The sequence below is a fragment of the uncultured Anaerococcus sp. genome, assembly GCF_937934665.1.
In the GTDB taxonomy this organism is placed as follows: Bacteria; Bacillota; Clostridia; order Tissierellales; family Peptoniphilaceae; genus Anaerococcus.
Genome location: NZ_CALGYW010000102.1, coordinates 1 through 42,908 on the forward strand (window position 1 = coordinate 1; position 42,908 = coordinate 42,908).

At 36.4% G+C, this 42,908-nt stretch carries 40 protein-coding genes; 4 read left to right on the forward strand and 36 right to left on the reverse strand.

All coding sequences use genetic code 11. From position 1 onward, the window contains the following. Positions 1-107: 107 nt before the first annotated feature. The 10 genes from Q0410_RS05400 to purE form a co-directional block, all read right to left on the reverse strand. Positions 108-515: a hypothetical protein gene (locus Q0410_RS05400; RefSeq protein ID WP_299033952.1), complete on the reverse strand. Its 408-nt coding sequence runs from the start codon at positions 513-515 to the stop codon at positions 108-110. 102 nt (positions 516-617) lie between these two features. Beyond that, on the reverse strand, positions 618-2,261 hold the full coding sequence (locus tag Q0410_RS05405) for a formate--tetrahydrofolate ligase (protein WP_299033955.1): 1,644 nt from the start codon (positions 2,259-2,261) through the stop codon (positions 618-620). 6 nt (positions 2,262-2,267) lie between these two features. Beyond that, a complete protein-coding gene (gene purD, locus Q0410_RS05410; RefSeq protein WP_299033958.1) occupies positions 2,268-3,506 on the reverse strand; it encodes a phosphoribosylamine--glycine ligase in 1,239 nt (412 codons plus the stop codon). 1 nt (position 3,507) lies between these two features. Beyond that, on the reverse strand, positions 3,508-5,028 hold the full coding sequence (gene purH, locus Q0410_RS05415) for a bifunctional phosphoribosylaminoimidazolecarboxamide formyltransferase/IMP cyclohydrolase (protein ID WP_299033961.1): 1,521 nt from the start codon (positions 5,026-5,028) through the stop codon (positions 3,508-3,510). Next, on the reverse strand, positions 5,025-5,588 hold the full coding sequence (purN, locus tag Q0410_RS05420) for a phosphoribosylglycinamide formyltransferase (protein ID WP_299033965.1): 564 nt from the start codon (positions 5,586-5,588) through the stop codon (positions 5,025-5,027). The genes purH and purN overlap by 4 nt, the downstream gene beginning before the upstream one ends. Beyond that, on the reverse strand, positions 5,585-6,589 hold the full coding sequence (gene purM, locus Q0410_RS05425; RefSeq protein WP_299033968.1) for a phosphoribosylformylglycinamidine cyclo-ligase: 1,005 nt from the start codon (positions 6,587-6,589) through the stop codon (positions 5,585-5,587). The genes purN and purM overlap by 4 nt, the downstream gene beginning before the upstream one ends. Further along, complete coding sequence (gene purF / locus Q0410_RS05430) at positions 6,590-8,002, reverse strand: amidophosphoribosyltransferase (RefSeq protein ID WP_299033972.1); 1,413 nt, start codon at positions 8,000-8,002, stop codon at positions 6,590-6,592. A gap of 16 nt (positions 8,003-8,018) precedes the next feature. Beyond that, positions 8,019-11,681 carry a phosphoribosylformylglycinamidine synthase gene (locus Q0410_RS05435; protein WP_299033975.1) on the reverse strand — a complete coding sequence of 1,221 codons (3,663 nt, stop codon included), beginning with the start codon at positions 11,679-11,681 and terminating at the stop codon, positions 8,019-8,021. Next, a complete protein-coding gene (locus tag Q0410_RS05440; RefSeq protein ID WP_299033978.1) occupies positions 11,674-12,714 on the reverse strand; it encodes a 5-(carboxyamino)imidazole ribonucleotide synthase in 1,041 nt (346 codons plus the stop codon). Before Q0410_RS05440 ends, Q0410_RS05435 begins: the two co-directional genes overlap by 8 nt. After that, on the reverse strand, positions 12,711-13,190 hold the full coding sequence (gene purE, locus Q0410_RS05445; RefSeq protein ID WP_299033981.1) for a 5-(carboxyamino)imidazole ribonucleotide mutase: 480 nt from the start codon (positions 13,188-13,190) through the stop codon (positions 12,711-12,713). Before purE ends, Q0410_RS05440 begins: the two co-directional genes overlap by 4 nt. Positions 13,191-13,374: 184 nt before the next feature. On the opposite strand from purE, the gene Q0410_RS05450 reads away from it, so the two are divergent. Then, complete coding sequence (locus Q0410_RS05450) at positions 13,375-14,055, forward strand: phosphoribosylaminoimidazolesuccinocarboxamide synthase (RefSeq protein WP_299033984.1); 681 nt, start codon at positions 13,375-13,377, stop codon at positions 14,053-14,055. Between the two features lie 88 nt (positions 14,056-14,143). On the opposite strand, the gene Q0410_RS05455 is transcribed toward Q0410_RS05450, so the two are convergent. The 10 genes from Q0410_RS05455 to Q0410_RS05500 form a co-directional block, all read right to left on the reverse strand. Beyond that, positions 14,144-15,448: a sodium-dependent transporter gene (locus Q0410_RS05455; protein ID WP_299033986.1), complete on the reverse strand. Its 1,305-nt coding sequence runs from the start codon at positions 15,446-15,448 to the stop codon at positions 14,144-14,146. A 173-nt stretch (positions 15,449-15,621) separates the two neighbouring features. Beyond that, positions 15,622-16,920 (reverse strand): sodium-dependent transporter, encoded by a 1,299-nt coding sequence (locus tag Q0410_RS05460; protein ID WP_299033989.1) that lies wholly within the window; start codon positions 16,918-16,920, stop codon positions 15,622-15,624. Between the two features lie 3 nt (positions 16,921-16,923). Then, the gene (gene trpS, locus Q0410_RS05465; RefSeq protein ID WP_299033992.1) at positions 16,924-18,009 is read right to left on the reverse strand and encodes a tryptophan--tRNA ligase; all 1,086 of its coding nucleotides are present in this window, start codon (positions 18,007-18,009) and stop codon (positions 16,924-16,926) included. Between the two features lie 44 nt (positions 18,010-18,053). After that, positions 18,054-19,164, reverse strand: a protein-coding gene (gene prfB, locus Q0410_RS05470) for a peptide chain release factor 2 (RefSeq protein WP_299033994.1) whose coding sequence is annotated in 2 segments (ribosomal slippage) — positions 18,054-19,088 and positions 19,090-19,164 — 1,110 coding nt in all. Because the reading frame shifts where the segments join, the coding sequence is not laid out codon by codon here. A 1-nt stretch (position 19,165) separates the two neighbouring features. After that, the gene (secA, locus tag Q0410_RS05475) at positions 19,166-21,895 is read right to left on the reverse strand and encodes a preprotein translocase subunit SecA (RefSeq protein WP_299033996.1); all 2,730 of its coding nucleotides are present in this window, start codon (positions 21,893-21,895) and stop codon (positions 19,166-19,168) included. Positions 21,896-22,150: 255 nt separating this feature from the next. Then, positions 22,151-23,113: a class II fructose-bisphosphatase gene (gene glpX, locus Q0410_RS05480; RefSeq protein ID WP_299033999.1), complete on the reverse strand. Its 963-nt coding sequence runs from the start codon at positions 23,111-23,113 to the stop codon at positions 22,151-22,153. 150 nt (positions 23,114-23,263) lie between these two features. Further along, positions 23,264-24,157 (reverse strand): RluA family pseudouridine synthase, encoded by an 894-nt coding sequence (locus Q0410_RS05485; protein WP_299034002.1) that lies wholly within the window; start codon positions 24,155-24,157, stop codon positions 23,264-23,266. Between the two features lie 20 nt (positions 24,158-24,177). Beyond that, positions 24,178-25,485, reverse strand: a complete 1,308-nt coding sequence (locus Q0410_RS05490; RefSeq protein ID WP_299034005.1) for a serine hydrolase — start codon at positions 25,483-25,485, stop codon at positions 24,178-24,180. 4 nt (positions 25,486-25,489) lie between these two features. Further along, positions 25,490-26,986 (reverse strand): hypothetical protein, encoded by a 1,497-nt coding sequence (locus tag Q0410_RS05495; protein ID WP_299034008.1) that lies wholly within the window; start codon positions 26,984-26,986, stop codon positions 25,490-25,492. Between the two features lie 102 nt (positions 26,987-27,088). After that, entirely contained in the window at positions 27,089-28,069 is a 981-nt protein-coding gene (locus Q0410_RS05500) for a hypothetical protein (protein WP_299034011.1), read from the reverse strand. A gap of 154 nt (positions 28,070-28,223) precedes the next feature. On the opposite strand from Q0410_RS05500, the gene Q0410_RS05505 reads away from it, so the two are divergent. Next, the gene (locus tag Q0410_RS05505; RefSeq protein ID WP_299034013.1) at positions 28,224-29,051 is read left to right on the forward strand and encodes an exodeoxyribonuclease III; all 828 of its coding nucleotides are present in this window, start codon (positions 28,224-28,226) and stop codon (positions 29,049-29,051) included. A gap of 75 nt (positions 29,052-29,126) precedes the next feature. Here the strand turns inward: Q0410_RS05505 and mnmA are convergent, their stop codons facing one another. From mnmA to Q0410_RS05585, 16 genes are all read right to left on the reverse strand, one after another. Next, on the reverse strand, positions 29,127-30,230 hold the full coding sequence (mnmA, locus tag Q0410_RS05510) for a tRNA 2-thiouridine(34) synthase MnmA (protein WP_299034016.1): 1,104 nt from the start codon (positions 30,228-30,230) through the stop codon (positions 29,127-29,129). After that, positions 30,220-31,293 carry a cysteine desulfurase family protein gene (locus Q0410_RS05515; protein ID WP_299034018.1) on the reverse strand — a complete coding sequence of 358 codons (1,074 nt, stop codon included), beginning with the start codon at positions 31,291-31,293 and terminating at the stop codon, positions 30,220-30,222. Before Q0410_RS05515 ends, mnmA begins: the two co-directional genes overlap by 11 nt. A gap of 80 nt (positions 31,294-31,373) precedes the next feature. Then, a complete protein-coding gene (locus Q0410_RS05520; protein WP_299034020.1) occupies positions 31,374-31,670 on the reverse strand; it encodes a hypothetical protein in 297 nt (98 codons plus the stop codon). After that, on the reverse strand, positions 31,654-31,899 hold the full coding sequence (locus Q0410_RS05525; RefSeq protein ID WP_299034022.1) for a hypothetical protein: 246 nt from the start codon (positions 31,897-31,899) through the stop codon (positions 31,654-31,656). Before Q0410_RS05525 ends, Q0410_RS05520 begins: the two co-directional genes overlap by 17 nt. After that, complete coding sequence (locus tag Q0410_RS05530) at positions 31,889-32,905, reverse strand: sensor histidine kinase KdpD (protein ID WP_299034025.1); 1,017 nt, start codon at positions 32,903-32,905, stop codon at positions 31,889-31,891. Before Q0410_RS05530 ends, Q0410_RS05525 begins: the two co-directional genes overlap by 11 nt. Beyond that, entirely contained in the window at positions 32,890-33,189 is a 300-nt protein-coding gene (locus Q0410_RS05535) for a winged helix-turn-helix domain-containing protein (protein WP_299034028.1), read from the reverse strand. Before Q0410_RS05535 ends, Q0410_RS05530 begins: the two co-directional genes overlap by 16 nt. Positions 33,190-33,278: 89 nt before the next feature. Continuing rightward, positions 33,279-33,548, reverse strand: coding sequence for a response regulator transcription factor (locus Q0410_RS05540; protein ID WP_299034031.1), 270 nt, complete (start codon positions 33,546-33,548; stop codon positions 33,279-33,281). A gap of 84 nt (positions 33,549-33,632) precedes the next feature. Further along, positions 33,633-34,268 (reverse strand): aldose epimerase, encoded by a 636-nt coding sequence (locus Q0410_RS05545; RefSeq protein ID WP_367178717.1) that lies wholly within the window; start codon positions 34,266-34,268, stop codon positions 33,633-33,635. A gap of 69 nt (positions 34,269-34,337) precedes the next feature. Next, positions 34,338-34,751 carry an EamA family transporter gene (locus Q0410_RS05550; protein WP_299034034.1) on the reverse strand — a complete coding sequence of 138 codons (414 nt, stop codon included), beginning with the start codon at positions 34,749-34,751 and terminating at the stop codon, positions 34,338-34,340. 43 nt (positions 34,752-34,794) lie between these two features. Further along, complete coding sequence (locus tag Q0410_RS05555; protein ID WP_299034037.1) at positions 34,795-35,016, reverse strand: YdbC family protein; 222 nt, start codon at positions 35,014-35,016, stop codon at positions 34,795-34,797. Positions 35,017-35,051: 35 nt separating this feature from the next. Continuing rightward, positions 35,052-36,110: a GH25 family lysozyme gene (locus Q0410_RS05560; RefSeq protein WP_299034040.1), complete on the reverse strand. Its 1,059-nt coding sequence runs from the start codon at positions 36,108-36,110 to the stop codon at positions 35,052-35,054. Further along, the gene (gene msrA, locus Q0410_RS05565; RefSeq protein WP_299034043.1) at positions 36,110-36,592 is read right to left on the reverse strand and encodes a peptide-methionine (S)-S-oxide reductase MsrA; all 483 of its coding nucleotides are present in this window, start codon (positions 36,590-36,592) and stop codon (positions 36,110-36,112) included. The genes Q0410_RS05560 and msrA overlap by 1 nt, the downstream gene beginning before the upstream one ends. Further along, positions 36,589-37,071, reverse strand: coding sequence for a threonine/serine exporter family protein (locus Q0410_RS05570; RefSeq protein WP_299034046.1), 483 nt, complete (start codon positions 37,069-37,071; stop codon positions 36,589-36,591). The genes msrA and Q0410_RS05570 overlap by 4 nt, the downstream gene beginning before the upstream one ends. 1 nt (position 37,072) lies before the next feature. Then, positions 37,073-37,855, reverse strand: a complete 783-nt coding sequence (locus Q0410_RS05575; RefSeq protein WP_299034049.1) for a threonine/serine exporter ThrE family protein — start codon at positions 37,853-37,855, stop codon at positions 37,073-37,075. Between the two features lie 8 nt (positions 37,856-37,863). Further along, a complete protein-coding gene (locus tag Q0410_RS05580; protein ID WP_299034051.1) occupies positions 37,864-38,652 on the reverse strand; it encodes a DnaJ domain-containing protein in 789 nt (262 codons plus the stop codon). An 82-nt stretch (positions 38,653-38,734) separates the two neighbouring features. Next, a complete protein-coding gene (locus Q0410_RS05585) occupies positions 38,735-40,510 on the reverse strand; it encodes an ABC transporter ATP-binding protein (RefSeq protein ID WP_299034054.1) in 1,776 nt (591 codons plus the stop codon). A 141-nt stretch (positions 40,511-40,651) separates the two neighbouring features. On the opposite strand from Q0410_RS05585, the gene Q0410_RS05590 reads away from it, so the two are divergent. Both Q0410_RS05590 and gltA read left to right on the forward strand, forming a co-directional pair. Further along, positions 40,652-41,494, forward strand: coding sequence for a sulfide/dihydroorotate dehydrogenase-like FAD/NAD-binding protein (locus Q0410_RS05590; protein WP_299034056.1), 843 nt, complete (start codon positions 40,652-40,654; stop codon positions 41,492-41,494). Further along, a complete protein-coding gene (gene gltA / locus Q0410_RS05595; RefSeq protein ID WP_299034058.1) occupies positions 41,481-42,875 on the forward strand; it encodes an NADPH-dependent glutamate synthase in 1,395 nt (464 codons plus the stop codon). The genes Q0410_RS05590 and gltA overlap by 14 nt, the downstream gene beginning before the upstream one ends. Positions 42,876-42,908: the final 33 nt, after the last annotated feature.

Here is a 42,908-nt window from a genome sequence, read left to right on the forward strand (position 1 = left end):
TTTTTTAAGGTCTTCTTTTGTGATATTTTTTATATCAATATCCTTATCATCCTTGGACATACCAACAAATAGGATAGTTGAGTCCTTATCCTTAATATCCCCCTGATTTATCCAATAAGTTTTCTTAAATACGTCTTTGTCAATAGAATAATCCGCCTTAAATCTTGATGCATTTTTACTTCCTCACCATCTATCCTAAATAAGGTATAAGATTGTTCGTCAAAACCTAGGCCTATTAAAGCATTTGGCTTTGTTGCATTCACAGGTCCGCTTGCAACATCAAAAATTTCGCCATCTTTTATAGAAAATAAGTTCATTTTTAGCTTTTCTGTGTCAAGTCCTTCGAGAGAATAAGTATTGTAAGCAAGATCTAAAAGCTTTTCTTCTCCAAAATATTCAACTACATCTACATCTGTCTTAGCCTCGCTTATTTTTACACCATGATCTAAATTAGCATCCTTATTGCATCCTGTAAAAGCAAGAGCCAAGGCACAAATTAATAAAAACTTTTTCATACTGTCCTCCTTTGTCTTGATAACTTCATTATATCACAAATCAAAAAAAGGATTTCCTAAATCACTTTTCACGAAAAAAGCGGCCGGAGCCGCTTGTGTTTTTTAGTATAAATTGATTATATTTTCATTCTCATCTATGTCTATTTCCAAAGCATTTGGATGTTTTGGTAGGCCTGGCATGGTTAGGACTTTGTTTAGGTAGGCAACTATAAATCTTGCTCCTGTATTGATTTTTATATCAGAAACTGTGATTTCAAAGCCTTCTGGTCTGCCCTTGATTTTGCCATCATCTGTTAGAGATGCTGGAGTTTTGGCCATGCAAACCGGGAAATTTCTGTAGCCTAAGTCGTCAATTTTTTCTAAAACTTCCCTTGCTTCATCTGCGAAATTAACCTTAGCTGCTCCGTAAATTTCCTTGGCAATGGTGTTTATTTTTTCTTCTGTAGATAGGTCGTCTTCGTAAAGAAGTTTGAGTTCTTCTTTATTTCCTTCTACTAGTTTTACAAGTTTTTCTGCAAGGTCAACTGCACCTTCTCCACCTTTTGCCCATACTTGGGTTAGGGAGAATTCTACCCCCATTTCCTTAGCCCACTCTTCCATGAATTTAATTTCAGCTTCTGTGTCTGTCACAAATTCATTAAGGGCAACTATTACTGGTAGGTTGTATTTTTTCATGTTTTCGACATGCTTTTCAAGGTTTTTAACACCTTCTTTTAGGGCTTCTAAGTTTTCTTCTGTAAGATTTGCTTCGTCAACCCCACCGTGAAGTTTAAGAGCCTTAATTGTAGCAACAACTACTGCTGCCTTTGGTCTTAGGCCTGATACCCTACATTTGATATCTAAAAACTTTTCTGCACCAAGGTCTGCCCCGAAGCCTGCTTCTGTGATTACATAGTCAGAATATTTGAGGGCTGTTTTTGTTGCTATAACTGAGTTACAGCCGTGGGCAATATTTGCAAAAGGACCACCGTGGATAATGGCTGGATTATTTTCAAGAGATTGAACTAGGTTTGGATTTAGGGCATCTTTAAGGATTGCTACGATTACCCCCTCAATCTTTAGGTCTTTTACAAAAATTGGTTCGTCTTCTTGGTTATAACCTATCATGATATCGCCAATTCTTGATCTTAAGTCTTCTAAATCTTCTGCAAGGCATAAAATAGCCATGATTTCACTAGCAACTGTGATATCAAAGGAAGAATCTCTCTCGTCTTTTTTATTTGCGTTAATTTTAACCCTTCTAAGGGCCCTTTCGTTCATGTCCATAACGTAGTTAAATAAAACTTCCTTAAAACCAAGTTCATTTCCTTGGAAGATGTGGTTATTTATTAGGGCCATAATGGCATTGTGGGCAGATGTGATAGCGTGGAAGTCTCCATTAAAATGAAGGTTGATCTCTTCCATTGGCACAACTTGGGCAAAGCCTCCACCTGTTGCTCCACCCTTTCTACCTAAAACCGGTCCAAAAGATGGTTCCCTTAGGGCTACTGTTGATTTTTTGCCGATTTTATTTAACCCGTCAGATAGACCTACAGTTACAGTTGACTTACCTTCCCCAGATGAGGTTGGGTTTATAGAAGTAACTAAAACTAGGTTTTCTGATAGGTTATCAAAGCCATCTCTTTTTATCTTAGCCTTGTAGTCCCCATATTTTATTAATTTATCAGCTTCTATGCCAATTTTTGCTGCAACGTCTTCAATATTTTCTTTTTTAGCTTCTAGCGAAATTTCGTAATCAGTCTTCATTTTCCCTCACTTTAATGATAAATGTCCTATATCTTTCCTGTAGAAAAGATTATCGCACTTGATTTTCTCTATGTCCTTATAGGCGGCTTCTCTTGCTTCTGCTAAAGTTTCTCCTTCAGCACATACAATTAAAACTCTGCCACCATTTGTTACAATCTTACCGTCAGTTTCTTTTGTACCCATATGGAATACTTTTGAATCAAGACCGGCAAGGCCTTCTATCTCAAATCCCTTTTCATAACTTTCAGGATAACCCTTTGATGCAAGAACAACTCCTATATAAGACTTATCCTTCCATTTTATTTCAATTTCTCTTTCCTCAAGGACCGCCTCTGCTAAGTCATATAAGCTTGTTTCCATGTCCATCAGGATGATTTCTGTTTCTGGATCTCCAAAACGGACGTTGTATTCTATAGTTTTTACTCCGTCCTTAGTTTTCATAAGCCCTGCAAATAAAATTCCCTTAAAAGGACGACCTTCCTTAATCATAGCGGCAGCTGTTGGCCTTACAATCTTTTCTAAGGCTTCCTCTATGTCAGAATCACTTATATCCCTAATAGGCATATAAACGCCCATGCCACCGGTGTTTAGTCCGCAGTCACCATCAAAGGCTCTCTTATGGTCTTGGACGACCTTCATTGGCATAACTTTATCGCCTGACACAAAGGCAAGGAGAGAAAATTCCTCGCCCTCGAGAAATTCTTCTATTACGACAGAGGCACCTGCCTCTTTAAATTTCTGGTCGACCATAATCTCTTTGAGAGCTTCCTTGCCTTCTTCAAGATTTTTGGCAATGATTACTCCCTTACCAGCAGCTATGCCGTCAGCCTTGATTACAAGTGGAAAGTTTGATTTCTCAATGTAGGCCATGGCTTTTTCGTATGATGTAAAAGTCTCATAGGATGCAGTTGGTATGTCGTATTTTTTCATCAAATCTTTGGCAAAGGCCTTTGACCCCTCAAGGATAGCAGCAGCCTTATTTGGGCCAAAGACTCTGATGTCTTCTTTTTCTAAAAGGTCTACAATCCCTTCAACTAAATATGCTTCTGGACCTACAAAGACCAAATCTATTTCATTTTCCTTACAAAAACTTGGAAGCTTGTCATTTTCGCAAGTTATGCATGTCCCAAATTTGGCCACACCAGGATTTTCTCCCAGCATAAAAATGTCGTGGCCTTCCCTATATAATTTATCGGAAATGGCATGCTCCCTGCCGCCATTTCCTACAACTAGGACCCTTGCCATATTAATGTTTAAAGTGGCGCATGCCAGTAAATACCATGGCTATGTCGTTTTCATTACAAGCGTCGATTGATTCTTTATCTCTTATAGATCCACCTGGTTGGATAATGGCAGCTATATCATGTTTTGCAGCCTCATCAACACTGTCCCTAAATGGGAAGAAAGCATCTGATGCAAGGACAGCACCCTTGGCCTTATCGCCTGCTTGTTTAAAGGCAATCTCAGCTGCCCCTACCCTGTTCATTTGACCTGCACCAACTCCTACAGTTTGGCCATTTTTTGCAAGAAGGATAGCATTTGACTTAACGTGTTTTACAATCTTGTAGGCAAATTCTAGGTCCTTTAGGTCTTCTTCACTGACCCTTGTCTCTGTAACTGTTTCTAGTTTTTCATAAACCTTGTCATCGTAGTCTTGGACTAGGATACCGCCCCTTACAGATTTTATTAATTTAGGATTTTTGTCAGTTTTCTTTGGAATCTTGTAAATTCTTACGTTTTTCTTCTTTTCTAAGATTTCTAGGGCCTCGTCTTCGTAATCGTAGGCAAGGATAATTTCTAAGAAAATTTCGTGCATTTTTTCTGCAGTAGCCTTGTCAATTGTGCCGTTAATTGCAACAATACCACCAAAGATTGAAACAGGATCTGCTTCAAAGGCACGAGTCCAGGCTTCATAAACAGTCTTACCTGTGGCAACCCCACATGGATTCATGTGTTTTAGGCCAACACATACAGTTTCGTCAAACTCTTGTAAGATATCAAGGGCAGCTGAGGCATCTTGGATATTGTTGTAGGACATTTTCTTGCCGTGAAGCTGCTCGCAATCTCTTAGGGCATAAGAAACATCCTCATCTGATACGTAGAAGGCTGCTTTTTGGTGAGGATTTTCCCCATACCTTAGTTCATCTTCTAGCTTGTAGGTTAGACTTAAAGTTTCAGCCTTATCACCATCTTGTTCATTAAAATAAGAAGCGATTAGAGAGTCGTATTGGGCAGTTTTATTGAAAACTTTTCCTGCAAGCTTTTGTCTTGTTTCAAGGCTTGTCTCTCCATTTTCCTCTAATTCTCTAAGGATTGTTCCATAGTCGTTTTTATCTGTCACTACTGTTACAAACTTATAGTTTTTAGCTGCAGACCTTAGCATAGAAGGACCACCTATATCGATGTTTTCGATTATTTCATCATGGCTAACACCTTCTTTAGCAAGGGTTTCTGCGAAAGGATAAAGATTTACACAAACAAGATCTATATAGTCTATGTCATTTTCCTTAAGTTGAGCTACATGGCTTTCATTATCTCTTTTTGAAAGAAGGCCACCGTGTACTTTTGGGTGGAGGGTTTTTACCCTACCTTCTAAGATTTCTGGAAAACCTGTATAGTCTTCTATAGAAAGACAGTTAACTCCACTATCTCTTAGGTGTTTTAATGTCCCACCTGTAGAGATTACCTCAAAACCATTTGCTACAAGGCCCTTAGCAAATTCTGCCACACCTTTTTTATCACTAACACTTATTAAAGCTTTTTTCATTTTTCCCCCTTTAGGATTTTTGCTGCAGTCTTTATATAAAGTTTGTGCTCGATATTGTGCACTTCATTTTCTATTTCATCTAGGCTTTTTTTATAATCAACCTTAAACTGATCTTGGGCAAGGATTTCTCCTCCGTCTATTTCTTCGTTTACATAGTGGATAGTTACACCTATGTACTCTTCCCCTGCTTCATAGGCTCTTTTTATAGATTCTATGCCCTTATATTTGGGAAGGAGGGACGGGTGAATATTTATAACCTTGCCTGGGAATTTTTCTAGGAAATCTTTAGATAAAATCCTCATATAGCCTGCTAGAAAGATATAGTCTAGGTCTTTTACCTTTTCTAAGATTTCTTTTTCGTAGGCTCTTTTATTTTCATAATCTTTTGGATTAAAGACAAAGGTCTCTATATTTTTGTCTTCTGCCCTTTTTATTACCTTAGCTCCTGGCTTATCGCAAACCATGATTTTTATATCAGCAAGGTTTTTTATCTCATCAGAACTTGCTATAGCCTCGAAATTTGTGCCAGTTCCTGAGGCAAATATACCTATTTTTTTCATAGAAGGGTTATTCCTTCCTCATCTATTACTTCTCCAAAGATAAAGGCATCATCAACTAAGTCAAGGACTTTTTGCTTGTCTTTATCATCAACTATTACTGCAAGGCCCACTCCCATGTTAAAGACTTGGTACATCTCATCGTGGTCAATCTTACCCTTTTCTTCGATAAAGTTAAAGATTTCCGGCACTTCATAAGAATCCCTATAAATTTTCATACCCAGACCTTTTTTTAAAGCTCTTGGTAAGTTTTCTATAAAGCCCCCACCTGTTATGTGAGAAATACCTGCTACCTTCACATTTTCAAGGATGGTCTTTACTTCTTTGGCATAGATTCTTGTAGGTCTTAAAAGAGCTTCGCCAAGACTTTCACTGTTAAATTTTTGATCTAGACTTATATTTTCATCAGATAAAACTTTTCTAATTAGAGAAAATCCATTTGAGTGAAAGCCAGAAGAAGGAATCCCTATAACAGCTTGACCTGGCTTGGTGTTTTCTGGATTTATTAAATCTTCTTTTTCGGCAGCTCCCACAGCAAAACCTGCTATGTCGTACTCACCTTCCTTATAAAAACCTGGCATCTCAGCAGTCTCTCCACCTACAAGGGCGGCTCCTGATTGTCTACAACCATCTGCTACACCCTTTACTATAGCTTCTATTTGGATTGGGTCGTTTTTGCCACAGGCAATATAGTCTAAAAAGAAAAGTGGAATAGCACCTTGGGCTAAAATATCATTTACACACATGGCTACAGCATCAATACCAATTGTATCGTGCTTATCCATGTCAAAGGCAAGTTTAAGTTTTGTGCCAACTCCATCTGTACCGCTTACTAGGACTGGATTTTTAAAACCGTAAGCCGCTAGGTCAAAGGCCCCACCAAAGCTACCGATCATATCCATCATGCCCTTGTTTTTGGTAGATTCTACGTGTTTTTTTATTCTCTCAACTGATTCATAACCGGCATTTAGGCTTACACCTGCCGCCTTATATTTCTCGCTCATTTACTCCCCTTTATTTAAAATTTCCTTCTGTATATCTGTAAGTTCCGCTTCAAATTCTTCCTTATAATCACCAAGACCCTCTACATAATTTCCTGTGAAAATATCAAGAGAAATTCCATTGTTTGGACTATCAAAGTCAAAGCCAACAGCTTCCTTTAATCCTTCTACTGATATAAATTCTAGGCTGTCTGCTCCAATTAAATCACTTAGCTCATCCTTGGTTAGGTTAGCTGCTATTAGCTCTTTAGATTTTTTCATATCTATACCTGAATAAGAAGGAAAGACTATTTCTGGAGAACCTATCCTTAGGTGGACTTCGCTTGCTCCTGCCTTTTTTAGCATGGTTATTATTCTTTTAGAGGTAGTTCCCCTTACGATTGAATCATCAAGGAGGATTACCCTCTTATTTCTAACAACGTCAGAAAGGGCTGATAATTTCATCTTCACAGCTATATCCCTAAGCTTTTGGGAAGGCTCGATAAAGGTCCTTCCTATATATTGGTTTTTGATAAGTCCCATTTCATATGGTAGGCCAATCTCTTCTGCATAACCTGTTGCAAGAGATAGGGAAGAGTTTGGAACACCTACTACTATGTCTGCCTCTACAGGATATTCTTTTGCTAGAACCCTGCCTGTGTTTTTTCTAACTATGTGGACGTTTTTCCCAAGTATAGTTGAGTCAGGTCTTGCAAAATAAATATATTCCATGGATTCTATGGCTATATTAGAAGGCTCACAAAAGCTTTCTATTTTATAACCTGTATCATCAATTTTTATAATCTCTCCTGCACGTATGTCTTTTAAAAAGTCTGCCCCTATTACATTTAGGGCACAGGATTCTGAAGCTATAGCATAAGAATCCCCGAGTTTGCCAAGGACTAGTGGTCTTGTAGCATGCTTATCAACTGCTCCAAATAGGGCATCTTGGGTTAAAAGCATCACTGAAAAAGATCCCTTAAGCTTATTTAAAGCTTCTTTAAATCTTTCTTCAATACTTTCCTTTCTAGAACGTCTTATTAAATGCATGATTATTTCTGCATGACTAGCTGAGTGAAAAACTGCCCCACTATCTTCAAGCTCTGCCCTTAGCCACTTGGCATTTACTAAATTACCATTCATAGCTATACCTAGGTGGCCGTCATTAAATTTATATAAGAGGGGCTCTATATTTTGAACGTTGGTGGAAGAGCCGCTTGAGTACCAAAGAGCACCCAAGGCGGAAGTACCATCTATTTTTGTAAGTTTTCCATTATCTTTAAATACGTCTGCTAAAAGGCCTACATTTCTGTATCCCCTAAGCCTTGTTCTTTCAGTTGATACGATTCCTGCCCCCTGTTGTCCCCTATGTTGGAGGGCGTGAAGGGCGTAGAAGGCAACACTAGGTGCCTTCTCTATATTCCAAATTCCAAACATCCTTACTCCTTAAAATCTATCTGGTAAAATATTCTACACCATTTTTAAATATGTCTTGCCTATCCTTTAAGGAATTGGTTTTATAAAGGGTCTTATATGACCTTTCTGAATGGCCCATCTTGCCTAAGATTAGACCGTCTTCGCTAACCATACCTTCTATAGCGTATGCTGATCCATTTGGATTGTATTTACCATTTAGGGTCGCATCTCCATCGTTATCCACATATTGGAAGGCTGCAAGATGTTTGAATTTTTCTATATTGTTTCCAACAAGTCTTCCCTCGCCGTGGCTAAATACTAACTCATGGAGGTCACCAATTTCAAAACCTTGGGTCCATGGTGACTTAGTTGATGCTACTCTTGTAATAGCTGTATCTGATATATGTCTAAAGCCTACATTTCTAAACAGACTTAGGTCATCTTCTCCTAGATCTCTTATCTTTCCATATGGAAGAAGTCCTGATTTTATTAAGGCCTGGAAGCCATTACAGATACCTAGGATTAATCTTTTATCTGCAAGGTGGTCATGAATTGCTTTTTTGACCTTGTCATTTTTAAGGATATTTACTATAAACTTAGCTGACCCATCTGGTTCATCTCCAGCAGAAAATCCACCAGGGAAGGCTATGATATGAGATTCTTTAATCTCTCTTACAAATTCATCTATAGAATTTTTAATGTCGTCTTCTTTGGTATTTGTAAAGACTACTTGCCTTACAAATGCACCGGCTTCTTCAAAGGCCTTTTGAGTATCATATTCTGAGTTTGTTCCAGGGAATACTGGAATTACTACCCTAACCTCGTCTATCTTTTCTTTATAATAGATATTTTCAGTTTTCTCTGATACTAGGTTTTCAACCTTACCTTCCTCTTTGTTGTAGTAGGTTGGATAGATTTCCTCTAAGGTTGACATATAGGCTTTTCGAGCCTCATCAAGCTTAATTTCAATGCCATTTATAGAAATTTCTTCGCTAACCTTACCGATTTCCTTAAAGTCTAAATCAGTATTTGCTTCAATAACGATTGAGCAAGGGTTAAAGTCAAGGGCCTTGTCATAGTTTATTGTAAATCCTAATTTATTTCCAAGAGCCATCTTGATTAAAGATGCGGAAACTGAACCAAAGTCTTGGACATAGGCTGAAACAACCTTTTTATCCTTTATATAAGAGTTTAATTTATCAAATTCATCCATGGCGCTTTTAAGATTTGGATAGCCTTTTTCATCCTTTTCAATCTCTAGGATATATAACTTGTTACCAATCTTTTTAAGGTCTGGAGTAATTACGTCTTCTATTTTTACAGGTGTACAAGCAAAGGAAATTAGGGTTTCAACTACATCTAGGTCGTTAAAAGATCCTGACATGGAGTCTTTACCACCTATTGCAGGTCTACCGATTTCTCTTTGGGCTATAACAGAACCTAGCATGGCCTGGGTCACCTTGCCCCATTTTTTAGGATCATCTAAAAGTTTTTTAAAGTACTCTTGGAAGGAGAAGTATAAATCTTCCCTATTTCCACCTACTGCATAAACTTTTGCCACAGATTCTAGGACTGCATATATACTTGATAAAAATGGTGAGTATTTTGAAATCTTTGGTATAAATCCATATGATAAAATAGTCGCTGTATCTGGTGTACTATATAGGGTAGGAATAGCTGCAACAGAGGCTTGGACTGGAGTTATCCTTTCCTTACCAGCAAAAGGCATCATTACAGTTTGGGCACCAACAGATGAGTCAAACATAGAGGCCATACCCTTTTGGTTGGTAACGTTTAGGTCTTTTAGCTCATCAAGGATTGCTTCTTTGGTCACTTCTTTTTTAACAAATGGATTTTCTCTTACATTATCAACAAGGTCTGCCTTGGCGTGTTTTCTGACACCTGCTGTTGCTAAAAACTCTGCGCTAAAGTCTACGATTTTTTCGTCTTCATAATACATTTCTAGACGGTTCTTGTCGGTTATGTTTGCAACGTGAACGTATTCTAGGTTTTCTTTTTCACATTCTTTTACAAAGGCCTCGTAGTCTTTTTTATTAATACCTACCGCCATTCTTTCTTGAGATTCAGAGATGGCTATTTCTGTTGGGTTTAGTCCCTTGTATTTGGTTTTAACCCTATCAAGGAATATTTCTATACCTTCTGAAAGCTCACCTATGGCTACAGATACACCACCTGCACCAAAGTCGTTTGATTTTTTGATAAGTCTTGTAACTTCTGGCTTTCTAAAGAGTCTTTGGATTTTTCTCTCTTCCACAGGATTTCCCTTTTGAACTTGGCTTGATGCTGTTGTAAGGGAAGAGTCATCGTGAATTACAGAAGAACCTGAAGCCCCTTGGATACCATCACGGCCTGTTCTGCCACCAATCATTACTACTATATCACCAGGGACAAGCTCTTCTCTCTTATAATCGCCGTCTTTTACAGCTCCTACAACTGCTCCAACTTCCATGGTTTTTGCAACGTAGGATGGGTCGTAGATTTCTCTTACAAAAGTAGTTGCAAGCCCGATTTGGTTACCATAAGATGAGTTTCCTAAAGCTTTGCCCTTAGATATTTCTATTTGTGGGAGCTTGTTGGCAAGGGTTTCTTCTCTTTTTTCTAGGATATTGCCAGCCCCTGAAACCCTCATTGCCTGGTAAACATAGGACCTACCTGAAAGTGGGTCTCTTATGGCTCCACCTATACAGGTTGATGCTCCACCAAAAGGCTCGATTTCTGAAGGGTGGTTGTGGGTTTCGTTTTTAAATTGGATAAGCCACTTTTCCTTCTCGCCCTTATTTTCTATTTCAGTAAAAAACGAGCAGGCGTTTATTTCTTCACTTACCTCGATATTGGTATCACCCAAAACCTTGGTGTGGTACTTGCCAAAAATTGAGGCCATGTCCATAAGTCTAATTGGCTTGGTGATGCCAAGCTCTTTCCTTAGTCTTATATAATAATCAAAGGCATCTTGCATTTCTTTTTGGAAAATTTTTGAATTTATATTTACCTCATCAAGGCTTGTTTCAAAAGTTGTGTGCCTACAGTGGTCAGACCAAAATACGTCTAGGACGTAGATTTCTGTTTCACTTGGGTCCCTATCTTCTTTTTTATAATGATCTTGGATAAATTCCAAATCTTCTAAATCTAGGGCAAGGGATAGGTCTTTTATGAGTTCTTCTAATTCTTTTTTTCCGTATTCCCTAAAGCCTGTTAAATCCTTTAAAGGCTTCATTTTAGAATCAATAGCAAAGTCCATTTTAGATAGGTCTTTTTCGCTAGATTCGATTGGGTTTATAAGGTATTTTTTAATTTCTTTTAGTTTTTCCTCTGAAACTTCCCCATCTAATACTACAAGTCTTCCTGCCCTTACTAAGACATCTGCCTTATCGTCAATAAGCCTTAGAGCCTTGCTGGCCGAATCTGCCCTTTGGTCGTATTGGGCTGGGAGAGTTTCGTAGGCTATGTAGATTTTGCCATTAAGGTCAAGCTCTTCAAAAACCTCATCTGTCATTACTTCAGAAAAAACTCTTGTTTTAGCCTTTTCATATAGGTTTTCACTGATATTATAAAGGTCATAGATTACATAGGTATTAACATTTTTTAAGTCAAGGTCAAAGTCCCTATTAAAAAGGGCTTTTAAATTTTCACTTTCCCTGTCATAGGCAGGTCTTTTTTGTACAAATATTCTCTTATTCAAAGTCGTCCTCCAGATATACACTTCCTAAAAAGTTCATGTGACCGATTTTCCTGTTATGGTGAGCTTCCTTTTCGTATAAGTGAAGGTAGCCTTGTTTTTTTGTTATTAAATTTATAAAATATTCTTCATTTTGGCCAAGGATATTATATAAAGTTGCTTCTCTATTTTCGATTTTTCCTACCTTAAGGCCGCAAATACCCTCTATATGAGCCCTAAATTGAGACTTTGTTGCAGATTCTTGGGTAATATGACCAGAGTTATGAACTCTTGGTGCTATTTCATTGAAAATCACTTCCCCATTTGATATAAAATACTCAACTGTAAGAACTCCGTAATAGTCGTTGTCAGCAAGGATCCTCTTTGTATAATCGATAGCCTTAGCTTCTTGGTCTTTTGTAACATGAGCTGGAATATTTGACCTATAGAGGATGTTTTCTCTGTGTTCGTTTTCAACTACAGCTACTATCTCGATTCCCTCAATATCTTTTACAGCAACTACTGATATTTCCTTATCAAGGTCTAGCATCTCTTCAAGGATGGTATCTTTTTCTACTTCTTCATTTGAAGAAATAATTTTTTGCCCCTTACCGTCATAGCCAAACCTTGTGGTTTTCATTACGTATTTACCATTTATATCGTAATCGTCCTTGTTTGCATCAAAGTATTTAACAGTTGGTATACCAAGACTTCTAGCATATTCTTTTTCCTTTAGCCTATGCTGGCTAATTTCTAAAAGTCTTGAAGATTGGACAAAATTATACTTATTTTCTAATTTTTTATAAGATTCTATGTCAATATTTTCAAATTCAAAAGTAACAACATCACTCATCTCGCATAGTTTTTCAATATTTTCGTATACATTAAAAGCACTATGGATAAAATAATCCGCAAATTTCTTTGCGCATGCGTCCTCTCCTGGATCTAAAACTGCTACCTTGTAGCCCATTTCCTTTGCGCTCATAGCGAGCATCCTTCCAAGTTGGCCGCCACCGATTATACCGATAGTGCTTTTGGGTAATATAGTCTTGATCATATTTTCATATCTTCCTTTACTATATTTTCTAATTCAATTTTAAAGTCCCTGTATTTTTCTGCTAATTTTTCATCGTTAATAGCAAGAATTGAAAGGGCACAAATAGCAGCGTTCTTAGCTCCTGCCTCACCTATAGCCATGGTTGCAACTGGTACACCGTATGGCATTTGTACAATCGAAAGAAGCGAGTCTACGCCGTTTAGGGTGGATGATTTAATTGGGACACCAATTACAGGTAAAGTAGTTGACGCAGCAATCATACCTGGCAAATGTGCAGCTCCACCTGCTGCAGCTATTATTAGACTGTAGCCGTTATCTTTAGCGTTTTTCGCAAAGTCAACCATTAATTCAGGTGTCCTGTGCGCGCTAACAACCCTCTTGTCGTAGTCTATACCAAACTTATCAAGTATAGCACAACACTCTTTCATAGTCTTGTAGTCAGATTTTGAACCCATTATGACAGCTATTTTTGACATTTTAACTCCTTATCTTTTCTTATACTACAAAATTAGTATATCTATTTTAAAAATTTTTTCAATGGTAAATGTGAAATTAAATTTTTAAATCTCAACTTGACAAATTTTCCTATGTAAATAAAATTTATTTGTAAGAAAGTCATAAGTATTATATCATTATTGTAAGATAAATAAGGAGAAAATAATGAATTTAATTTACAAAGGCAAGACAAAAGATATCTACGAATTAGAAAACGGCAACATCTTAATGAAATTTAAAGACGATGTTACAGGCAAGGACGGAGTCTTTGATCCAGGCGAAAACCAAGTTGGTCTATCAATAGCTGGAGCAGGAAATGCTGGTCTTAGACTTACAGAATTTTTCTTTAATAAACTAAACTCAAAAAATATCCCAACCCACTATGTAAAATCAAATGTAGAAGAAAATACAATGGAAGTTAAAAAAGCTAGGGTTTTTGGCAAGGGTCTTGAATTTATATGTAGGTATAAGGCAGTGGGTTCTTTTTATAGAAGATACGCTAAATACATAGAAGAAGGCGCCGATCTTGATGGATTTTTTGAAATAACAATCAAAGACGATGAAGCAGGCGACCCTACAATTTCTAAAGACTGCCTAGATGCGTTAAAAATCGCAACAAACGACCAATACGAAGAGCTAAAAAGACTTACAAAAGAGATTTGCGGCCTAATCCGCGATATCTTAAAAGAAAAAGGTCTTGACCTTTATGATATAAAACTAGAATTTGGACTTGACGAAAACGGAAAAATAATCCTAATAGATGAAATATCTGGAGGAAACATGAGAGTCTACAAGGGTGATGAATACATCGAACCACTTAGACTTACAGAAATGGTCCTTGACTAAAAAATAATCCCTTTTGGAAAATTTCCAAGAGGGATTTTTTTGAAAAAATTTTTAAAAAAAGCGCATCTTAAATCCGCCTTTTTTACTCTTAAAATGATATTCTAAAAATTACCGCTATTGCGCAAAGGATAACAGCAAGGGGTACATATACAAATTTACCTAGCTTATACCAAGTGTCACCATATTTTTTCTTAGAACCAAGGTTAATTGCACCTAGAAGTTTATCCTTCTTTAATATCCAAAACCATGTTACAGCACCAATCATTGCCCCTATTGGGATTACGTAGATTGAAATAAAGTCCATAAATGGTCCCCACCTGCTTATCGTTTCCATATTTACACCAATAGCAAAAACTACGATTCCGATTAAAACTAAAACCATATTACGTTTTAATTTTGGATGTCTTTGCATAAGTGATTCTGCTACTACTTCAAACATATTTTGTAGGGATGATATACCGCCGAATACAACTGCTACGTATAAAATAATGGCAAAAATCCTTCCTGCTGCCATATCTTGTAAAATTGTAGGTAGGACTTGGAAAAGTAATCCAGGTCCCCCTGCCTGGTCCATGTTGTAGACAATAATTGCAGGAATCATTACAAAGGATGCAATCATAGCTGCCATGGTATCTAAGAAGCCTGTCATCTTAGATGAAGAAACTATATCCTCATCATCATCAAGGTAGGCACCAACTACAAGCATTCCCGATCCTGTAACAGATAAGGAGAAGAACGCCTGGCCCATGGCCTCTAGAATTGTTCCCCAAGATAACATCTCTTTATCAAACCTAAACATATACTTATAGCCCTCTATAGCGTTTGGAAGGGCCGCTATCCTTATAGCAAGGATTACAAAAAGTACAAAAAAGGCAGGCATCATAATTTTATTAGATTTTTCAATTGTAGATGCTCCACCTATACAGGAAATTAGGGTAATAGCTATGATAAAAAAGTGGTAAGGCACAACTGAGTAAGACTTTAGGGAAAAGCTATCAAAGTAGCTTGTAGTATCAGCTGTCAAAAGCACCCCACTTAAAGAATCAATTAAGGCTTTTAATACGTAGGCAACTATTACAGCATAACCTATAGCGATTAATAAAGAGCCAATAAGTGGAATATATCCAATAAACTTACCTATAACAGTATCTTCTTTACGACTTTTAAAAGCCTTGTGGTAGGCACCTAGGGTTCCTGTTTGAGCATACCTACCAACTGCAAACTCACTAGCAAGACCACAATAAGCGAAAAGACTTATAAAAATTATGTAAGCTAAGAGAAAGACTAGACCCCCTCTTTGAAATTTGTATGGAAATCCCCAGACATTGGCCATGCCAACAGCAGAGCCTACGGCCGTTAGGATAAATCCAAGTTTTGAACTAAATTTATTCATTATTTTCTCCTTATTTATTAATATCCATTATTTTCTTTTTCGGTATATCGCTTTAAAGCATAATCTAATTATAACCCATTTTTCAAATAAATCAAGAAAAAAACTCTTACAAAGATAAGTTCCCCTCTAAAAATATAGAAATTTTTATAAACCTATCCTTGTAAGAGTAAATTTTAATGAAATAAAATTGAAGCTAGGCAAACCACTATTACAAGTGGAGTATAAAGGTATTTACCTAAGCTTATAAAATTTGATGTTTTTTTCTTCTTAGCCCCCAAATTTATCTCCTTTAAAAGAACCTTTGGGTCCATTATATAAAACCAAACCACAGCACCGAGCATGGCCCCAAGTGGGATTAGGTAATATATAGTAATATCCATTAGATTAGACCACCTAGCAAGGGGATGGAGATCTACACCCAAAAGTAGGACTGTGGTCCCAACCAAAATAAGGGCTGTCTTATCATTTATTTTAAATTCCTGGTTAAGGGTATGGGCAATCGATTCGAAGATAGTTTGAAGCGATGTCATCCCTGCCATAATTATCGCCATGTAAAATAAAACTGCAAAGCCCCTTCCAACCTTCATTGAGTTAAATATACTAGGAAGAATGTGGAAAATCAGGGCGGGACCTTCAGCATTGGCCATAGAGAAAACTACAATACTAGGTACTATAATAAAGGCTGACAAAAGTGCAACAATAGTATCAAATAAACCTGTTAGAGCAGAGTTTGAGACTATGTCGTGGTCATCTGTAAGCATTCTGCCTACAAAAATCATGCCAAAACCAGTAATTGACAGGGCAAATAAGGTATCCCCCATGGCAGAAATTGCTGTGCCAATATTAAAGTCTTTTAAGTCAAACCTAAAAAGCAACTTATAACCTTCTCCAATATTTGGAAGCGTTAACATCTTAAATAAAACTATTAGGTAGATTAAAATCATGGATGGCATCAAAACTGAGTTTAACTTTTGAACTGATTTAAAACCACCCAAACTTATTAAAACTACCATTACAATTATCAAAAGATGGATTTCCATAACAGCAAAGGATCTTGAAGAAAATTCTTCAAACCAGACTGCAGGTGGGTTCATAAGGAGGGTTCCATTTATAGTATCTACCAGAGCCTTGGCCACGTAAGAGACTATGATGGTATAACCCACAGCTATTATAAGTGAAATTATAAGCGGCAAATATCCATAGTATTTGGCAAGTTTAGACTTTGGGTGACCTGTCTTAATAGCTTTTTCATAAGATTTTACAACTGAACCCTTTCCTAGCCTACCAACAGCAAATTCGCTAGAAAGGCCAACATAGGAGAAAAGTGAGATAAAGATCAAATAAAATATCAGAAAGAATATCCCACCCTTGTGAAACTTATAAGGAAAACCCCAAACATTGGCCATACCAACCGCCGATCCTGTGGCGGCCAGGACGAAGATAGTCTTCGATTTTGTTTTTGGTAGCTTCATAGGCTAGTCCTTATATTTTTCCTGGATTTCTTTTATAAGGGACTCATCTTCAAAATAGTCGATACCCATGGCTTTTTTAACCTGGTTAATCTTTTTAGCTCCCTTATTTCTAGCATCTTCTGTGCCGCGTCTTAATATTTCAAAAACCTCTGCTATATCTTTTTCATAATGAGCACGTCTAGCTCTAATTGGTTCAAGTTCTTCTTCTAAGACCTTAATTAAAAACTTCTTGCACTTAACATCTCCAAGCCCTCCCCTTTGGTAGTGGGCTTTTAATTCATCGAGGTTTTTATAGTCAGGTAAATATTTTTCAAAGTGACTATCATTTGCAAAGACATCTAGGTAGGTAAAGACAATATTGCCTTCGATCTTGCCAGGATCGTCAATATTTATATGGTCTGGATCTGTGTACATGGCCATGACTTTTTTCTTAACTGTTTTTTTATCATCTGCTAGATAAATTGCATTTCCTAAAGATTTACTCATCTTAGCTGCCCCATCTATGCCTGGCATACGACGAGCCATTTTTGACTCAGGTAAAACAGCCTTTGGCTCTAGGAAAGTCTCTCCATAGATATTGTTAAAACTTCTAGCAAGTTCTCTTGCCTGCTCTAACATAGGTTCCTGGTCTTCTCCAACTGGGACAATGTTGGCATCAAAAAGCAAAATATCTGCAGCTTGGCTTACTGGATAAATTAAAAATCCTGCTGGAAGGCTTGTTTCAAATGACTTTTGCTTTATTTCAGTCTTGACAGTTGGGTTTCTCTCAAGCCTTGAAAGAGTAACTAGGTTTAGAAAATAAAAGGTAAGTTCAGTAAGCTCTGCCACTTGGGATTGGACAAAGATACTAACCTTTTCTGGATCAATTCCTACACTTAGGTAGTCAAGAGCTACTTCGATAAGGTTTTCACGAATCTTGCCTGGATTGTCAAAATTATCTGTAAGAGCCTGGCTATCTGCAATCATGACATACATCTTATCATAAAAGCCTTCATTTTGCATCTTTACCCTGTTTTTTAGACTACCTACATAATGACCTAGGTGCAGTCTACCTGTTGGCCTATCTCCTGTTAAAATTATATCTCCCATAATTTCTCCTTTTTATTTAAAAAGGGGAAGCTAAAGCTTCCCTATTAATTTTTATTTCCTGCTAGATAAGAATCTATAAAGCCTTGGATGTCACCATCCATCACTGCTTCTACATTTCCCATCTCATAGTTTGTCCTATGGTCTTTTACCATGGTGTATGGTTGGAAGACGTAAGATCTTATTTGGCTACCCCAGGCAATTTGAGAATATTTGCCTTGGATATCTTCTATTTTTTCTTTTTTCTCTTCTTCTTTTATCTGAATCAGCTTTGAAATAAGGAGGTTCATAGCAGTTTCCCTATTTTGTATCTGGCTTCTTTCAGCCTGGCTTGTTGCAACTACTCCTGTTGGTATGTGGGTAATCCTAACTGCAGAGTCAGTCTTATTTACGTGCTGGCCTCCTGCCCCACTTGCCCTGTAGGTATCAATCCTTAAGTCTGATGGATCTATATCTACTGTTGTATCCTCATCTAATTCAGGGAATATATCTACTGAAGAAAAAGAAGTGTGACGTCTTGACTGGCTATCAAAAGGTGAGATCCTTACTAGCCTGTGAACGCCCTTTTCACCCTTTAGATAACCGTAGGCATAGGGTCCCTTAACATGGAGGGTAACAGATTTAATTCCACCTGCTTCCTCATTGTTTAAGTCCTTTACCTCAACCTTAAAACCTCTATTTTCACAATATCTAGTATACATCCTAAAGAGCATATCAGCCCAGTCTGTCGCTTCAAGTCCACCTGCACCCGCATTTATAGATAGGTAGGCATTATTTCTGTCATACTCTCCATTTAGCTGGGTCTTTAGTTTTAGACTTGCTAGGTTTTTCTTTATAGTTTTTAGATTTTTATCTATCTCTTCAAGAGTATCAAGCTCTTCTTCATCGCTTAATTCCACAAGGTCTATTAAGTCCTTGTTATCTTCTATGGCCTTTTTTATATCTGTATAGGCTTTATAATCTTCTTTCTTATCAGAAAGAGTTGCCATCACAGATGAAGCCTTATCAGAGTCATCCCAAAAATTTGGGGAGATTGACTCTTTTTGAAGGTCGTCTATTTCTTTTTTTAGCCCAGCCGGGTCAAAGACTATCTCCGACTAGGGCTAAAGTTTCTAAGAGATCTTTGATTTCTTCTTTTAGTTCAAATATTTCTCTCATATTACTTCTTTACATTTGATTTCTTAGCTTCACGTTCTAGTCTTCTACGTTCCGCCCTGTTTAGGCCTTCGTAGTCTTCTTCATCTGTAGAAGGGCCTTTTATATCTTCGTGGCTTGCTTCTTCAGGAACTAGAACTTGTTTTCTTCTGATATTTTGTCTGATTTCTACATTCATCATGTATCTAACAGTATCTTCTTGGATAGCCTTGGTCATTTCTTCATACATATCAAAACCTTCGTTGGTGTAGGCTCTTACTGGGTCTTCTTGGCCCATTGCCCTAACTCCGATTTCCTTACGCATTTGATCCATGGCATCTATGTGGTCCATCCATTTCTGATCTATAACTCTTAGAAGGATAACTCTTTCAACTTCCCTCATACTTTCAGGACCGAAAGTTGCTTCCTTATCTTCGTATTTAGCAAGACTTGCTTCTGTAATATAGTCAACTAGGTTAGCTTGGGTGTAGGAGTTGATATTTTCAAAGTGAAGTTGGGTTACAGGTATACCAAGTCCATTTAGGTAGTTAAGTAGGGCTGTCATTTCCCAATTTTCTGGCTTAACTTCTGGATTTGTGAAGGTATAAACTGCATCTTTTATAACTTCCTTGATCATATCTACAATTGTTTCCTTCATATCCTCGCCCATAAGAACTTCACGTCTTTCGTTGTAGATGATTGTTCTTTGCTTGTTCATGACGTCGTCATATTGAAGGACTCTTTTTCTTGTAGCAAAGTTATTTGCTTCTACCCTTGTTTGAGCTTTTTCTATAGATCTTGAAACCATCCTAGATACTATTGGTTCATTTTCGTCAAAGTCTGCCTTTTCAACAAATTTTGCAACAGCTTCACCACCGTTAAGTCTGATTAGATCATCTTCTAGAGAGATAAAGAATCTTGACTTACCTGGGTCTCCTTGACGTCCTGAACGACCCCTAAGCTGGTTGTCTATACGTCTTGACTCGTGTCTTTCAGAACCTATGATATATAGACCTCCAGCAGCTATAACTTCTTTTTCTTCTGCCTTAATTTCTGGTCTAAATTGATCCTTATAGTGTCTAAATTTCTTTCTAACATCGATTATTTCTTGGTTATCTGTAGCTGAGAATGAGTCAACTTCTTCGATTAATTCTTCAGAAACTCCCTCTCTTCTAAGTTTTTGCTTAGCCATAAAGTCTACGTTACCACCAAGGGTAATATCTGTACCACGGCCGGCCATGTTTGTTGCAATTGTAACTGCACCAAGACGACCTGCTTGAGCAACAATTTCTGCTTCTCTTTCGTGGTTTTTAGCATTTAATACTGTATGTTTTATGCCAGCTTTTTTAAGGGCATCTGAAAGTCTTTCACTCGCCTCAATTGATATAGTACCTACAAGGATTGGTTGACCTGTAGCGTGGACCTTGTTTATTTCATTAATAATAGCGTTAAATTTACCTCGTTCATTTATATAAACATGGTCATTATCATCTTCTCTTTGTACTGGTCTGTTAGTTGGGATTTCTACAACGTCTAGTTTGTAGATTTCGTCAAACTCGTCTTCCTCAGTCTTAGCAGTACCGGTCATACCTGATAATTTATCATACATTCTAAAGTAGTTTTGGAAGGTAATTGTAGCAAGTGTTTTACTTTCTGCCTTAACTTCTACACCTTCTTTAGCCTCTATCGCTTGGTGAAGACCATCTGAGAAGCGACGACCTTGCATGATACGACCTGTAAATTCATCTACGATTTCAACTTCACCATGGTTTACTACATAGTCAATATCCCTTGTCATTGTAGTATTTGCCTTAAGAGCGTTGTTGATATAGTGAAATAATTCTAGGTTTTCTGTATCAGATAAGTTATCTATACCAAAAAATTCTTCAGCCTTTTTTGTTCCCTTTTCTGTAAGATTTGATGATTTTCTCTTCTCATCTACAAGGAAGTCTACATCTTCTACCTTAAATTCTCTGTCAAATGGGTCAATATCAGCATCTTCGTTAGGATCTAAGATTCTACCTTCAAGAGTTTGGATAAATTCATTTGCCTTTTGGTAGGTGTCAGTTGATTCATCCCCTTGACCTGAGATTATAAGTGGAGTCCTTGCCTCATCTATTAAGATTGAGTCAACCTCATCTACTATAGAGTAGTTTAAGCCACGTTGAACCATATCTTCCTTATAGATAACCATGTTATCTCTTAGGTAGTCAAAACCGAATTGGTTATTTGTACCATAAGTAATATCTGCGTTATAGTTTTCTCTTCTTTCACTATTTGTAAGTCCATAAATAATACAACCTACTGTTAGACCAAGCCAGGTGTGAACTTTTCCCATCCACTCTTGGTCACGCTTGGCTAGGTAGTCGTTTACTGTTACTATGTGTACTCCCTTGCCAGATAGGGCGTTTAAATAAGAAGGAAGGGTTGCTACAAGAGTTTTACCTTCACCTGTCTTCATTTCAGCTATCTGACCATTATGTAGTACAATACCACCTAAAAGTTGCACTGGATAGTGCTTCATGCCTAGTACCCTATCACTTGCTTCTCTAACTACAGCAAAGGCCTCTACTAAGAGGTCATCAAGGGTTTCACCGTTTTTTAATCTTTCTTTAAATTCTATTGTTTTATGTTGTAAGTCTTCGTCACTTAACTTTTGCATATCTTCATCTAGTGCTAAGATCTTATCGACAGTTTTTTTATTTTCTTCGATTTCCTTTTGACTAAATGACTTAAATAAATTAAATAATGCCAAATTATTCACCTTCCAATTCTTCACTTATCCTACCCTTATTATACAAAATTTCAATCAGATATAGTTAATCAAGCCAAACTTGGCAGGTTATTTTTTCCATATAAAATTTACTAATAATTTCGTAAAATAAATCGATAATGATTATAATCCACTATACATTATAATAGATTTTATTCCTTAATTCAATCTGTTTTCCTAACTTAAGGCAAATTTAACATAAAAAAGCCCTAATTTTACTTAGGACTTTTAAGAAAGCTATTTTTGATCTAACTTTTGATCTAATTTGTGAACAGAATCTATATAACGGATGGTACCACTTGGTAGTCTTAAAAGAAGAGAATGGGTTGATGCCATATTATTATTCATAAAAGAAACTCCCTTTAGAAGAGACCCGTCAGTTATGCCTGTAGCCGCAAATAATACGTCATCGCCCTTTACCAAGTCCTCTATCTTATAAACCTTGTCAAAGTCAACTCCCATCTTTAGGCATCTTTTAACCTGCTTATAATCTGATGGAGCAAAGGTTCCTTGGAAGTCTCCTCCCAAACACTTAAGAGCTGCTGCTGCAATCACCCCTTCTGGAGCACCACCAACACCCATAATTAGGTCAATCTTGCCATTTGAAATACAGGTTGCGATGGCTGTAAGGATATCTCCGTCTTCTACCATGGAAATTCTCGCTCCTGCTTCTCTTATTTCTTCGATTAATTTTTCATGCCTTGGTCTGTGAAGAACAGAAACTGTCACATCACCAACCTTTTTACCAAGGGCCTTGGCTACATTTTCAATATTTTCTTTGACAGGCTTATTAATATCTATAACTCCCTTAGCCTCTGGTCCTGCAGCTATTTTATTCATATAAACATCAGGTGCATTTAATAAACAACCCTCTGGGGCTACAGCTATTACAGAAATAGAATTGCTTGTACCATTAGAAAGAGAAGTTGTGCCGTCAATTGGGTCAACTGCTATATCAACCTGGTTTTCTGCCTTAGGATCACCAATTTGCTCTCCTATATAAAGCATAGGTGCCTCGTCGATTTCTCCTTCGCCAATTACAACCTTGCCATTTATGCCAAGATATGAAAACATTGCCCTCATTTGATCTACTGCAATATTATCCGAATCATTTTTCTTGCCTTGGCCAAGATATTTTGCTGAACCAAGGGCCGCTGCTTCAGTTACACGACATAAATTGATACCTAGATCTCTATTCATCTTATCTCCTTATTTATTTTTGAAAACCTTTGTCTGATAAAACCATATTACCGTAAAATATAGTCTTGACAAGGCTTTTTATGGGACATTTTCTTCTTAATTTATAGATAAATCCACAAAAAAAGACCCAGTTATCTGGGCCAAAATTTCCTATAAGCCTAGGATATTTTTATATTTTTCGAATTCTTCTGGTACTTCCTTGTCAAAGACCATTTCCTTCCCTTCCTTATCTGTAAAGGCCAGGTGGGTGCAATGAAGAAGTGGGTGGTCTAGGTTAAATTTGTGTTTAAAATTTCCATAGACGGGATCTCCCAGAAGTGGGTGATTTAAATCCGTCATGTGGACTCTTATTTGGTGGGTCCTTCCTGTTATGATGTGAACCTTAACCAGGCTAAAACCTTCTACTTCGTTTAGGACTTCGTATTCTGAGATTGCCTTTCTTCCAGAAGGGCGTACTGCCATCTTGCGTCTATTGTGAGGGTCCCTGTCCATAAAATTTTCAATCCTTCCTGACTTCTGGATAAAATTTCCAAAAACTATAGCCAGGTACTCCTTTCTTACCTGTCTGGTTTCAAAAAGCTTTTTTAGATAACGGTAGGCCTCGTTATTTTTTGCTATAACTATAAGCCCTGTCGTATCCTTATCAAGCCTATGAACTATACCTGTCCTATCTTCCCCACCGATATGTGATAACCCTTCATAGCCATACTTATACAAAAGGGCATTTACCAAAGTCCCCGTCACAATGGATCCTGCCGGGTGGACTATGAGGTTTTTTTGCTTATTAATTATAGCATAGTCATCATTTTCATAGACAATTTCTAGTGGGATGTCTTCTGCTAAGATTTCTGGCACATCAAAAATAGAATCATCTATAAATATCTCATCGCCCATCTTTAGCTTAGTCGATGGTTTTACTTTTTTGTCATTAACTTTTATTAAGGAAGACTTGATAAAATCTTTTATCTTTTCCCTTGGTATTTCATCAAGTTCATCAGATATGTATTTATCAACTCTTATTAGGTCATCTGCTATTAATATCATAAGAGTATTATATGAGAAATTTAATTTTCTGCATTTAACCTTGCAAAATACTTTTGGGTTTGACCCAGGATTTCTTCTGAAGTCTTGATATTTTTAAGAAGACCACTTCTAATATTTAGACTTCTCCTTGGCGAATCAGTTAAGAGAATTTCTCCAGCCTTTCCTGAAGCCTTATTTTTATAAAAAGCAAGGGCAAGATCCCTATTTATTTCAGAATTTATATCCTTATCTGTATATAAAAGCCTTACTAGGTTAACTAAAAAATCATCTTCACTAGATATTGATTCTTTAGAAAAGTTTGCCAAGGTTTTTTTAGACTTTTCTAAAATTTCTTCAGACTCTCCCATCTTTTCTAAAAGATCTGCTCTTATCTCATCTACTACCTCAGAACTAGATTCTAATAAAATTTCTCCTGCATTTACAAAAACTTGGTTGGTAAAAACTGCATAGGCAAGTTTTTTCTCTGGAGTATTTAATCTCTCCATAAGTTTTTTATTTTCATTTCTTTCTCTTGCTTCATAAGATTTTTCATATGCTTCATAAGATCTTACTACATTCTCTCCTAATTTATTTATAAGAAGGATTTGATTGTAGGTATCCATATAGCCATTATTTTCTGTCAAAAGACTTATGATAAAGCCTTGAGATTTAGTCTTTACAAAGGCCAGGTCGTTTTCAATAGACTCAAGCTCACCTGTTTTATTCATTGTTTCAAGCTTGGGGTTTATATTTTTAAGAAGTTTACTTCTTTTCATAGAAGAATTAGAAAGAGACTTAGCCATATCCCTTGCAACCCTGCTATCACTTTTATAAATTTCTAGCATGGCCAAGCTTAAGTCTTTGGCGTTTGCTGTATTTTCTTTACCCTTAGCAAGCATGAGCCTATTTAGCTTGGTCCTATCTTTCTTGGTAAGGGTCCTTATATAAGAATTTACCTTATCAAAACCACCAAGAGCTTCAATTAACCTATTAGTTGCTTCATTGTCTGACAAACGAAGGCTTAGGTCCAAATTCTTTCTTATATCTTCTGTATAAGCCATCTCTCCCTTTTCTACCCTATCTAAAATAGTAAGGCCTATTAGGGGCTTGATGGTAGATGCTGATGGCAACTTATCATCATCTGTATTTGCCATGTAAATATCTATATCACTAGGTCCGTAAACTGTTTTTATATTGACCTGGTAAAATAATTTTCCGTCAACAGTATCTTTCACAGCTTGATAAAGTTCGTCTTTTAGGACTTTTTCATCATCGTTTGCAAAGGAATATCCAACTAGGAAGAGATTTACCAAAGCAAAGGTACAAAAAATCTTAAATATCTTTTTCATAATATTACAAGTCCCCCAAAGTGTTTTTAAAAATTCTACCTAGAATTTCCCTGCCTGGTTTCTCATCAGTTGTAAAAATAATACTGATATAAGACCCTTCATCTTTTACAGCGAGGATTTTTGGATTAGAAAAATGTTTACTAACTATTGGAAGAACCGCCTTATTAAAAGGCACAGATAAGCTATATTCATCAATTTCATCACTTATCTTATCTTCAACCCTAAAGTCTTCAAAACAAAATTTGTTAGTAAAATCATAGGTAAAATCCTTAAGCCTAATCGCGCCTAAGTTAAAATCAATAGAACAAGAAAGGATATCATCATAAGAAACCTTGGTTTTCTCCATAGTTGAAGCAAAAAGCGCTCCTATATTTTTAAAGACAGCATCAGATTTTTCTGTAAGAAAAAATCCATCCTCATCCTTATAGATGTAGCCTTTTTGGATTAAATTGGCCACAATTTCTCTAGAATCATTAATAAAATAACCATCTATATCATAAATTTCATCATCACAAGTATAAATCGTTGAATAGTAAAGGCAAAATTCAAATTCCCCTATTGTTAAATCATAGGCAGGAGCTAAGAAAGAATAAAGATTTCTAAGATTATCCTTTATCTTTTTATGGTCCTTATTAAAATCATCTAAAAGACCAATAAAATGGGTAAAGGCCTCCCCATCTTCCATGTCATCATTATCTGTATCTCCAAGTTCAATCACATCCGAAAAATCATCCACATTTACAAGCACACTTGTCTTTACCCTCCTGGAGTTTATAGTATATTCAATTTCAACAAAGTGTCTACCGTCTTTTAGGAAGTTTTCAACTGCATCATCAAAGTCTTCGTCAAAGTTTTCATCATCTTCATCTAGATCATCAAAGGAAATATCCTTGTATTCATCGAAACTTATTATAGAAGCATAAGGATATTTTTCATTCAGGACTTTTTTTACATCCCTAACAAGCTTATATCGTCTGGTGTATTCAGGATTTAGGTCATCATTATCCTCTATATCCAGAATATACTTATCAGCTCCCATAATCCTCAAATCATCGAAGAGGTAATTTAACTTTTCTATCACGTCTGTGTAAGCGAAATCAACCAAGTCCTTGCCACGATCATAATCATCAAGGAGGCTCGAAAGTCTTTGGTCTAGGTCTTTTACGAGACTTATTGCCTTTTTTGTATGTGAATAGGAATAATAATAATTGTCATCATTTTCATTTTTAGTTTCTATTGTTAGATAACCCTGGTCAACAAGGGAGAAAAATTCTTCCCTAACTTCTTTGCCCTTAAAAAATCCTGAAGAATCAAGGTTTTTAAAAATTTCACTCCTGCGAAAATGTACGCTATCGATAATAAATTCAAGTTCCTTTAAGCTCAGGTCATAAACTGCGGCAAAAAATTGGAAAAAATAGCCTATTTCTTCTTTTACAAAGCTATATCTTTCATAAACATCAAAAATATGGGCTAGGTCGGTTTTGAAATATGAATTAGTCATGGTCTCCTCCTTTATCCTACTAATAATTTTAACATAATTTTAAGATAAAAGGAATTAAAGAGAGAAAAACGACAGCCCCAAGGTGCCGTTTGATCTTAGATTTTATTTAATTTTTTTGTATAAGCTGCCTGCACCAATTAAAGTAACTAGGGCGAGACCTGTACCTACTAGGCCTGTTTTTGGGTTAGTAGATGATTTTCTATTTTTTTCCTTGTTTTCTTTAGCCTTTGGCATTTGAGCCTTAGCTTTATTTGCCTTTACTTCTTCGATTTTAAAGATTTTTCCAAATTGAGCTGGCTCTGAGGTTAAGATTTCTTCTGATGTTTCAATTTTATAAGTTTCGCCTACTTTAGGGTTAGCCTTGCCAAAGTCTTTTTTAGCTATAGTATACTTGCTTTCCTTAATGCCTTTTTCATAAACAGTTACAAATTTATCGCTAACTTCTTCTACAACATATTCTTTAGTCATAGTTTTCGCTGGCATTTCTTTTTCTACTATTGAGAAAATCTTTCCAAATTGAGCAGGGTATGATTTTAGGGAAATGTTATTAGATGTGATTGTAAAGACCTTTCCTTTCTCAAGTTTCATATCCTTAAATTCAGATTTTGGAATATTATAAAGATTTGATTCATTGCCTACTTCATAAAGGTCTACACCTTCTTCGTAGATTTCTTTTACTACAAAGTCTCTTACGACTTTTTCTTCTTTTTCTGTTTTATCTTCATTATTTTCTGACTTTTTAATCTCTTTTATTTCATAGATTTTTGCAAATTGAGCAGGATATGTTTCTAATATCACATCATCTGTAACAATTTCTACCTCCATACCTTCCTTAAGATCAATATTCTTAAATTCTTTCTTAGGCACACTGTAAAGGTCTGCAGAATTTGATTTTTTAGCAACTAAAACCCCTTCTCCTTCTACTTTCTTAATAAGATAAGTTCCAGAAATTTTCTCCACTGCCATTTGAGTTTCTTCCATCATTTGTTCATCATTTTTGTTTTCAATTTCTTCGCTAGCATATGCGCTATTAATAACCATAGCAGAGATTGCTAGCGCAAGTATAAGTTTTGTCTTTTTCATGACACCCTCCTTAAAAAAATATATATTAGTGTCTTTGTAATTATATATTACCCAAAGTGGTGTTAAATTTGTAGAAATTTTGAAAGTTTTTTATAAGTTGTATACTAATATAAGAGAATTTTTTAAAAATATTGAAATTTAAAGGAGAATTGATATGAAATTTATTTCCTGGAATATAGACTCATTAAATGCAGCCCTCACAAGCGATTCAAATAGGGCTGTGATGAGTCGTTTGGTTTTAGACACTATAGTAAATGAGGATGCTGATATCATTGCTATCCAAGAAACTAAGCTTCCTTACGCTGGTCTTAGCAAAAAACACGTAAAAATCCTTGCCGAGTATTTTCCAGAATATGACTACGTTTATAGGCAAAGCGAAGACCCTGCTAGAAAATCCTATGCAGGAACTATGACCCTTTACAAAAAGGGCCTTGAAGCCGAGGCGACTTTTCCTCAAATAGGAGCGCCTTGCACCATGGACTTTGAGGGTAGGATTATCACTTTAGAGTTTGATAATTTCTACTTTAGCCAAGTTTATACCCCAAATGCAGGTAACGGCCTAAGTAGACTAGATGATAGGCAGGTTTGGGATAGGCTTTATGCTGATTATCTAGAAAATTTAGATCAAGATAAGCCAGTAATAGCTGCGGGAGATTATAACGTGGCTCACACAGAAATCGACCTTGCCCATCCAGAAAATAACCGCATGTCACCTGGTTTTACAGATGAAGAAAGGGAAGGCTTTACAAATCTTTTAGCTAAAGGCTTTACAGATACCTTTAGGTACATCCACGGTGATGTCGAAGGAAAATACACTTGGTGGGCACAAAGGGTAAAGACCAGTAAAATCAACAACTCTGGCTGGAGGATTGACTACTTCTTAGTCTCTGATAGGATAAAGGACTTAATCACAAAGTCAGATATGATTGACTCTGGTGAAAGACAAGACCATACCCCAATTGTTTTAGAGATTAATATATAAGAAAAAACCTTGAAGAATCCATTAGTTAATGGCCTTCAAGGTTTTTTTTAATTTAAAATCATTTTAATTTTGATTTTATACTCTTAATTTTTTATCATCCATATATACTTCATCGATTATAGCAGAACCCAGGCAAACCTCTCCGTCATAAAAAACTGCGGCTTGCCCTGGGGTAACAGCCTTGGTTTCATCATATCTTACTTCTACTTTACCGTCTCCAAGAACCTTTACATGGGCCTTTATATCTGCTTGTCTGTACCTAAATTTGGCCGTGCAGTCAAATTCCTTTGGACTTTCCTTATCAGAAATTGTAGAAAATTCTGATGCGTAAAGCTTGTTTGAAAAAAGAAGTGGATTTTTCTTGCCTTGGCAAACAAGTAATTCGTTTTTCTCTAAATCCTTACCATAGACAAACCAAGCTTCTCCCTCGCCACCTATACCAAGACCACGTCTTTGGCCGATTGTATGATACATAAGGCCATCATGTTTTCCCATAATATTACCCTCAGTATCTACTATATTTCCCGGTTGGGCTGGTAAGTATTGGGATAAAAATTCGTTAAAGTCTCTTTCTCCTATAAAACAAATCCCTGTCGAGTCCTTCTTATCAGCAGTTGCAAGACCTGCCTTTTTGGCAATCTCCCTTACTTCTGACTTTTGAAGCTCTCCTACTGGGAATAGTACGTCTTTTATCTGCTCTTGGGATAGCTGGCTTAGAAAATATGTCTGATCCTTGTTAGAATCAAGACCCCTTAGCATTTTTGTTTCCCCGTCTCTTCTATCTACTCTCGCATAATGTCCTGTTGCAAGATAGTCTGCTCCAAGATTTTTCGCAAAGTCTAAAAAAGCCTTAAACTTTATTTCCTTATTGCACATGATATCAGGGTTTGGAGTTCTCCCCTTTTTGTATTCATCTAAAAAGTAAGAGAAAACCCTGTCGTAGTATTCTTTTTCAAAATTTATAGAGTAATATGGGATTCCTATTTGGTTACAAACAGCTACTGCATCTTCAAAGTCTTCTTCAGCAGTGCAAAAGCCGTTTTCATCGGTATCATCCCAGTTTTTCATGAAAATTCCTGTCACATCATAACCTTCTTCCTTTAAAAGAAGGGCTGCAACAGAAGAATCAACCCCGCCTGAGATACCCACTATTACCTTTATGTCTTTTTTACCTGTCATATAAGTCTCCTAAAACTTCTATAAATCTATCTATATCTTCTTTCGTATTAGTAAAGCCTAAACTTATCCTTAAGGAATGGCTGGCTCTCTCTTCGCCATAGATTCTTTCCACAACCTTAGAAGGAATCACAGCCCCTGCCCTACAGGCTGATCCTGCAGAAACGGCTATACCGTGCATATCTAAATAAGTTAGTAAAAAGTCTGACTTAAAATCTTTAAAATAAATATTTACTATATGGTCTACTGTCTTTTCAGGATCTCCATTTATCTCGTAAGACAAGCAAGACTCATTAAGTTTTTCTAGTAAGTAAGCTTTTAAATCTCTTATCTTTTCCCTTTCAGAAATCATATAAGGGAAAGATTTGGCCATGGCATAGGCTCCCATTACAAAGGAAGTGCCTGCCCTGCGATATTTTTCCTGCTCACCACCCTTTATAAAGGATGGGAGGTTTTCCCTTGCGTAAAGAATACCAAAACCATTTATCCCTCCAATCTTATGACCTGATAGGGATAAAAAGTCAATATTCATCTCATCAACATCTATATCAAGGTGACCATAGGCTTGAACACAGTCAACATGGAAGTAAATGTCCTTATCCTTTAAAAATTCACCAATTTCCTTAATTGGCATTACAAGTCCCATTTCGTTATTAACTATCATTATTGAAACGAGTTTTACCTCATCTGTGATTATTTCCTTTATTTGGTCAAGACTTACACCTTTATCAGTTGCTTCAACTAAAATTGTATTTTCTTTATTGTAGGTATTTTCAATCGAGTCGTGCTCGATATTAGTTGTTATAATTTTTTCATCTCTAAAGGCTGATAAAACTGTATTATTGGATTCACTAGCTCCCGATGTAAAAATCACCTGGGAAGGGTCTGCTCCGATGCTTTTTGCTATGTTTTCTCTTGCTTCTTCTAAAATCTTTTTGGCATCTCTTCCAAAAGAGTGGCTAGAATCAGGATTTCCATCAAATAAGTAAGACTCTTTTATTATATCTTCTAAAATTTTCTTTCTTTTTATGCTTGTTGCCGCATAGTCAAAATAAATCTTCTTCATTCTCTCAATATACTTGTCTAAGACTTGTATTCAAGAATTAAAAGTAAGTAAAAAACCGCCATCAGGCGGCAAAGACATATTTATTTTTCCTTAACTTTTATTCTTTTATAAATCAAAATTACTGGTCCAAAGACATAGGCAACGGTAAGCAAAATTACCAAGGTTACAAAAAATGACTTACCAATTTTTTCATAAACTATTCCATAGGAAAGAGGAACTGTAAAAATTGCAAAAGCAAAGTAGATAGTTGGTATTAGAGCAAAACCATTAAAGGGATCAATAAATAAGTGTTCAGTCATTAAAAAATAATAGGCCATAAAGCAAAAAGCTCCAAGTAAAAGTGCTAGAAAATCGTAAAACTCAAATTTCTTTTTCATCATTTCCTTCCTTTCTCATATCTCGTGTCCACATATAAGAAAAAAATATAAAGTAAGCCAGGGCTATGAAATTAAGCCTTTCGTCTATCCCATCGAGGATAAATTTATAGCAAATAGCAAGACTTAGGGGTCTTAGGAGGCTAAAAAAGTTTATCTTTTTTCTTATTAATTCATATAGGTCAATTATAGCAAAATTTATTAAAACTATTAAAAATAATTTATTCTCCATAATTTTCCTCCTCAATATCTAGGCAAATTCTGGCTCGTCCCCCTTTTTCATTTTCTAAAACAAGGTCTCCTCCCATGGCAGCAATATAAGAGTCGGCTATAAAAAGCCCCATGCCAGTGCCCTTGCCGGATGTTCTTCCAAAATTATCTGTGTAAAAGAGTTTGTTAACATCAGATAAACTTTTCTCATCAAAACCTGCCCCATCATCAGCAACGGTAATCATTATTTGTTTACCTTTCTCATTTAATTCTATCCAGACAGATGTTTTTCTATGCTCAAAGGCATTGGTCAAAAGTTGGCTAAGGGCCTTATCAAATCTTTTTTTATCAATCTTTATATAAAAATTATCCTTGAGATTAATTTCATTTATAAGTCCAATTTTCTCTTCTCTCATATCCTCAAAAAGACTTAGGTTGGCTTTTAAATTAGAAACAAAATCTACTAGGGATATTTTCTTAAGGTTAATCTCATCAATAAAGCCCCCGCTTACCTCCATCAAATCGTCTATATAGGAAGCGATTTTCTCACTTTCTCCCTTTATTTTTTCAAGCCTCGCTTGGTTTTTAAGATCTACCGGCTTTAGGAGGGATAGGTTTGTATTTATCACAGTTAGGGGAGTTTTCATATCGTGAGAAATTGCGGTAAGGCTTGTTTTTATAAAGTTATCTTTCTCTTTTATCTTTTCATTCTTATCTTTAAGAGTCTTAGCTATTAGGTTAAATTCTGCCAATTCTAAATCTTTTTCGTAGTCGTCTTTTTTGATAGCTTCTTCTAGGACTCTTAAATCATTTAGAATATTTTTATCAATTCCTAGGTAAAATCTTCTTAGAAAATATAGGGAATAAATCATAAAAACTCCCATGGCAAAGTCTTTTTTGAGCCTAAGGGGATATAGGTATTCTTGACCTAATTTAAGGGCAAAAATTGTAAGTATTCCATAAACCAAGGCTCTTATAAAATTATCCATCAAAAGGCCTAGGGCCAAGTTTTTTACTCGTTTTTCCATTTGTAGCCCTCCTTCCAAACATTCTCTATCGGATCGTCTGCCCCTATTTCTAAGATTTTCTTTCTTATATTATAAATATGGGTCACTATAGTTCTTTCTGATGAGCTGTCAAAATTATTAGATACCATAGAAAGAAGGCTCTCCTTAGATAAGACCCTACCCTTATTTATATATAAAATATTTAGAATCTTTTTTTCCTGACTGGTAAGACTTATTTGTAAACCATCCTTTTTTATAAGACCTGTCTTTAAATCAAAACTAGTCTCTTTATAAGATTCTTCCACATTTTCATTTAGCCTAAGTTTTGATTTTATCCTAGCAAGTAAGATATCAGGATCAAAGGGCTTTTTGATATAGTCATCTGCCCCAAGCTCTAGTCCCTAAGCTCATCTTCCTTATTATCCTTGGCAGTAAGGATTATTATCGGTCTTTTTATCTCATTTCTTATAGTTTTTAGAAAATCAAGGCCGTCAAACTCACCTAACATTAGATCTAAAATTATTAGAGAGTACTTATTTAAAATAAGATAGTCATCAATTTCACCTAGGTCTAAGAAATAATCAACTCCGTATCCTTCATTTTCTAAAAGGTCCTTTAAAGATTCAACTAGGGCCAGGTTATCTTCTATTATACAAATGTCCATCTTCTCACCTCATATTTATTATAATAGATTTTTATCAAGAATTAGTAAAGAGTATTAAAAAACCAGACCCTAGGCCTGGTTTACTTAAGCTTTTATTTCTATTTTCATCTTTGCAAGGAAAGTCTCACCAGATTTTAGGATGTAAGGCTTACCGCCCTCTAAGAAGGACTTGCCATTATAGCAAGGTTCTACGCACCTATAAGAATCAATAAAGTCAGTCCAAATAGCAAACTTATGAAAATTTTCGCTGGTAATTCTTATAGGGAAGGATTCCCCCTTAAAAGAGATTTCGCTTGATTCTAGAAAATAAGTATCCTCTAGGTTAAAATCTCCAAAATCAAGACCTTCTACCTTAAAGTCTTCGCCAACTTTAAAATATGGGTGAAAACCAGGTGCAACAGGAAGGACCTTAAGAGACTTATTTACCATCTTAATTTCTGCCGCTAGCCCATCATCCAAAACTTCATAGCTTATAAAAGAATCCATGCCCTCATAACCACACTCGCCGGCAAGGCTTAAAAAGACTTTTTTATCACTTTTTTCCACAAGATCCCAATCCCTATTTCTAGCATAGCCGTGATCTTTTAAGTCATTTATCTCGCTTGGTCCAAAAGATGGCAAACAAGGGTGACTACCTCCCCTGGTTTTCTTTTTGCCCTTAATTTCTGTTTCAAACTTTGGAAAGAAAATATCCTTCTTATCATAAGAAAATATTTCTATGTAGGCTCAATCACTATCTAAAGTTAGCTTTATTTATTTATTAAATTTATTTTCATTTTTCCCCCTTTATTATAGGACCATTATCAAAGTGCCAAGGCCTATTAAAATTGTCCCTATTATTGCTTTCTTACTTGCAACTTCTTCTAAAAATATAAAGGCAAAAATCATTGTGAAAACTACACTTAGCTTATCTATTGGCACAACCTTTGACACATCTGCCATTTGGATGGCCTTGTAGTAGGCAAGCCAAGATATGCCTGTAGCAAGGCCTGAAAGAATTAAGAAAATCAAAGTTTTTTTGCTGATATTTCCAAGATCACTTTGCCCCTTTACTACAAAGACCATTATCCAGGAAAAAATAAGGACAACTGTAGTTCTTATTGCTGTTGCAAGGTTTGAGTTAATATCACTTATACCAATTTTTGCAAGTATTGATGTAAGGGCTGCAAAGATTGCTGATATAAAAGCGTAAAAATAAGCCATAAAATCTCCTTACAAAAAACTCCCCCATTAAGGGAGAGTCTGTTTAGTCTTCAAATTCGTCAGCTAGGATATTTTTAAGGACTTCTGCCTCTTCTTCTGTAAGGGTAATCCCCTTACTCATCCTAGTGTGATCTTCGTTCCAATCTCTAATGTCATATTTTGGATCTCTTTCATTCCAGCTTACAAGGTTTAACTCCTTAGTCCAACCCTTAGCATTGGTTGAAAGAACTCCTAGATTTTCTACTATATCATATTTAATTGCCATAATTCACTCTCCTTATATCAATATATCTTAATTTTTTATTTCTTCAATTTTAGTTTCTGATCTACATCTTTTTGGACTTTGGTATAGTTATAGCCAGCGTATTTTAGACGCTTTTCTCTTTCCTTACCGAAAGACCAATGGCCCGCTATTATATCGTCAAGTAGGTCGTCGTAGTTCTTGTAACTTTTACCCTTTATCAGCAATGGATAATCTCTATAGAAGGCGTTTTTATCGATATTTCCAGTATAACCATTAACCCTTCCCTTGTGGGTATATTGCCAAATATCAAATTCTGTATCGGTATAACCAGTAAAGCCAATCCCATCATAGTCTGCTATCCAGAAATTGCCCCTATTTCTAACCTCTCTAGAAAGGTGGTTTTTAGCATAGTATGGATAAGAATAAAGGCCTGCTAGATAACCGTTTTGCTCCATGATATTCATAAAGGTATTAGCTACATTTGAAAGCTCTTCCCTACTTACCTTAGCCTGTCTCATATTATCTTCTATGTCTATAAATATAGGCAGAGAAACATTTTTATCCCTTATATAATTAAGGACGTAATTTGCTTCTTTTCTAGCTTCATCGACATTTGTAGCCCTTGAATAATGGTAAAAACCAATAGGTACCTTCCTGTCGTTTAGGTTTTTGTAGTGGGTATCAACTGTAAAGTCATACCTTAGGTAATAAGTTTTCTCTCCTGTATCCTTATTTTCATCAAAGGTTGTAATTGATGATCTTAGGATAGCTCCGTCTATATCTTTCGCAAAGGCATCGTAGTTTATAGCTTTTGGATTTTGATGCTCACTCATGTCTACTACGTTTGAGTATACAGCTGTTTTTGGATAAACTATGGGTTTATTTTCCTTGACTTCTTCTACAACCTCTAGGTCAGGTTTTAAGTCGGGATTTTCCTTGATCAACCTATCACGTCTTGCCTTTACCTTTTTGCTATCAACCTTGATGCCGTTTTTGATTAGGACTTCATCAAGGCTAGTTGGATCGTATTTCACAACATCAGCTGCATGAGACATGCTTGGGGCTCCAATTAAGAGAGAAGCTGCTAGAGCAATCATTATTCTAAATTTTTTCATTATATCTCCAATACATCTCCTAAGTCTATATGGCAATAGCCATTAGGATTTTTCTTCAAGTAGTCTTGGTGGTAGTCTTCGGCTTTTACATAAGTTTTTAAAGGCTCGACTTCTACCAAGATTTTTTTATCGGTTAATTTTTGTTTTTCTTCTAAAAAATCTCTCACAAAACCAAGGTCGCTTTTATCATCAGAAAAGATCCCTGTCCTATATTGGCGTCCCACGTCATTTCCCTGCTTGTTTAGGGAAAAGGGATTTATTATATAATAAAAATGCTCTAGGATCTCTCTTAGGGAAATTTTTTCTTCATCAAAACTTACTTTGACTGTTTCTGCAAAGTCAGTTTTATAAAGATCTTCATAAGTTGTAGTCTCTGTTTTGCCATTAGCGTAGCCAGCCTCTGTAGAAACAACCCCATCAAGCCCCCCCAAATAGGCATCTACTCCCCAGAAACAACCTCCTGCTAAATATATATCTTTCATTTTTTTCTCCTAAAAAATACTTTTGTAAAATCTGTCCTTCTTTGATTTCTTCCCTTAAAGGTCTTAAGGGATGATGAAAAGGATGATGATAATAATACTCCAAATGCTATAGCTGCAGCTATACCAAGGGCCTTGTAGAAATTGGCTAGGGCATTATAATTATCATTTGCTATAAAGTAGGTCATTGTCTTATAAATTGCCTCCCCTGGGCATAGGTTTATTATGCCGGGCAATATAAAAACACTTGCTGGATAGTGGTAGATTCTAGCTAGGATTTCTGCTGTTGCCGCCATTATAAGGGCTGAGATTATAGAACCTATATAGACAGATCCAGTATATTGTATTATCGCCTTATAAATTACCCAGCCAAAACCTGCCGCCAAGCTTGAAATATAGATGGCTTTTTTGGGTAGGTCAAAGATTAGACCAAAACCAATTGCCGCTATAGTTGATATGATAAATTCTCTTAAATAAAACATCTTAACCCCAAATCTTCATCATTGTAATAGGAGTACCAACTCCCATAGCTAGGGCTGTCGAAATTAAAATCGCAATAACAGCTCCTGTAAGCCCTGATGTCGCGTCTCCACTCATCAAATCTCTCATGGCATTTGTGATCATAATACCTGGAAGGAGGGCCATCATTGAAGAAACTATGATAACGCCCTGCTTAATGTCTGGAATAAAATGCGCTGCAATCATAGTTAAAAGCGATACTATCACTCCATAAAGGTAATTTACAACAAAATAGCCCATCCCATTTTTCTCCATAAGGTTTGAGGCATAGTAGGAAAGGACACCAACAAAAAATGATATAAACATCTCAGTTACTCCCCCACTTAATAAAAGAGAGAAGGCTCCGGCGGCTATGCCGCCGCCTAAGATTTTTTTAAAAAGTGGCTTACCCTTACTAGCCTTAATTTTTTTAAGCTCTACAAAAGCCTCTTCTAGGCTAAATTTGCCAGCACAAAAGTCTCTGGAAAACTGGTTTACCTTATCTACATAAAACAGCTTGTTAGACCTGTTTTTTACCCTTCTGACATTGGTGTGAACCTCATTTTCAAAGGTAAAAGAAAGGATTATAACATTGAAGGTTGAGTAGACGTCAACATCCTTGGCATTATTTTTACTTCTTATAATTCTTTCAACTGTATCTTCAACCCTGTAGATCTCCGCTCCATTTTCAAGCATTATAGCTCCTGCATTTGAAGCAACCTCAGATAATAAAACAGCTGATCTTTCATTTTTTATCTTATCGTACATGGCTTATCCTATAAATATTTATTTTTGTATTTTTTGATATTATCTTCAGACAAAAACTCGTAGGCATCATTTACTTCTTGGAATTTTTCCTTGGCGTTAGCTTCCTTATTTAAGTCTGGGTGGTATTTTTTAGCAAGCTTCCTGTAGGCAAGTTTAACCTCGTATATATCTGTATTTACTGGTACGCCAAGCTTAGATGTTGCCTTTTCATACCTTTCCTTAAACCCTAAGTCGTTTACTCCTGAAAAATTGCCGCCATAACCCTGGTTATTTCCGCCAAAGCCAGAAAAGTCTCCCTCCCTAAAGTCTCTTGCATCATAGTAGGTGAAGTTTCCAAAAAGGTCTTCAAAATATGTATACATATTTTCTTGACGACGGCGAGCTTCTTCTTCTGCCTGTCTTTGTCTTTCTTTTTCTTGATCTATCTTGTATTTTTCAGAATAATCTGAAAGATTTTCAAAACCAACCTTTTCACCTGTTATTAAATAGTTTGCCCTATCATACATCCACTCTGTAAGGACGTAGTTTCCATACCTTAGTAGGGATATAAAACTTGGCCCAAGGATAGGTATTATAAGGATTATAAAAATCGCATACCATACCTTAGATGGCAAAAATAATAAAAGAGTCGGAAGGAAGATAAAGGTCGAACAGCCCACCATAAAGACAAGGGCTAAAAGAGATCTTATTCCTTCGAAGGTCATTACTAGTATATTCATAAAGTTGATTAGAACTGTAAATATAGTTCCAATAAGGGTTGCAAGTCCGTGGAGGAACTTGCCAAAAAATTTTCTCATAAGCAGTCCTTTCTATCCCTAACATTATACATCTTTACAATTTTTTACCAATAGAAAACAGACCATCTCTGGTCTGCCTTCTTTATCCAAATAAATCAGTATTATTTGAATTATAAAGATTGTAGTAAACTCCTTTTTTATTAAGGAGGTCCTTATGGTTACCCCTTTCAACTATGCCATCATAGGTTAGGACTATGATTTCATCTGCATTTATGATTGTTGAAAGTCTGTGGGCAATAGTAAGGGTTGTTCTTCCCTTAGAAAGTTTTTCAAGAGATCTTTGTACTATGGCCTCACTCTTATTATCAAGGGCACTTGTTGCCTCATCAAGGATAAGAATTGGTGGGTTTTTAAGGAAAACTCTAGCTATTGATATTCTCTGTTTTTGTCCTCCGGATAATTTTACTCCACGCTCTCCTATATAGGTATCAAGTCCATCTGGCAAATCTTTTATAAACTCATCTGCCCCAGCAAGTCTTGCAGCTTCCTTTATTTCTTCAAGGCTTGCATCTTCCTTACCGTAGGCAATATTTTCCCTAACTGTACCTGAGAAAAGATAAACATCTTGCTGTACTATCCCGATATTATTTCTAAGAGACTCAATAGAAAGGTCTTTGACATTGGTATTATCAACCCTAACCTCTCCCTTATCTACATCATAAAATCTTGGGATTAGTTTAGAAATTGTAGTCTTTCCCGCTCCTGACGGACCAACTAGGGCTATATTCTCCCCAACATCTATCTTAAAGGACATGTCTTTTAGGACATAAGATTCATCTATAGGTGTATTTGGATACTTAAATGACACATTATCAAACTCAATTTTACCCTTTACATCATATAGAGTTTCAGGGTTTTCAGCGTCAAATATATCCCTATCAAGACTCATAATTTCTATAAATCTCTCTATACCAGTTGTACCTCTTTCAAAGGTATCAGTGAAGTTTATAAGTCTTTCTATGGTTGCAACCAGCATGTTTAGATACATGGTAAAGGCAATTAAATCACCTGGGGTTATCTCTTTATTAATTACGAAAAATCCTCCAAGACTTATTAATACCAAATACATTAGACCTGAGAAGGTATCCTTGACACAAAAATACTTGGCCATATTGTAGTACTGGTCAGCCTTTATATCTGCAAACTTGTCGTTTTCCTTGGCAAATTTAGATTTTTCTATATCTTCATTGGCAAAAGACTTTACAACGCTTATACCAAGGAGGGTATCTTCCACACCTGCGTTTATTTCTCCGATTTGTTTCTTAGAATTTTTTGTAGCCCTTCTAAATTTAGCCCTAGATTTTTTAGAAACCACATACATAAGTGGGATTAGGATGTAGATAACTAGGGATAGCTTCCAATTTATACTTAAAAGTACCACAAAGGAAATTATTAGTTTAATGGCTCCTACTAGAAATTCTTCAGGAACGTGGTGGGAAAATTCTGTAATTTCAAATAAGTCTGAGGTAAGTCTTGTCATTAGCTGACCAATTTTAGCCTCGTTGAAAAATTCTGTATCCATCTCCATTAGATGGTTAAATACATCCTTTCTCATATCTCTTTCGATGGAGGCGCCCATGATATGACCCATAGACTGCATGAAATATCTTGCTATAACTGAAATAGCCTTGGTTATAGCATAGATTATAGCAACCTTTACTATCCTTGGTGCATCTAAAATGCCTATTTGTGCCCAATCTGTTAGGTAGGATAGTAAAAGCGGCAAGATTAGCTCAGATACTGTTGTAAAGGCTGCCGCAAATAGATCTATGGTTAAAACCTTCTTGTAGGGTCCATAATAAGGTATGAACCTTTTTAGAAGGTATTTATTAGTATATTTTCTTTTATTTTTTTCCATATTACTCCCTTCTTTTCTTCTATTAATAGGTCTATAATACTATATTTTATAAATATGTCACCCTCCAAAGTCTTAAGTATTACTTATTAAAGAAAAATATGTTATAATTAAAGAAAGGAAAATTTATCTAAAGGAGGAATTATGGCAAGAATAATTGAAAAAACAAATTTAAATGATACAACCATAAAATTTGTTGTAGAGGCTAAAGAGATAGCAAAAAAAGCTCTCCCTGGCCAATTTATTATCCTAAGACTTGATGAAAAAGGCGAAAGAGTGCCTTTTACCATATCAGGAACTGATGGAGAAAATATAACAATCATCGTCCAAGTAGTGGGTGGTACAACCATGAGAATGAATAATCTTAAGGCAGGAGATGGATTTTTAGACTTTGTAGGTCCCCTTGGCAAACCTACAGAATTAGATGATCTAAAGGGGAAAAATGTCTGTGTAATAGGTGGCGGTCTAGGAACTGCGATTGCTTTTCCGCAAACCAAATACCTCCATGAAATAGGCGCCAATGTTGATGTTATCATGGGTTTTAAAAACAAGGATATAATAATCCTTGAAGATGAGCTTAAAGAGTGTTCAGATAATTTATACATAACAACTGATGACGGCTCATATGGCAGACAGGGTTTTGTAACCCAAGTATTGGAAGAGCTCTTAGAGGAAGGAAAAACCTACGACCACATCCTTACAATAGGCCCTGCCATCATGATGAAAAACGTAGTTAATATTACAAAAAAAGAAAATATCCCAACAACTGTTTCCATGAACTCCATCATGGTAGATGGAACTGGCATGTGTGGTTGTTGTAGGCTAACTGTCGGTGGCGAGATGAAATTTGCCTGTGTTGACGGGCCAGATTTTGATGGATTTTTAGTTGACTTTGATGAGGCCATGAATAGGTCTCGTAACTACTCCACTGAAGAAAGAGAACACATTTGCAACCTAACTGGGGAGGTTAGAAATGGCAAAATATAATATGTCAAATGAAAAAGTAAAGATGCCTGAGCAAGACCCTGAGGTAAGAAATAAAAACTTTGAGGAAGTTGCAACAGGCTATACAGCAGAAATGGCGCTTGAAGAAGCAACCAGGTGCATCCACTGCAAAAACCAACCTTGTGTAAAAGGCTGCCCTGTTTCTGTTAAAATCCCTGAATTTATCCAATTTATAGTAGATGGCGACCTTGATAAGGCCTATGAAAAAATCGCAGAAACCAATAACCTTCCAGCAATCTGTGGTAGGGTCTGCCCCCAAGAGAACCAATGCGAGGGTAGGTGCACTAGAGGAATAAAGGGCGAGCCTGTTGGTATTGGTAGGCTTGAAAGATTTGTAGCAGACTATCACAACAACAAGAAATACAAAAAACCAGTAGAAGTTTATGCCAACAAGGAAAAGGTAGCTGTTGTTGGCGCTGGCCCATCAGGTCTAACAGCTGCGGCAGATCTTGCCAAACTTGGCTATAAGGTAACCCTCTTTGATGCCTTCCACACAGCAGGCGGGGTCCTTATGTATGGTATTCCTGAATTTAGGCTTCCAAAAAAACTTGTAAATACCGAACTTAAAAACGTAATTGGTCTTGGGGTAAAACTTAAAACCAACACCATAATTGGAAGGACCCTTTCTATAGAAGACCTCTATGAAGAAGGCTTTGATGCAATTTATATAGCAAGCGGCGCAGGCCTTCCAAAGTTTTTAGGCATACCTGGAGAAAACTTAAATGGAGTATATTCTGCCAATGAATTTTTAACTAGGATGAACCTCATGAAAGCCTACAAATTTCCAGACTACGATACACCAGTCCATGTTGGCAAAAAAGTCTGCGTAGTAGGCGGTGGTAATGTTGCTATGGATGCAGCAAGATCCGCTAAAAGACTTGGGGCTGATGTAACAGTTATCTATCGTAGAAGTTTTGAAGAAATGCCAGCAAGGGCTGAAGAAAGCCACCACGCCAGAGAAGAAGGCATTAACTTTATGAACCTCCACAACCCAGTAGAAATAATTGGTGAAAATGGATGGGTTAAAAAAGTCAAGGTAGAAAAGATGGAACTTGGAGAACCTGACGCCTCAGGCAGGAGGAGACCAGTTGCCACTGGAGAATATGAAACCGTAGACTTTGAATCAGTAATAGTTTCAATCGGCCAGTCTCCAAACCCACTAATAAAACATACCAACCCAGATATCAAGACCGAATCTTGGGGAGGAATTATAATTGATGACACAACTATGACTACAAAAGACGGAGTCTTTGCAGGAGGAGACGCTGTAAGTGGCGCTGCTACAGTCATCCTCGCCATGGGAGCTGGCAAGAAAGCTGCAGAAAATATCGATAAATATATAAGAAATAAAAATGATAAATAAAATTAAGTGTCAGTTTACCTGGCACTTTTTCTT

Coding starts and splice junctions, on each gene's coding strand:
- Q0410_RS05400 (WP_299033952.1), bottom strand. CDS start 515: ATGAAAAAGTTTTTATTAATTTGTGCCTTGGCTCTTGCTTTTACAGGA.
- Q0410_RS05405 (WP_299033955.1), bottom strand. CDS start 2,261: ATGAAGACTGATTACGAAATTTCGCTAGAAGCTAAAAAAGAAAATATT.
- purD (WP_299033958.1), bottom strand. CDS start 3,506: ATGGCAAGGGTCCTAGTTGTAGGAAATGGCGGCAGGGAGCATGCCATT.
- purH (WP_299033961.1), bottom strand. CDS start 5,028: ATGAAAAAAGCTTTAATAAGTGTTAGTGATAAAAAAGGTGTGGCAGAA.
- purN (WP_299033965.1), bottom strand. CDS start 5,588: ATGAAAAAAATAGGTATATTTGCCTCAGGAACTGGCACAAATTTCGAG.
- purM (WP_299033968.1), bottom strand. CDS start 6,589: ATGAGCGAGAAATATAAGGCGGCAGGTGTAAGCCTAAATGCCGGTTAT.
- purF (WP_299033972.1), bottom strand. CDS start 8,002: ATGTTTGGAATTTGGAATATAGAGAAGGCACCTAGTGTTGCCTTCTAC.
- Q0410_RS05440 (WP_299033978.1), bottom strand. CDS start 12,714: ATGATCAAGACTATATTACCCAAAAGCACTATCGGTATAATCGGTGGC.
- purE (WP_299033981.1), bottom strand. CDS start 13,190: ATGTCAAAAATAGCTGTCATAATGGGTTCAAAATCTGACTACAAGACT.
- Q0410_RS05450 (WP_299033984.1), top strand. CDS start 13,375: ATGAATTTAATTTACAAAGGCAAGACAAAAGATATCTACGAATTAGAA.
- Q0410_RS05455 (WP_299033986.1), bottom strand. CDS start 15,448: ATGAATAAATTTAGTTCAAAACTTGGATTTATCCTAACGGCCGTAGGC.
- Q0410_RS05460 (WP_299033989.1), bottom strand. CDS start 16,920: ATGAAGCTACCAAAAACAAAATCGAAGACTATCTTCGTCCTGGCCGCC.
- trpS (WP_299033992.1), bottom strand. CDS start 18,009: ATGGGAGATATAATTTTAACAGGAGATAGGCCAACAGGTAGACTGCAC.
- glpX (WP_299033999.1), bottom strand. CDS start 23,113: ATGAATAGAGATCTAGGTATCAATTTATGTCGTGTAACTGAAGCAGCG.
- Q0410_RS05485 (WP_299034002.1), bottom strand. CDS start 24,157: ATGATATTAATAGCAGATGACCTAATAAGAGTTGATAAATACATATCT.
- Q0410_RS05490 (WP_299034005.1), bottom strand. CDS start 25,485: ATGAAAAAGATATTTAAGATTTTTTGTACCTTTGCTTTGGTAAATCTC.
- Q0410_RS05495 (WP_299034008.1), bottom strand. CDS start 26,986: ATGACTAATTCATATTTCAAAACCGACCTAGCCCATATTTTTGATGTT.
- Q0410_RS05500 (WP_299034011.1), bottom strand. CDS start 28,069: ATGAAAAAGACAAAACTTATACTTGCGCTAGCAATCTCTGCTATGGTT.
- Q0410_RS05505 (WP_299034013.1), top strand. CDS start 28,224: ATGAAATTTATTTCCTGGAATATAGACTCATTAAATGCAGCCCTCACA.
- mnmA (WP_299034016.1), bottom strand. CDS start 30,230: ATGACAGGTAAAAAAGACATAAAGGTAATAGTGGGTATCTCAGGCGGG.
- Q0410_RS05515 (WP_299034018.1), bottom strand. CDS start 31,293: ATGAAGAAGATTTATTTTGACTATGCGGCAACAAGCATAAAAAGAAAG.
- Q0410_RS05520 (WP_299034020.1), bottom strand. CDS start 31,670: ATGAAAAAGAAATTTGAGTTTTACGATTTTCTAGCACTTTTACTTGGA.
- Q0410_RS05525 (WP_299034022.1), bottom strand. CDS start 31,899: ATGGAGAATAAATTATTTTTAATAGTTTTAATAAATTTTGCTATAATT.
- Q0410_RS05530 (WP_299034025.1), bottom strand. CDS start 32,905: ATGGAAAAACGAGTAAAAAACTTGGCCCTAGGCCTTTTGATGGATAAT.
- Q0410_RS05540 (WP_299034031.1), bottom strand. CDS start 33,548: ATGGACATTTGTATAATAGAAGATAACCTGGCCCTAGTTGAATCTTTA.
- Q0410_RS05550 (WP_299034034.1), bottom strand. CDS start 34,751: ATGGCTTATTTTTACGCTTTTATATCAGCAATCTTTGCAGCCCTTACA.
- Q0410_RS05555 (WP_299034037.1), bottom strand. CDS start 35,016: ATGGCAATTAAATATGATATAGTAGAAAATCTAGGAGTTCTTTCAACC.
- Q0410_RS05560 (WP_299034040.1), bottom strand. CDS start 36,110: ATGAAAAAATTTAGAATAATGATTGCTCTAGCAGCTTCTCTCTTAATT.
- msrA (WP_299034043.1), bottom strand. CDS start 36,592: ATGAAAGATATATATTTAGCAGGAGGTTGTTTCTGGGGAGTAGATGCC.
- Q0410_RS05570 (WP_299034046.1), bottom strand. CDS start 37,071: ATGTTTTATTTAAGAGAATTTATCATATCAACTATAGCGGCAATTGGT.
- Q0410_RS05575 (WP_299034049.1), bottom strand. CDS start 37,855: ATGTACGATAAGATAAAAAATGAAAGATCAGCTGTTTTATTATCTGAG.
- Q0410_RS05580 (WP_299034051.1), bottom strand. CDS start 38,652: ATGAGAAAATTTTTTGGCAAGTTCCTCCACGGACTTGCAACCCTTATT.
- Q0410_RS05585 (WP_299034054.1), bottom strand. CDS start 40,510: ATGGAAAAAAATAAAAGAAAATATACTAATAAATACCTTCTAAAAAGG.
- Q0410_RS05590 (WP_299034056.1), top strand. CDS start 40,652: ATGGCAAGAATAATTGAAAAAACAAATTTAAATGATACAACCATAAAA.
- gltA (WP_299034058.1), top strand. CDS start 41,481: ATGGCAAAATATAATATGTCAAATGAAAAAGTAAAGATGCCTGAGCAA.